Here is a 50,890-nt window from a genome sequence, read left to right as displayed (position 1 = left end):
AGTGGTCAGCCGCACGCAGCCTCAGATGATAGGTGCCCCATGGCAGGTTCTGATAGATCGCCCGGTGGGCACCGTCACGGCAGTATTTCCAGTCTTTGTCATACCCTACCAGTTGATAGGCATATTTATTTCCGTTCGGATCCGAATAAGTAAGCAAGGCAAACTCCACTTCAAATTTCTTGATAAACGAAGGAATACAGACTTTACGAGTACGGATAGGCATCTCTGCAGATATTCGCGACTTAAGAGCAGAATCTATCTGATTGAAAGGTTTATCATCAATAAGGAAGTCTGTAATGACCAAATTACATTTCTTATGATGAAAATGATCTTTTAGCTGTTGAGGAATAAAGGAATAGAACCCCGTCCGGCTGCCAATGTAAATATGATCGCCACACTGGAAGGAAGAATTGAGCGTACACAAAACATCATTAAGGCCATCCTCTTTAGAGAAACTCATCACCTCCGGGAGTCTGCCCCGATGAAAAGACAACCTGACAAGCGCTTCCCCGGTAGTCAGATATAAGTTTCCTTTCTTGTCCTCATTGATAGTGGAGACCCGGTCACCATTGATATGATAAGTCTGGTTCATGGGCAAGAACGCATCCTTTCCGGAGTCATACAAAAAAAGTCCACCATCATCAGAGATAGCCCAGAACCGTTTATAATGATCCTGATAACATGCAATAGCATCATCCACTGCAAAATTCTTATGCCCCGGATCATACTGGCGATATAGAAGTGATCCAGGATGGTAAGGATCCCCGCTGATCCTGAAAATGCCCTCATTATCCGTAGCTATCCAGATGTTTCCACGATCATCCTCCGTGATATTATGGACATCACACTGGGAGAAAACATTATCTCCTCTACCCCGAAAATGAAGACGAAGGCCTTTATGATCAGGATAGACGATGCTGACTCCCTTGTTTTCACCAATCCATAGAATTTTGTTATGAGATTCAAATAGCGCCTTCACATAATCATCTGTAATATAGGAAGTATTTTTATGATTGAGCGCCACAACGGTTCCATCCGTCTTTCTTACCAGGATTCCCTTGCTGTTACTTCCAAACCAGAGTTCACCATTACTTCGTCTGATAATCGCCGACAAAGTTCCTCCCAGCATTTTTGAGGGAATCGAGCAAAAGCCACTGATGGCATTATTATACCTAGCTTCCCCCGTGTCACAGTTATAATAAGCAAGTCCATAAGGGAACATGCCAATCCAGAAGTTTATTCCATCCGAAGTATACATGGGGCCTATAGAATTGATAGAAAGGCCCGAGCTCGCCGTATTAAGGGAATAAAAATGGAAAGGAGACGGATACGTATTAATATGAACAATACCGCCATTTTGATTCACGATCCATATATTTCCATATCCGTCAGTAGCAATATCCTTACTGAATTTCAGATCATTCACTCCAGCAAAAGTATAGTTCTTCCAGCCCACATCCGGATGATTTTCATCCATAATGCTGACCCCCTCCCAGGAACAAGCCCATAGAGTATTTGTCACCGGGTCTTCAATGATCCGGTAATAAGTATCAAAATAATGACTCTTGTAAGGATACTGATGGATCTGTGGATGGGCAGCATTTTCCGGTTGATCCATCCTTAACATACCGTATTCCCAGGTTCCGATCCAGAGATGATGGCGCTTGTCAAGATAAAGAGAATAAGCCGAATTGAAAGCATTCAGTTTCGGATAAGAATAAAAGCAGTGGCTTCCCCTGCGAAAGCGTATCAGCCCATTATTCCAGGTACCCAGGAACAAATTCCCCTGATTATCCTCAATAATGGACTTGACACTATACGAGCCCATTCTCCCGGAATTACCCTTCGGAGAGATGAGCCGGCTATTCCTGCTGTTATAAGTATAAAACTGATTGGACCGGGGAAGAAAGCAGGAAAGTCCCCCATCCGTTCCGATCCAGATGGTTCCATCCTTAGAGCAAAACAAAGTGTAGATAATCCTCTGATTCTCCCCCGGCAGATAAAAGGTACGTATTTTCCCCGTCCGCTTATCCATCCGGACCAACCCGTTTTCAGTGCCGATCCATAAACCGTCATGATGGTCTTCGGTGATACTATGTATGACATTATTCGGAAGGATGTTCGGCGAAAAAGCATCCGACTTGAAAGTTTTCATTGTATACCCATCATATAATTTCAGTCCCAAACTCGTTCCCAGCCACATCAATCCGTCATGATCAAAGAAGATGCTTCCATAATTGTCAGAAAGAGAGGTTGAGATAGTTGTAAAAATATGATAAGGCACGTTCTGTGCTGCACATAGTTCACTGGCAACGAGCAGGAACAGGATAGATATATATTTTTTCATGGGATGCAAACATTGAAAACGAAAAGCAAATATAGCAATTAAAAGGTATAAGAACGAAAAAAAAAGGCATAAGGGCAAGTGATTTCACAATTTGTACCCTATAAATAACAAATAAGGGACATGCTTTCTCCATGGTTAAGTTATCTTTGCAGCGGTATAGACAAAGTACAATAACTCGTCCAATTCCCGACAAGAACTTTTTTAATCAATACCAGGGGCCAACCTAAACGAGGGGGGGAAAAAAGCAAGAACTTGCAAACTAAAAACTTTTATTAATATATATCTGTATGCTTAATAATCAAATTAACAAACTGACCAGTACCATGTTATTTATACTATGTACTATCACAGGAATTCTGTTCCAGTCTTGTAATAATGACAACGATTACCCAGCTGTCGATAACCAGCCTCCTACTATTTCGTTGACTACTGACCATATTCAGACAGAGCCAGGACGTCAATTTACGATTGAAGGCCTTATAAAAGATGCTGACGGACTGAAAAGTATTACAATTGCAAACAGTGAAATGTTTCTTAACAAGACCATCAATCTGTTAGAAGACCATCCGGACACATTGCTCCATGAATATCACCTAAGCTATAACTATACCTCCAGTGATAAGTGGACAGACAATCAGCAATTTCCGGTCAAGATCACAGCCGAAGATGTCTGTGGACACACTACTGATGCCACAGTACTCGTAACTCCTGACGGAGATTTTACAGCTCCTACATTTACGACCGTTCCATCAAGCGAGATTACCGTATTAAAACAGAATCCAAAACTTACCCTCAATTGTATAGCTAATGACAATAAGGCCTTAAGTTATATAAAAGTTGAAATCCCCGGACTTCAGATCAACGATAGTATTCCTACCGGTGATGTCAAGACCTATACTCTTCAGAAGACTTATTTATTACCTCAGAGTGAAGTATCATACGAGATGACCATCACTGCTGCTGATAAATTTAACAATAAGGTAACGGCTAATAGCCGTATCAGTGTATCAGATATGCCTGATTTCGAAAAGATGTATCTCTCAGATGTCACGGACGTAACCCAACTTTCAAGTGATCTATTCGGTGTCCCCATGCTGATTACCCATACCGGTAAGTACCAATATCAGGCACGGTACTATAATCAGGCTAAGGGTACTCAAATCAGATTCATACCACAGAAGACTGATTTTTCTCCTATCTGTTTTGGAATTGATCCGGACAACGATAAGGTTCTGACCAGCAATCCGTCTACTTCCAAGCCTATCATACTCAATGATATTGCCTACTATGAGATTGATTTCAACACTGTAAGTGGAGAATATTCCATCCAAGAATACAAACCTACTGACAAGCCATTTCCAGAAGGCCAGCCCATGTTCTTAAATGGTACGAGTGGCGAGACACAACCTTACCAGCTAAGTCTTGCAGGAGAGAATCTGCCTGGAGCAGGAAACTGGTCTACATCCAATCCCTTTATTCTCACACAGGATCCAAATAATCCATATCTGTTCTATGGTGAAATGACGCTAACTGCCGGTACAGAAATCAGCTTCACAATTACGCCCAAGCACAATTGGGGCTGGTGGCCATCTCCTTTCTACAGATTTGAAGCGAAAGGTGTTCCCGATTCAGGAGAGAATGAATATAACACCCTGGATGATGGTAATAACATGACCCCTGTTACGGTCAAGACCTCTGGGAAATATCGTTTCGAATTCGATACCTCCTTGTTACGATCCAGGTTATATCTTGTCAAATAATAAGAAACTTAAAACCTAACAGAAATGAAAAAATACATTATTATGATATTGGTATGTCTTTGTGCTCTTAGCGCAAATGCACAGAGCACAAAGATTACCGGAAAAGTAATCTCTTCATCCGATAAAGAACCGCTTATTGGTGTTACTGTCAGAGTATCTGGCACGACAGGTGGTTCAATTACCGACATAGACGGCAACTACACCATAAATGCAGATAAAGATGCCACGCTCACCTTTTCCATGATCGGCTTCAAGACAGAAACCGTCAAAGTTGGTGAACGTAAAATAGTTAACGTGATCTTGTCCGATGCTTCCTCCGATTTAAATGAAGTAGTTGTCATCGGTTATGGTTCTGTAAGGAAAGGAGACCTAACCAGCAGTATCTCTGCAATCAAGGGGGATAAACTAGAGCATTTGAATACCGGCAATGCTATGGATGCCCTTCAAGGACAAGTTAGCGGTGTTGAGATTTCTAATTCAGGTGCTCCGGGATCATCTCCTCGTGTTATTATCCGTGGTGTATCCACAATTAACGGCTCTGACCCTCTATATGTCGTAGATGGTATGCCGGTCGGTACAAACATCAATTTTCTGAATAAAGACGACATAGAAAGCATGCAAGTCCTAAAGGATGCTTCTGCAGCAGCTATCTACGGTACTCGTGGTTCTAATGGCGTCATCTTAATCACTACAAAAAAGGGAGAAAAAGGTGCTGTTAAATTTACAGGTTCTGCCTCCATGGGGTTACAAACTCTTCACAAACCAGACATGGCAAAAGCCTCAGAATATGAGCAAGTATATAAAGCCCGTTTTATTAATGATGGGAATGAGCCTTCCTATAAAGGCATCAACAACATTAAAGATTCTCAAGGTACGGACTGGTGGAACCAGTGCATGAGAGACGTATCATTACAGCAGAATTATGATTTAGGCTTTTCCGGTGGTAATGATAAAATCCTTTACTCTGCCAGTCTCGGTTACTTCCGGCAAGATTCCCAATATAAAGTTGGCTACTGGCAGAAAGTCACTGCACGCTTCAGTATGGAATATACTTTCAACAAAATAGTGAAAGCAGGCATCAACTTTACCCCTAAATATGAAAATTGGGATAATACTCCGAGTTTAATGGGTTCCATTATGGCAATGGATCCGACAACACCTGTTATGCGTCCAAAAAGCGAATGGACAAGTAACGAATACAGTAATTATGCCCGCTCCAACAATAATGAGGAATGGAATCCTGTAGCCTCAATGAGACGACTGGATGCCAACTCAGATGAATATGGATTGCTGACAACCCCCTATATAAGTATTACCCCCATATCAGGACTGACATTCCGAACACAGTTTGGCATGAATGCCCGCTTCCGCTTGTCCGACACTTACAATCCCAACTTCTTCATTGATAATCTGGAACAGAACACCAACAGCAATGCCGATCGGCACATGGAAAATTGGATTGACTGGAACTGGACCAACACCCTCACATGGATCAAATCATTTCAGAAGAAGTATAACCTCAATTTAATGGGTGGCTATACGATGGAGCATTTTGCTGATTACTGGGATGATGCCTATGCAGAAGATATTCCTTCCAACATGAAAGATATGAGATATGTAAGTGCTGGCACAAACAACATGAAAGCATCAGGCACAAATTCATACTCCTCACTGATCTCTTATCTTGGACGTGCTATGTTCAACTATGATGAACGTTATTATCTGACTGCATCAGTACGTATTGATGGTTCCTCTAAATTCCCTAAAGGAAAGAAGTACGCTACATTCCCAGCTATTTCCGCAGCCTGGAGAGTAACCGGTGAACCGTTTATGCAGAATCAACATCTTTTCGACGACCTAAAAATCCGGATGGGTTGGGGTAAAGTCGGGAATCAGAATATCGACAATTCCGCATATATCAGTTCTATCGGTGCAGCAGATTATGTGTTCGGCACAGATGCATCACGCATAGTCGGTACCGCTGTAGGATCAATTGGAAACTCTAACGTGAAATGGGAAACTGTAGAAGATTATGACATCGGAGTAGATATGACCCTATTGCAAAATCGTCTGAAGATTACAGCTGATTATTTTAATAAGACTTCACATGATATGTTGATGAAGAAAGATAACCTTCTTATTTTAGGTTATCCTATGTGGAATGGACAGATGTGGGAAAATGTCGGAAAGATGAGAGCAAGAGGCTGGGAATTCAGTGCCAACTGGAATGACCACATCCGTGATTTCCAATACGGCGCCGGGATCAACCTCACCTCCGTAAGAAATAAAGCCATCAAGTTATTAGGCGAACCAATCTATACCGGTGGTTTTAACGGTGATTACATCATTCGCAACCAGGAAGGGCTAGACATTAGCCAATTCTATGGATACAAGACAGATGGACTTTTCCAGAATGAGACAGAAGTAATGTCCTATACCAATGAACATGGAGTTCCACTCCAACCAAATGCCAAGCCTGGAGATATACGGTACAAAGATCTGAATCATGATGGAGTCATTGACGAAAAAGACAAGACTTACATCGGAGACCCATTTCCGGATCTGATGATTGGCTTCAATCTTAATGCTTCCTGGAAGAACTTTGATTTCCAGGCTAACTTCTATGGTACGCTTGGGAATGACATCTTCAATGAGAATCGTGGACGCTATTCCGGAGTTGGAGGCCAGAACGTTTATGCAGGCACTTATAACAAAGTCTGGCATGGCGAAGGAACAAGTAATGACATCCCCCGGCTCTCCGTCAACGATGCAAATATGAACTATAAACGTCCATCCGATTTCTTCGTTGAAAATGGTTCTTATTTCCGCTGTAAACTGTTACAGATCGGTTATACATTACCTAAGAAGTGGTTCAATAACAAATACTCCTTACGGTTATCCTTCTCCGCTCAGAATTTGTTTACCATCACTAGTTATTCTGGAGAAGATCCTGAAACAGCTTCTCTTGGCAGCAGCGTAACAGAGGCAGGTATAGACTATACCGGGTATCCTAACCCACGTACATTCCTGTTTGGCGTTAACATGAACTTTTAGATACATACATCAATAAAATCAGAATGATTATGAATAGATATATATTTAGTTTCATAACAGCCGGGGTATTTATCCTCGGATTAGCATCCTGCTCCGATTTTCTGAACCAACCCATTAAAGGTCAGCAGGATCTGAATAATTATTTTTCAAATGAAGATGAATGCAAAAGACAAATCACAGGATGCTATCAGAGTATCTTCTTTGATGACTGGTGGCAAATACAGAAATTCTATGTCTGTGGTGATATGTGCACCGATGATGAATGGATGGGAAACACCACACAGGATCCTGGAGAATACCGTGATCTGGCTCATTATACAGGTAATACCATCAATGGAGGAAATTGCGCTCAGAATTTCTGGCAATACCGATACAAAGGAATACTCCGTTGCAACATTGCCATCCAACGTATTCCGGAAGTGCATTTCAATGATTCCACCCTTCGTGACCGCTATATAGCAGAAGCAAAATTCATACGAGCCTTTGAATATTTCGACCTTGTCAAAAATTTCGGAGGTGTACCCTTAGTGCTCGGACTGAAAATGCCTTCAGAAATAAGGGGGATCACCAGGGCAACGAAAGAAGAAACCTATGCCCAGATTGAAAAAGACCTTCAAGAAGCCATTCCAAAACTCCCTAAAAGAAGTGAATACAGCAGTGAAGACCTGGGACGTGCTACCAGTGGTGCAGCCAAAGGTCTATTAGCTAAGGTTTACCTTTACGAAGATAAATATAAGGAAGCAGAGCCTTTACTACAAGATCTTTGTTGCCGGGGCAGTTATTCCGGAAACACACCTGAATACAAATTATTACCCAATTTTGGTGATGTCTGGAGTATGGACCATAATAACAGCGAAGAGAGCTTATTTGAAGTCCAGACCAACAGTAATATCACCTATAACCTTGGAGAACGAATTTCTGTCGTAACAGGATCACGTGATGATGAGGGATGGTCATGGGGATTGCCAACAAGTAACCTGGAGAAGGCTTTCAAGGATGCAGGTGATTCGATCCGGCTACTTTATACCATCATTAAAGACAGTGCTACTTACATTCCGGGAGATCCGACCTATTCAAGGGACAAGCCTTATCGTATCATGCCAGATGAACATAAATCTGCAAGATGCAATATGAAATTGTATATTCCGAAAGCAAAACGTCCCCAACCATACGATGCACCGCATATTCCTCTCAATTATCGCCTGTTACGCTATGCAGATGTACTGCTGATGTATGCAGAAGTGGAAAATGATCTTGGTAATGATGCAGAAGCTCAATGGGGCTTGAATCAGGTCAGGGAACGTGTAAAACTCCCGGATGTCACTTCCACGGGCAAGCAACTTCGTGATGCTATACGGTTGGAACGCCGACTGGAATTAGCTCTTGAAGATAATCGCCTGTATGATCTCCGCCGCTGGAAAGATGATAATGGCAAGTATGCAATTGATAATATCATGGGGCCCAACGGGACATTTGTGAAATATAATCTGTATGAATCTACAGATAAATATGAAAAAAATAATCAAAAAGAAAACAGTAACAAGGGCTATTACTTCAAGGAAGGAAGAGATGAACTATTCCCTCTTCCTAATTCTGAGATTACCATGTCTAATGGCAGCATCCAGCAGAATCCAGAATATTAGATCCAATCTATAATACAGAATTCAAAAAGGGGAATATTCCTCTTTTCTTGAATTCTGTTCCTGAAATATTCAGTAACTATAACAGAAGAACAGAATTTTTCAAGAATAAACTTTTAAAATTCTATTCGCTTTCATTTTACTTTTGACAATGAAGAATATTAAAATTTTACTTTCTTTTTTAGGATTCACATTAATGATGTTATCTTGTAGTAGTGAAAGTACTTTCCATCCGGATTATGTACTTACCAGAAATGCAGATACCACGATGACCGTAAATATTGATGCGAATACGACCTATCAAACTATTGATGGTTTTGCTTCTTCCGATGCCTGGAATATGGATTTCATCGGTAAATATTGGAGTCAGAATTCCAAAGATGATATTACCAAGATGCTTTTTTCTCAGAAGATCACAAATGGACAACCGGAAGGTATCGGACTTTCCATGTGGCGTGTCAACTTAGGTGGAGGAACGGCTGAACAAGGTGATGAAAGTGGGATAGAACAAGAAGAACGACGAGCCGAATGTTTCCTGAACAGTGATGGATCATATAACTGGAATAAAGCTGCCGGCCAACAATATTTCATGCAAAAGGCCAAAAATTACGGTGTAAAGAGTTTTGTTTTTTTCAGCAATACTCCTCCCGTTTTTTATACAAAGAACGGGAAAGGTTATTCTGACAGTAAAGCAAACAGCAACTTGAAAGATGACTGCTATGATAAATTCGCAGACTTTCTTGCCACAACAGCCGCACATTTTAAGGAACAAGGCTATTCTATCTCCTATATCAGTCCGGTAAACGAGCCTCAATATAACTGGAGCGGTGGTCAGGAAGGCAGTGGATGGCAAAATAGCGAAGTGGTAAAATTAGTACGGAATCTTGACCAAAGCCTTACTTCTAAAGGATTGGACAGCACCAACATCTTAGTTGATGAAGCTGGTGCATGGAATGATTTGTATGAGGCTGATGCAACAGCAGGTAACGGCCGCAGTGATGTCATGAATGATTTTTTCAATCCATCTTCATCTGATTATATAGGTAATCTGAAGCATGTCCCCGCTCTGATCTGTGCTCACAGTTATTGGTTGGATACCTCGTGGGACCAATTGCAAAGCACCCGACAGAAAGTCAATGCTGCAGCTAAAGCAAAAAATCTCAAGGTTTACCAAACGGAATGGAGCATGATGAGCAGCAATTATGATCTGTTCAGTAATTATGATAATGCCACGCCAATGGATTTGGCTTTAACATTATCGGAGGTCATTCATGCTGACCTGACACAAGCCAATGTCAGTTCGTGGGCTTTCTGGACCGCTTGCGACCGTGAACGCTGGAACCAGAAAAGTCGTTTTTTCCTGATTCGGCTGATCCCAGTAAGCGGTGATTATGGCTCTCTGACAGAAGGTGGCACCTGCGAATCAACCAAGAATTTATGGGTGTTGGGCAATTATAGTCTATTTATCCGTCCAGGATATAAGCGTGTAAGTGTATCCTTACCTGTCAGTGGAAACCAATTCTTCGCTTCTGCTTACATCTCTCCAGGCAAAGATAAATTAGTAATTGTATATACAAATACCAAGACTAAATCCGTCAAGGTCGATAATCATATTTCCATCCAAGGGCGGACAACAGACAATCCGATAGAATATATAACTACTTCTGGAAGCAATCTTCAAATGGTTTCCTCCTATGATACAACTATTATCCCATCACGCTCTGTAGCAACAATCATTTATGATCTCAAATCATGAAAATGATCAATACTTTTCTGGCAATGCTGCTACTATCCACCAGTTTCTGCTATGCTGATAATCATAAAGTGGAAAAATATGTAATCAACATAGATAGTCAGGAACAGACCATTAACCATTTCGGAGCTTCCGACGCTTGGAGCATGAGATATTTGGGTCTATGGCCTGAGAAACAGCAACGGCAGATTGCCGACTGGCTGTTCAGCATGGCAAAGGATGCATCGGGGAAACCCCGTGGAATCGGACTGTCTCTGTGGCGTTTCAACCTCGGTGCAGGAAGTGCCGGTCAGGGTGACGCTTCACATATCCAGAGGTTTACACGTACCGGATGCTTCCTGCAGCCTGACGGATCCTATAACTGGAAAGCGCAACAAGGACAACGTAACTTTCTGAAACTGGCCAAGGATAGAGGTGTAACGCATTTCCTGGCTTTTCTCAATTCTGCGCCTGTCTATTTTACGAAGAATGGTTTGGCAACCAACACAGGGCGAGACGGGACTATGAATCTCCGCGAGAATTGCTATGGCCGGTTCGCAAAGTTTATCGCCACCTCACTGAAGGGCCTTGAACAACACGACAGCATTCACTTTGACTATATCTCTCCGGTGAACGAGCCGGACGGCAACTGGAACTGGAAGGGGCCTAAACAGGAAGGATCACCTGCTACCAACCGTGAGATAGCCCGGTTAGTCAGGATCATGGGCAAACAATTTGTCCGGCAACATGTCAACACGAAAATCATCGTAAATGAAAGTTCAGACCTGCGCTGCCTGATGGGCATTTACCGTACCAGTTGGCAACGCGGGAACACCATCCGGACACTATTCTCAAAAGACAGTAGCCGAACTTACATTGGATCTGTTCCCAACGTGGCTCATCTCATCGCCGGACATGATTACTGGACAGATACCCCGGTACAATATATGCATGATAGCCGTGTGGCTCTACGGGACTCTCTTCATAAATATAACCTGAAATTCTGGGCCTCGGAAATCTGTATCATGGATAATGACCAGGAAATAGGCGGTGGCAACGGTTATGACTTTTCCATGAAGACAGCCCTCTATGTAGCAAGAATCATACATTATGACCTTGTGTTCGGCAATGCCTGCAGCTGGTCTTGGTGGCGTGCTGTAGGTGGTGACTATAAGGATGGACTGATCCGCGCTTACAGTACGCCTGATAAAAAGGATGGTTATGCAATAGATTCCAAGCTCCTCTGGACAGTCGGCAACTACAGTCGTTTTATCCGCCCGGGAGCTGTCAGATATGACATCCAGGCAAAAGACTCCCTGGGGAACAGTATCTCTGAAGGTGCTACTGATCCTTATGGGATCATGTGCTCAGCCTATCAGAACACGGATGGCAGATGGACGGTGGTAGCTATCAACTATTCAGAGTCCGTAAAACCTTTTCATTTCAAGACCAGCAATGATGCTGTCCCTTCCTGGCAGATGTACAGGACGTCGAATATCTCCACAGAGGACCTTGCCCCGGTGGGCAGGACGAATGGTGACACGACCCTGCCTCCACGTTCAGTCACTACTTTTGTAGGAATTAACGTCTCTCCTCTCACAAAAGATAGAAATATTAATCCTTGACCCTTAGCTTCAAGAATACTCCTTTTACCTTGAAGAAATTTCCACAGGCTTCTTCTCAGCTATCGACAGTAACACACACAATCGCCATGAGTGATGTAAAGGAAGGTGTATTTACAAATACTAATCAAATAGCTGGCGCAAAGTCAGTCACTAATTTCCCTGCCATAAAAACAAGTGCTGAAGCTATCTTTGGTAACGCTCCTTGTCGTAACCCAAGCCAAGATCTATAAACGATCCGGCATCTGCACCTTCAATACGCTCCTGATGAAAAGATACGGCTGTATTGTATGCACCAGATAATCTGCTTCAGTATGCTGAGCATAAGTAATCGCGGCTCAGCCTAAGGGATATCAGCAACAAGGATAAATTTTAGAATTACAGGCTCTTTTGAGAGTTTTTTTTAGAATTTAGAACCGCAAAATATGACCATCATCATCAAAAGCATGAGTAGATTCCAAATAGGCTTGTATTGATTCGAAATTTTCTCCTCTGATATTGCTACTGAACAGTCGGACTCTTTCCATAGCTTTAATGATAACAGAAGGATCTTGTTTTCTCGTCAGTCGTCTCAAAGCCCCAAGATAATCATCACGGAAAACGGTTGGAATAACAATTTTTGATTGACCGGCAGCAGTCAATTCTGCATTCATCATGATACGAGAAATACGGCCATTACCATCGGCAAAAGGATGAATTTCACTTACCACAAAAAGCATAAAGACAGCTTTTGTAAACGGGTCATCTAACGCCTGATAAATTTCAAAAGCCTTATTAAATGTACCCTTTACCAATCTATAATCCACGAAATGGGTATCACCAGCCCTGTTATTCCGCATCTTAAAAAGGCCCGGATTTTTTTCCGGCCGAGCAGACATCATAATAGAATGACGACGCTGAAGAATAGTAAACAACTCATCAACATTCTCAGGTACAACCGACATCTCCTTTCGATTAGATACAATATAATATGTACCTAGGACATCATGACTATCAGCATTACGCGCAGACATTGGCGTCTCTGTGTCAATAATTTTCTTGGCATCTTCCAGTTCAAATTCTGTCCCTTCAATATAATTAGAGAAGTAACTTTCAAAAAAAGCAAAATTCTTATAAGAAAGTTTTGTTGTATTCGGTTCCGGATAACGAGGAAATTCCTTTGACCTAAGTGCATTAAAAAGGATATTAAAAAGATGAATTCTTTCGGCATCATACGGTTCTCCAAGAACCCGTGCTTTTGCTAAAGGTGAAGAAAGGTTATTTGAAGACTTTGTAGAAAGTAAAGCCCCAATTATTTTGTCAAGACGTTTAAATTCCCTATCCATGCCCAGTTGGGGGGCGATCAGTTTTGCTTTATCCCTTAACTCATTGACTGATTTTTCTCCATTGGTTTGGATTTTCTTTTCCAGCTTATCCTCCAAATCTTCCTTATTCAAACATTTTGAAACACCTGATCGAGTTTGCCCTTTCTGTAAGTTCTCAAGGAAAGCACGCGGTTCACTTGATAAATATAACCCTTCCATAAAAGGAGAATCAGTCGGCATATCCTTCGGCCCTTTCATAAGATGTACAGTTATTCCTGGCAAATGTATATTACGAGTATAAATATAAGTAAGAAAGATTTCGCCTTCTTTAGTCGGATTACACTCAAAACCCGAACGATGACTAATCACTGCTTTAGGATATAGCTTACCAAGTATATAAAAAATATTCCTACGCACAATATGTTCCGGAGTATCATTCAGATTGGAAGTATAGACTCTGGAAGCTATCTTAATAATCCTCCCATCTTTCTTTAATTTCGTTATTTTCCGTGAGATTTCCGGATCAGAAGAAGATATAACAATTTCATTTCCAAAAAGATTTTCTTCCATAGTTCTGGCCTTTTTGTGCAAAAATAGAGATTTTTTTAGAATTACAGGCTCTTTTGAGAGATTTTTTTAGAATTTAAAGCTTTCAGAAGCAATCAGTCCTTGACTTTCAGTCTCCAGAATAATCCAGCTTCTACCACACCCCTTGCCAACAGATAAGTATCAAAAGCAAGCCATAAGGCATGATTGCCCAAGACTTTCCGGAACAGGATATATACGACAAAGTAACAAACTGCCGCAATGACGGAAGAGATCAGCAGACCTTTGGTATTCATGATCCCGACAAAGATACCATCCAGAAGGAAGGCGGCAACGCCGGCAAAGGGTATGGCCACAGCCCAATAAAAATAGGGGCCGGCAGCTGTGATGACATTCCGGTCACTGGTCAGCAGACTCAGGAAAGGTTTCCCGCCAATGGCATAAAGAAGAGTAAAGAGAAGCATGATGACAAAACCGAGTTGGAAGAAACTCCGGACCATATCCTGGAATGCCTTCCTGTTCTTCGCACCATAATATTTTCCGCCTAATGCCTCTCCGGCATAAGCAAAACCATCAGTAAAATAAGAAAAGATCGTAAAGAACTCCATCAGCAGAGTGTTGACGGCCAGGATGACTGCTCCCTGACGGGAGCCTATAGCCGTAAAACTCAAAGAGACAGCGACGATGAATAAAGTACGGATAAAGATGTCCCGGTTGACCTTGAAGAATTCTCCCCATGCTCTCATATTTCCCCTCCAGCCACCGGCTGTATCCTTCAGATGCTTCCACAGCCTCCGATAGTTGACCAGCCAGAAAGACACGGCAATCAGAAAGCCGCTCCACTGGGCGATGAGTGTGCCGAAGGCCACTCCTTCAATGTCCAGACGGGCACCGAAGACAAGGGACAGACTGGCGATCACATTGATGATATTCTGCAGGATAGATACAAACATCGGAAAACGTGTATTCTGCATCCCCACATACCATCCTGTGAAACCGTAAAGGCTCAGAACAGCAGGTGCTCCCCAGATCACAATAAAACAATAACGCTCACAAAGTCTGGTAATATCCGCTGAAGGTCCCATTGCCCACAGGCCAATGCCGATGACCGGTTTCTGGAAAAGCACGAAGAGCACCCCCATGCCGAAACCAATGGAGAGCGCACGCAGCAAGAGACGCATATCCTCAGCCAAATCACGGCGTCCCAATGCCTGGGAGGTCATCCCTCCCGTTCCCATCCGCAGGAATCCGAAGACCCAGTAAAGGACATTGAAGATCATCGTTCCCACAGAGATCGCTGCGATATAACGGGCATCACCGATATGACCGACGATGGCCACATCACAAAGCCCCAATAAGGGAATGGTAATGTTCGAAATGATTGACGGTAAGGCCAATCGGAATATCTGATGAAAACGATCACTCAAAATGACAAACTGTACCCTGAAATATAATCTTGTAATTATCCGTTATTTTTCCACCAGCCGGATGCTTGTGGGAGATACAGTGATCCGACCCTTCTTATAGAGTTCGCCAATCCCCTTCTTAAAGACTTTCTTGCTCACATGAAAACGGTCATAGACATCATCCGCATCACTCTTATCCCCCAGATCACAATAACCTTCATTTTCCTGAAGATACTGCAACAGTTCACTCGCAAAAGAAAGCCGTTCAGCCTTTCCGGTCTGCTGCAGCGAAACATCTATTTTCCCATCCGGGCGGACCAGATCAATAAAGCCAGGAAGACGATCACCGGAATGCAGAGGCCGGAAGATCTGATCCTCATAGATCAGCCCCTGGTAATGGTTGTCAATGATCACCTTGAACCCCAGGTCAGTTTTCTGCCAGACCAGGAGTTTTACGGCATCCCCAGGCAGATACTTTTCCGGCGGCACCGGCTGGAGATACCGGTCAATCTTTGCCGTAGCCACCAAACGGTAGCTCTCTTCATCCATATAGATATACACCAGATAGTACTGTCCTATCTGCATCCGCATCTTCATCTCACGGAAGGGACAGAACATATCTTTCTCTACCCCCCAGTCCAGGAAGGCCCCGAACTGATTTACCCAACTCACCTTCAGCCATGCAAAATCACCGACCTTAGCCAAAGGCGTTTCCGTCGTTGCCACCGGCCGCTCTTCAGAATCAAGATAGATAAACACTTTCAGTTCATCACCCGGTTTTGCACCTTCAGGGACATATTTCTTCGGCATCAGGATTTCTCCATCCTTACCTCCATCAAGGTACAGCCCGAAGTCTACTTCCTTGACAACCCTGAGCGTATTATAATCACCTACGCGGATCTCGAAATTCTCGGAATCCAACGTCTCATCCTTTTCGTTCTCTTTGTCTTTCATGTCATCTGCCATTTTATTCATTCGTTGATTCTGCCAGTCCATCCGTCCGGTCCACCCCATTACGGTTTTCACCAAGCGCATCTCCAGCCTTTTCCCGGTCCGCCCTTCTCGTCTCACCGATGATCTGTCCATCCTTAAGATGAATGGTCCTGTCCGTCAAGGCAGCCAGATTCTCGTCATGCGTAACAATGACGAAAGTCTGTCCCGTCTGATCACGCAAATCAAAAAAGAGTTGGTGCAGTTCAGCCTTGTTCCTGCTATCCAAGGATCCTGACGGTTCATCTGCCATGATGACATCCGGATGATTGATCAGCGCTCTGGCCACAGCCACCCGTTGCTTCTCCCCACCAGAGAGTTCATTGGGTTTGTGACCGGCCCGGTCTTCCAGGCCCATAAACTTCAACAGGTGCAGAGCCCGCTTCTCAGCCTTACTCCGACTCTGACCGGCAATGAAGGCAGGGATCATGATGTTCTCCAAGGCAGAAAACTCCGGCAGCAACTGATGGAACTGGAACACGAACCCGATATGCTGATTACGGAAATCACTCAATTTTCTTGTCGAAAGTTTCCTGATATCCGTCCCATCAATGAGAATCGTGCCACTATCCGGCTGGTCAAGCGTTCCGATAATCTGCAGCAGCGTGGTCTTCCCCGCTCCGGAAGGACCGACAATACTCACCACTTCCCCTTTATCTACATGCAAGTCAATGCCCTTGAGCACCTGAAGTTTGCCGAAGGACTTGGTGATGCCTTTCGTGTCTATCATGCTCACAGGAGCAGCATTTTCTTTCGTATCCATTGATATAACTTTTCATCGTATGCCCGGTCTCTTCCAAATGTTATCCGAAAACATCCGGACAATCCGAAAAAGAAAGGCGCAGAGTTTATTTGCAAAGATAATAAAAAAAGGTAAACCCATGGGTAAAGATACAAAGATTTTACGATTTGTTGGCAAATTGAAAATAAATTCACTAAAATGATGCCTTTCCTTGTTCTTTTCACATTAAAAGTTGTACTTTTGCAAGAAGTTATCCCACTTAATATTAAAAGATTAGAGATATGAAAGTAGCAATTGTAGGGGCCAGCGGCGCCGTAGGACAAGAATTCCTGCGTATTCTCGCCGAAAGAAATTTTCCTATGGATGACCTGGTGCTGTTCGGTTCTCATCGTTCAGCAGGCAGGAAATACAACTTCAAGGGAAAGGACTATGAGGTACAACTATTACAGCATAACGATGACTTTAAGGATGTAGATATTGCCTTCACCTCTGCCGGCGGAGATACGGCCGGAGAGTTTGCAGACACGATTACGAAATACGGAGCAGTGATGATTGACAACTCCAGCCATTTCCGCATGGACAAGGATGTACCTTTAGTAGTGCCAGAGATCAATCCCGAAGACGGACTGAAACGGCCCCGTGGAATCATCGCAAACCCGAACTGCACCACAATCATGATGGTCGTCGTACTGAACCCGATAGACCAACTCAGTCATATCAAGAAGATTCATATCTCTTCCTATCAGAGTGCCAGTGGTGCGGGCGCCTCCGCCATGAGGGAACTACAACAGCAATACAAGGAAATGGTCGAGGACGGAAAAGTCTCCACTATCCAGAAATTCCCACACCAGTTAGCCTATAATGTCATTCCGCAAATTGACAAGATGACACCGAATGACTACACCAAGGAAGAAATGAAGATGTACAACGAGACCCGCAAGATCATGCACAGTGATGTCCGCACCAGTGCGACATGCGTCCGGGTCAGTTCCCTCCGTTCCCATTCCGAGAGTGTCTGGTTTGAGACCGAGCGCCCTCTGAGCGTAAAAGAAATCCGGGAGGCACTTTCCAAGGCTCCGGGTGTCCAACTGAAGGATGATCCCCAGGCTTATGTCTATCCGATGCCTCTGGAGAGTGCAGGCAAGGATGACGTATACGTAGGCAGGATACGAAAGGACTTAGCCGATGACAATAGTTGTACGCTCTGGCTTACCGGCGACCAGATCCGCAAGGGAGCAGCCCTGAATGCGGTTCAGATCGCTGAATATCTGATCAAAACAGGCAATGTAAAATAATCAAAGAGACAGGTACGGAACTTCCTCCGTGTTTGTAGTCATAGCTTTAAATCAGCGGACCCGAGATTTATATTGACGGTTCGTTGATTTTTTTATTACTATGAACGGCAAGCCATCTCTGCCATTCTGGCTGACAGATGTCGTACAGGCAGAAGGACATCCCCCCGCGAAAGACTAAAGGATCTCTCATGGACATACTACCTTTGCTCACCCCTGCCTCAACCTCCTCAAACCGTTAATCTTTCACTATTTTAATCTATTTTCATTGAAATTTCCGAGAAAAACTTAACCTGTTGCAATATTACCTAAATAATCGGCATATCTTTTGCAATTACAAAGATTGAACGTATATTTGTCTTATCTAAACAAAACTCTCAGACTATGTTACAGAAAAGAATTTCTTCTATGACATCATTTATGTCGAATCTTACCTCCCTGATTTGGGACTATATAGCTCACCCGAATCACTATCCCATTAATTCCAAACTGCTCATTGAGCCCATGCTCGGTGAAACAATAATAGATGATCCCTCACAAAGCCGGGGATGCGAACAATATGATTTAAATCATTTCGTATCCAAGAACAGGATGGGCTGGAAACAGCCTAACTCGAAATCGATCAAGAAATTAGCAAAACAACTCTATAAATTCAATTGGTAATCGCTTCTTCAGGCTCTGCAGATGATGCAGGGCCTTTTTTATAAAGGGAAGAGTGGACATCCGACTAGACAAATATTCCTCAAGTGCAGGAAGCGGGCTGAATCAAAAAGACTGTTGCATCAACAGATCGCAACAGTCTTTCGCAAAATCTTTCAACAGGGAAGACTTTACTTCTCAGCCAGCACTTCCACTTCCACGAGTGCACCCATCGGTAACTTTTTCACAGCCACTGCAGAGCGGGCAGGGAAAGGATCGGTGAAAAAACCGGCATAGACTTCATTCATCGCAGAGAAATCGTCCATACTGTCCAGATAAACCGTAGTCTTCACTACCCTATTCAGACTGGTGCCGGCCTCCTTGAGGATGTTCCCGGCATTTGTGAGAGCCTGGCGGGTCTGCTCCCTGATTCCCCCGGACACTAATTTTCCGGTCTCCGGGTCAATAGGGATCTGACCTGAAGCAAAAATAAATCCATTAACTTCGATAGCCTGACTGTAAGGTCCGATGGCTGCCGGTGCGTTGCTTGTGTGAATTGCTTTCATCTTTATCTGTTTTTGAATTTACTCATAAGATCTGATGCACATTAAATCCTTTTGCATCCAATGCCTTTATGATCCTATTGATATGTTCCTCATTCTTTGTCTCCATACTGACACGGAGAATACAGGAATTGACCTTCTGCCGGTTTGCGGAGCGGTCATGATGCACACCTGTAATATTGGCACCGAGATCAGCAATTACACTGCATACGGATACCAGCCTCCCAGGCTGGTCATCCAACTCCATATCCAGTGTACAAAGCCGGCCACTCTTAGCCAGTCCACGGTTAATGATACGGCTCAGAACCGTCACATCTATATTACCGCCACTAACAATGCAGACAGTCTTCTTCCCCTTCACCGGGACCTTATTGAACATTACCGCTGCCACACTTGCTGCTCCTGCACCTTCAGCCACCATCTTCTCACTCTCGATCATGCGTAGGATGGCCGCGCAAATCTCATCCTCACTCACCGTGACAATATCGTCCACATATTTACGGCATACCTGAAACGTCAGACTCCCCGGTTCTTTTACGGCAATACCGTCAGCAATGGTCGATACAGACGACAGTGTCTCCACCCGGCCGTCCTTCAAACTTTTCACCATACCGGGAGCCCCTTCTGCCTGGACCCCATAGACCTTTACCTTCGGGTTCAGACTCTTGAGTGCAAAAGCGACACCGGAGATCAGTCCGCCACCGCCGACAGGCACCACTACGGCCTCCAGTCCAGGCAACTGGTCAAGTAATTCCAGACCAATGGTCCCCTGACCGGCAATAACATTCTCGTCATTGAAAGGATGAACGAAAGTATATCCCTTTTCATCCCGTAACTGGATCGCCTTCTGATAGGCATCATCATACACTCCCGGAACCAGACAGACCTCGGCACCCAGCCGTTTGGTGGCTTCCACCTTACTGATGGGAGCACCGGCAGGCAGACAGATCAATGATTTGACCCCCATGGCCGTAGCTCCCAGGGCCACCCCCTGGGCATGATTGCCGGCAGAACACGCCACCACCCCTTTTGCCTTTTCAGCATCCGAAAGTTGTGAGATCTTATAGTAGGCACCTCGTATCTTAAAAGACCCGGTCCTTTGCAAGCATTCCGGTTTCAGATAGACATCCACCTCCGGATTGATTTTAGAAGCATGTATGAGATCGGTCTTGCGCAGTACTTTACTCAAGACATATCTCGCTTTATAAAAGTTGTCTAATAATAGCATAACAGGATATTAATTTATGGGTACAAAAATAGGAATAAATTATGAGATGTGATCACCCCTGACCATAAATATTTTCTGCACTGCCTCCTCTGAATAAATGGCGGATATTTCGGATGACCTTGACGCCTGATTCTGGGCGGTATCCTCATGGAGGAGCAATATGCACCATTTCGGAGGGGCAAAATGCACCATTTCGCTCACCATTGACTATTGTCGTGAGAATTAGTGACTATGATCCTGACTTATCGTTTAAGAAACAACAATATTATTTGAACCGATATTTCCTCTTCACCATTCAACGGCAATAAGAGGTACCCCATCTTTCAAGAAACGATCTAGCCCTGCAATTGTCATTAGAAACCGGAAAATACAACCTCACGTTATTTTAAAAAAATCACATCTTTTAATTCGTTTTTATAATATTATTTCTATCTTTGTCAGGAAATGATGACCCTAAAGGAAATGATGAATGAAAATCCATCACTCACACTGTGGAGAACAACAACTAAAGGAAATCATTGAAACATACCTATATATCAATCTTTAAAACTCAATACAAATGCGAGCGTCAGCTTTATTACTTTTCAAAATGAAACATATAATAATTTTTTAAAAGATAAAAGAAACTAATTTTATCATAAATTTATCAATGTGTTATTATTTTTTTTATTATCTTTGCAAAAAATTAATAACCATCAGCCTTAAAACTGATGAATATAGACTTTTAAGAGTACGATTATAAATGAATATGCATCTTTTGAAAAAATTAATTACTTCTGCGAATTGCCTGATGATCATGTCACCGGTCATGGGGGCTGTTACAGGTGGCGGATCCGCCATCTGTAAAGATACTGTAAACGGGAAATCGTGGGGAATCATCAATGTTTCCGTATGCAACCTGAGATTATCCGGAGACTATGATGCCGGTATGGCTTCCCAGGCCTTGCTGGGAACACCGATAAAAATCCTTAAAGACACTTCATGGCTTGAGATAGAGACACCTGATCACTATAAATCATGGATTCTTGAAGCTTCACTTTGCCGCGTCACAAAAGAGGAGCTCCAGAACTGGAATGAAGCCCCCCAGGTGGTCGTGACCGCTATCTATGGCTTTGTATACAGTGACGATGACTTGAAATCACAGACTGTCAGTGACGTAGTTGCCAGTGACCGTCTGAGACTACTTGATCAAAAAGGCAGTTTCTATCATGTCGCCTACCCTGACGGGAGGACCGGTTACCTGCCAGTCTCAGATGGAGCCATCGTAAGCGAATGGAGAAAGACCGTCAAGCAAGATGCACAAAGCATTATTGCCTCAGCTAAAAAACTGATGGGAATACCTTATATGTGGGGCGGCATGAGCACCAAAGGAGCTGACTGCAGCGGATTTGTCAGGACAGTTTTAATGGAACATGATATCATCCTCCCACGGGATGCCTCCCAGCAGGCTCTTGTCGGTGCACATATTGACATTGCCCCTGATTTCAGTAACCTCAGGCCTGGAGACCTGCTCTTTTTCGGATGCGGCTGCAAGGGTGACATGCACGTCTGCCATGTGGGTATCTATATCGGCAACAAGAAATTCATCCACTCATTAGGGTGTGTGCATATCAGCAGTTTCAACCCTGAAGATAAGGATTACGATGAATATGACCTGAACAGATTACTCTGGGCGCAAAGGATTCTTCCCTACATCAATCAGGAAGAAGGGATCAACACCACAGACCGGAATGAATTTTACAAATAGGTATCAAGGGCTATAGGAAGGGTTTAAAACGAATAACATGAGTAAGGATAAAGCTATGAACCAGACGGACAAGACTTCCATTAATATCGGCCATCACGGAAAGAACGATCATTTGAAGATGAGTTTCTTCCCCTACGAACTGAAATTGAGGCATGTATTTACGGTATCCTCCTATTCGCGTACCACTACTCCAGATGTTCAGGTGGAAATCGAATATAACGGAATAAAAGGATACGGAGAAGCCTCCATGCCCCAGTACCTTGGGCAGTCCGTGGAAAGTGTCACTAAGTTTCTGCAGAAGACCGACCTGGATCAGTTTCAGGACCCGTTCCAACTGGAAGATATTCTGGCTTATGTGGACAGTCTATCCCCCGGCGATACGGCCGCAAAAGCTGCCATCGACATCGCCTTACATGACCTTGTAGGAAAGTTGCTAGGCGCCCCTTGGTATAAAATATGGGGATTGAACCGGGAGAAAGCTCCTTCAACCACCTTCACCATCGGCATTGATTCTCCAGGCATGGTAAAACAAAAGACAAGGGAATGTGCCGGAAAATTCAATATCTTAAAGGTGAAATTAGGCAGCGATCACGATAAGGAGTTGATCGAAACGATCCGTTCCGTCACGAACCTGCCTATTGCCGTAGACGTAAACCAAGGGTGGAAAGACCGCGAACAGGCCCTTGACATGATCTTCTGGCTGAAAGAAAAAGGAATCGTAATGGTGGAACAGCCCATGCCCAAGGAAAGAAGGACAGATATGGCGTGGCTGACGGAGCACAGCCCACTGCCTACCTTTGCTGATGAAGCCGTACAACGATTAAAGGATATTAAAGACACAGAGGGAATCTACTCAGGCATCAACATCAAACTCATGAAATGTACGGGTATGAGAGAGGCCTGGAAAATGGCCAACTATGCCCGTGCAAGGGGCATGAAGGTGATGGTCGGCTGTATGACGGAAACTTCCTGTGCAGTCAGTGCGGCAGCACAATTATCTCCGGCTGTAGACTTCGCCGATCTTGACGGAAACCTGCTCATAGCCAATGACCGCTTCAGCGGAATGCAGGTAGTAAATGGAAAAATCACCCTTCCCGACAGACCGGGAATAGGAATCAGGAAAATCGAAGAATGAATACAAAACGACTGATACTTATCATGACCGCGTGTCTCTCCACCATTCTGCTTTCTGCTCAGGACTATCACTGGGAGTCTGACCTGCATCACCGTATATTGTATGACTTCTGCAAAACTCATAAAGAAGTCAAGGACTATATCCGGCAATATATCCCTGATGTCACAGACCAGGAGATGGACCAGTGGGAAAATACAGGTGCACTCGAAGTGAGAATCATTGACGGACAGAAACGATACTTCCGCAATGCGGCCCCTAACCTGTTCCTTATTGATGCCAGATGCCGGAAGATCAAGGAAGAGAAAGACGGAATCGAGAAAAACGGATATGAAACCGTCGACGAGTCTGATGTGCCGCTCATCATTCAGGAAGCACCTCACAATCCCTTACATCTTGCCGAGCCCAAGGCCATGCACATCACCTATACCATTTCCGTAAAGGCAGATGCTGTGCCGGAAGGGGAAATGGTACGTTGCTGGATGCCTTTCCCGCGCAGGGATATAAAAAGACAGCAAAATGTCAGGTTAATCAGCACAAGCGAAAAGAGCTATACCTTATCCCCGGAAAGCAGCGCTCATTCCACCCTATACATGGAAAAGAAGGCTGTGAAGGGTGAACCCACCGTCTTTTCGGAATCCTTCGAATTCACAGCATACGGGCAATGGTTCAACCTGCAACCGGAAGAGATCCGTCCGTATGATAAGACCAGCGAACTGTACAAGACCTACACCTCTGAACGTGACCGCCATATTATCTTCACGCCACGGCTCCGCCAACTTGCGGATAGTCTGACACAAGGTACGGAGAACCCCTTACTCAAAGCGAGAAAGATCTTCACCTGGATCAACGCCCATTTCCCCTGGGCTTCAGCCCGTGAATACTCAACGATAGAGAACATTCCCGAATATGTACTGGAAAATCATCATGGCGACTGCGGACAGGTGACCCTGCTCTTTCTCACCCTCTGCCGTATCTGTGGCATACCGGCACATTTTGAAAGCGGGTTCATGCTGCATCCTCAAAATGAGAATCTCCATGACTGGGGAGAGCTCTACTTCGAAGGACCAGGATGGGTACCTGTAGACATGGCCTTCGGTATTCCTTCCTATGCGAAGAATACCGCAGAGACTTACTTCTTCCTGGGAGGTATTGACTCCTGGAGAATGGTGGTCAACTCCGACTTCAGCAAACCCCTGTATCCTGAGAAGGTCTATCCCAGAAGTGAGACGGTTGACTTCCAGAGAGGAGAGGTGGAATGGAAAGGCGGAAACCTGTATTTCGACAAATGGAACTGGAAGCTTGTATCCGATTGTATTCAAGAAAATCATAAATAATCAACTCAAGATTTCTTAGATTTCAGGGGATGAAAGTGCCCGGTGTAATTTCAAGAAGAGTCCAATTTTTAACATAAAATACTTGCTTTTATTCAAAAAAATTTTAATCTTTGTACGCGAAAGTTTCTAAGTGTTAAACAAATAAAATGCCAAAGGCTTTTTATTCATTGACTGTCATCATAATTCATTAATAACCAATTTAAACAAAGCTTATGAAAAGACGACTTGCCTTGATAGCAGTAATATTATTGTCATGCAGTGCTACAGGGAATTTTCTCTATGCTTCACCTGCACCACAAAAAATTACGCAGGACAACACTATCATCAAAGGTAGCGTTGTAGATGAAAAGGGAGAACCGGTCATTTCCGCTAGTATTACGGAAATAGGAAGTACACGCGGAGCGATTACTGATGTAGACGGGAATTTCTCTCTGAACACGACTCCAGGAGCCAAGATTCAAATCTCATACCTCGGTTATAAAACCGTAATTACCAAAGCGGCCAACGGCATGAAAGTGCAATTGGCACCGGACAATGCCATGCTCGACGAAGTAGTTGCAGTAGGCTATGGCCAGCAAAAGAAGGTCGATCTGACCGGAGCCGTTGCCAATGTGGACCTGAGTTATACTCTGGCCTCCCGTCCGGAACAAGACGTTGCCAAAGCCCTTCAAGGGGCTGTCCCCGGCCTGTCTATCGTAAATTCCAGCGGAGACATCAACGGACAACCTACTATCCGAATCCGTGGACTGGGAACTTTATCCAACGGTCAGGATTCATCACCGCTGATCATCGTCGATGGAGTACCTACTGACGACCTGACCATGATCAACAGCAATGATATTGCTTCCATTTCCGTGCTGAAAGACGCAGCATCCTCCTCGATTTACGGTAGCCGGGCTGCTTTCGGCGTCATTCTGATCACCACCAAGCAAGCCAATAAGGGTGACCGCATCTCCGTGAAGTATGAAAACAATTTCGGTTGGGACAATGCAACCGTGCTTCCCAATTATCCAGATGTTCCGACCCAGCTCAAGGCTGCCATGTCAGCAAAGAGCAGAGCAGGAGCTGCTTCCGTGGAACTCTTCGGAATGTATTTCGACCAGCTGCTCCCATACGCTGAGAAATGGGAAGAACAGAACCATGGAAAGAAGGGCTACAGCGTCATGACTCCTTACAAGGATGACAGTAATGTAGGGGATTACCGCTTTGTCAACGGACAGCCGATGTATTATGCCGATTATGATATTCGTAAGATCTGGTATAACAGTGCAGCACCTTCTTCAAGTCATAACATTTCTGTTTCGGGTTCCAGCGGCAAGACGACATTCTATACCTCCCTGGGATATGACCACAAGCAGGACGTCATGAAGTTCAATCCGGGCAAGCTGGACAGATACAGTGCTACCGTCAACTTAAAGACGGATGCCACTGACTGGCTGACTTTAGGTACCCGCATCAACTTCTCCCGCCGGCACATGGGAAGCGCCAATGCCTATAATAACATTTATCAGTATCTCTGGCGCTGGGGTTCCTTCTTTATTCCGTCAGGCATCATGCAGGATGCAGACGGTACGCAGGAAGACTACCGTATCGTTGCCATGCAGAAACAGGCCTCCCGTTCGTACGATGTACATGATGTGACCCGCATGAATGCCTACGCAACTGCACACATCACGAAAGACCTGACCCTGAATGCCGATTATACTTATCAGATAGACAACTATAATTACAGCTCCAGTAACAATAGTGTTTACGGTATGAACTGGACTGGGACCACCCCTACCTATATTGTCCAGCCGACAACAACAAATGCTTATCGCCAGAACATCAAGGTAAACAGGTGGAATGCCAATGCTTACTTAAACTATGCGCACACCTGGAATAGTGTCCACAATCTTAATGCGATGATCGGTATCAACGGAGAAGACTACAGGTCAGATATGTTCGATGCACTCAGGACACAACTTTACGACGAGAATTATCCGCAATTGAATCTCGCATACGGAGACATGACCAAGGCCGCTATTGACGCCTCAACAGAAGACCGAGCTACAGCTGGTTATTTCGGCAGGATCAATTATAACTACAAGGATATTTACCTGTTAGAGCTCAACGGACGTTACGATGGCAGTTCCCGTTTCCCGCAAGGTGATAAATGGGCGTTCTTCCCATCCGGGTCACTGGGCTATCGCTTCACGGAAGAGCCTTACTGGAATCACCTGCATCAATATGTATCCAACGGAAAATTCCGTCTCTCTTACGGAGAAATCGGCAATGAGGCTGTAGGTGACAATATGTTCATTTCCACCATCTCCCCAGTAAGTCAGAGTTCTCTTTACTGGCTGGACGGCACGGGGGCTAAAGTCAACCAATTCTATATGCCAAGTTGGGTATCTTCAAAACTGACCTGGGAGCGTATTTATACGTTTGACATAGGAACCGATTTGAGTTTCTTCAATGATGAACTTACCCTTACAGCCGACTGGTATCAGCGGACGACAAAGGACATGCTCGCACCGGGCAACGCACTGCCATCAGCAATAGGTGACTCTGCGCCCTATACCAATGCCGGCCAACTCCGTACACGGGGATGGGAAATCACACTGAGCTGGCGGAAGCAGATGAATAAAGACTTAGGACTTTACGCCAATTTTGACATCGGAGACTCCAAGTCTGTAGTCACAAAATGGAACAACTCCTCTAAGTTGATCGGACATACCGGAGACCGGGCATACGCCTACGAAGGTGAAACCTGGGGAGACATCTGGGGATTTGAGACCGACCGCTACTTTACGGAAAGTGATTTCAACGGAAAGAATGCTGACGGATCATGGAACTATAAGAAGGGAGTAGCAGACCAGACCGGAATACAGACAGACAACTTCGTATACGGCCCTGGTGACATCAAGTTCAAAGATTTGAATGGTGATGGAAAGATCGACGGTGGAAAAGGAACGGTAGAAGATCACGGAGATCTTAAAGTCATCGGAAACACGATGCCACGCTATGAGTATAGTTTCCATGTCGGAGGCACCTATAAGGATTTCGACCTTGACATCTTCTTCCAGGGTGTCGGAAAACGCGATATGTGGACCCTGTCTTCATTTGCCTTTCCGGAAATGCGTTCCGCTGACCTTGCCATTTACTCCAACCAGACAAAATACAATGTGTATGATCCTGATAATGGGATCGTGAACATCAGCGAGAAGAATGAGTTTCCTTGCCTGTATGCCGGTAATGAGGCTGCCGGTAACGTAACCGCTCTTGCTGCCTACGGAGGTTGTCACAACTACTATCCGCAGTCCAAATACCTTGTGAACATGGCTTATCTGCGGTTGAAGAACGTGACCTTGGGCTACACCGTACCAGGATTCATTTCCAAGAAGTTCTACATCCAGAAACTGCGCGTTTACTTCAGCGGCAGTAACCTCTTCCTCCTTCACAAAGGCAGCGGGAATCTTCCTGTAGATCCTGAAATGAATGACGGCCAAGGAAGTTTGAGTTACGGTACCTGGGGACGTACTTATCCTATCACACGTACCTGGTCATTCGGTGTTCAGGTAACACTCTAATATAATAGTACAGCGACAAACAAAAAACTTAGTAATATGAAAAAATCTATTATATACATATTTGCAGCATCTATCCTGCTGCTATTTGCCAGTTGTAATGATTTCCTCGATAAGACTCCACGAGATACTTTTACAAACAGTCCTAAATTCTGGAGCAATTCCAATGATGTACAAAGCTATAGTAACAAGTTTTATGATGACTACATAGGTTTCAATCATGGAGGAAGTTTCGGATGGTTCTATTTCAAGAGCCTCAGCGATGACCAGGCCAATGCAAGTTTCGACAACTGGACCTATATCACCGTGCCCGCTACTTCAAGCAACTGGAGCGGCAATTTCACGGAAGTCCGCAGAGCCAACTATTCCCTTCAAGGCCTGGAGACATCCACTCTTCCCGCATCGGACAAACTGTACTATTCAGCTATTGACCGATTGAACCGTGCCTGGGCCTATTACCAGCTTGTACGGGAATATGGTGATGTACAATGGATCGACTATCCTATCCTGGACCTCAATGACACGAACATTTACGGAAAGCGTACTGACCGCGACGTAGTCATGGACTCTGTCCTCAACGATCTTGACTATGCCATCACGAACCTTCCTTCCAACATCAGTGACAAGACAAAATGGAGCAAAGAAATGGCTGAGGCCATGAAAAGCGACATCTGCCTGTATGAGGGTACCTATTGCAAATACCGTACGCTTACTGATAACGGGAAAGCACCGGATCTGGATCGTGCCAAGAAATACCTGCAGGAGTCTGAAGGTGCATCTGAAGCTATCATGAGTTCCGGCAGATACAGTCTGACGCCTAATTATGGAGATATCTATAATTCCCTGGACCTGTCAAGTAATCCGGAAATCATTTTCTACCGCAATTATGAAAAGGATATTGTCATGCATGGAACGGTTGACTACACCAGTGGCTCCTCTGAGCAACTTGGTATTACGAAAGATGCCATAAATGCATTTCTGTTCAAGGATGGCAAGCCATTGGCAACCACTACGCTGGATAAGGATGATAAGGCTGTAGAGAACCAAAATGGCAATTATTCCGTAGAAGGGATGTTGAAGAACCGCGATAAACGACTAAGCGTGCTCATCGACTCTATCATCTGTTTCAAGAACCACAGTTGGGCGCGTCTGGATGAAAACGGCAACACTCCAACCGCTGCCCAGCAGATGACTTCCTCCACCGGTTATACGATTAGGAAATATGACAATACCACACTTGACTCCTACTATCGGAATAATACCAATACGAACTATACCGATTGCCCACTGTACTGGTATGCCGTCATTCTCCTGAACGAAGCAGAGGCTAAGGCAGAACTGGGTACCATCACACAAAGTGACCTGAACCAGACCATCAATCTGTTGCAAAGTCGTGCCGGACTGCCTGACATGACCACGCAACCGGATGCTGACCCAGCCAACAATATGGGTGTAAGCAATTTGATCTGGGAGATACGCCGGTGCAGACGCTGTGAACTGATGACAGATAACTGGTATCGCTATTGGGACCTGGTACGCTGGCACCAACTGGACAAACTGGACAGCCAACAGTATCCCGACATCAACCGGGGGGCCAATGTATCAAATGTAAAGGATAGTACAATGACCGTAGATAATGACAAATACCTTATCGGGACGGCAAAGACCCGCACATTTGATAAGAAATATTATTTCTATCCTGTTCCAAGCAATGAGATCAACTTGGACAAGGGGAATATCCAGCAAAATCCTGGATGGTAACAACCTCAAAAGAGTTCAGGGACTGTTTATATCACAGTCCCTGAACTTTCATTTTTAAACAACAGTCCTGACCTCAGAAAGACAGAAACGAAAACGTTGATTTAACTTCAGACAGAATAAAACTTAAAAGAATGAAGAAACAGATAGTACTTAATCTTCTATTACTCGGATGGTTTGCCCCTCTTTTTGCTCAGGGACCAACTTTCACGAGGAATGACTACCAATCTATTGAAAGCATTTTAAACAGTTATACGAAGGGGGTACAAACAGGAAAGATCAAAGTAGATTCCATTCAATCTGCAAATGATACACTTACCGTCTATGCCACAAGCAATTTTTCCTATGTTCCCTTCAGAGAGGATAATTACACAAGTCTCATACAAAGACTAAAGGACACTTTATCCCCACAACATTCTTTTAAAAATATCCGTATTATCTCAGATGGCAAGAGTATCTGTGACTTGATTCCAAGGTCGTTCTTATCTCCGAAGGCTAAACGACCCGCCTTCACCAACCCCAACAATATTCCTCTTGTCAAAGACCTGGACAGACCTTATACGCCAACCCGTGGTCTTTACGGAAGACATCTTGCAATGTGGCCAAGCCACGGCGCCTATTACGAATTAGGACTTCAGCGCTGGGAATGGCAACGTGCAAGGATGTTCCAAACTGTCGAAGACAAATATACAGAAAGTTACGTTTTACCCTATCTCGTGCCGATGCTTGAGAATGCCGGCGCTATTGTCATGCTGCCCCGGGAAAGAGACCCGAATCCATACGAGGTGATCGTAGATAACGACGGCCATGAGGCCACCTCACCCTATTATGAGAAAAACGGAAGCAACTTATGGAGAAACGGAGAGGGAACAGGATTTGCTTATCTCCGAAAAATCTACAAGGATTTCGAAAATCCGTTTACAGAGGGAACTTACCGGGAGACCGAAACAGTAAGTAAAGAAAAGGATGCAAGCACCATAACATGGGCTCCGGACATCCCTGAGGACCGCAATTATGCGGTATATGTATCTTATAAATCATTGCCTAACAGCACCACCGCAGCCCGCTATACCGTATACCATAAAGACGGGAAGACCTCTTTCTCCGTCAACCAGAAAATGGGCGGCGGCACCTGGATCTATTTAGGCACATTCGATTTTGGCAAAGGGACGAAAGAAAAAGTAGTACTTTCCAACTATGCCAGGAAGGCTGGAAGTGAAATTACAGCAGATGCGGTAAAGTTTGGTGGCGGAATGGGTAATATTGCCCGCCGTGCAGATCCGGACAGTATCATCCGCAACACAAAGACAGACCGCAGGAGTGAACGTATCGCCCGCAATGCCTACCAGCCAAGGATCGATTACCCTTACCTCGTCAGCGGCTATCCCCGCTTTGAAGAGGGTGCACGCTACTGGCTGCAATGGGCAGGGGTCCCGGACAGCATCTACTCTCCCACTCATGGACGAGATGACTATGCCGATGACTATAAAGACCGCGGAACATGGGTCAACTATCTGGCCGGAGGCACAAAGGCCGCACCCGATTACAAGGGACTGAATATCCCGGTTGACCTCTCCTTTGCCTTCCACAGTGATGCCGGAACCGTTTATGGTGACTCCATCATCGGCACTCTCGGCATCTATGACTCCCAGAAATACAACGGGAAGTTTGCTGACGGCACATCACGAATGGCCTGCCATGACCTGTGTGACCAGGTCTTGTCAAGTATTACCCATGACATCCGTACGCTCTATGAACCTAAATGGACCCGGAGGGGTATGTGGGATGCCAGTTATTATGAAGCCTGGGAGCCACGGGTGCCGGCAATGCTGCTCGAACTCCTGTCACACGAAAACTTTGCAGACTTGCGCTATGGGTTTGATCCCCACTTTCAGTTTACAGTAAGCCGTGCTATCTATAAGGGAATGCTCCGCTTCTTAAGTGACGAATATGGTTACAAATATGTTGTCCAGCCATTGCCTGTGGATCATTTTGCCGCAGTACTGTCAGGAGCCAGTAAAGTAAGACTAACCTGGAACGCCGTGAATGATTCTTTGGAACCAACGGCTGTCCCTGAAAAATATATCGTCTATAAACGAATAGGAAATGGAGATTTCGACAATGGAACTGTCGTGAAGAAAACGACTTATACCTGTAAGATCCCCGTTGATGAAGTAGTCAGTTTTAAAGTCACTGCCCTCAACAAAGGTGGTCAGAGCTTCCCGTCAGAAATACTCTCTGTCGGGATTTCATCCCGGTCTACAGCCAAACCGGTCCTTGTCATCAACGGGTTCGACCGTATCAGTGCCCCCGATGACTTCACCTCATCAGATGGCAAGGAAGCCGGATTCCTCACCGACATAGATAATGGAGTACCTTACAAATACTGCATCAATTATGTGGGAAAGATGAAGGAGTACCGCCGTTCTATACCATGGACAGATGATGATTCAGGAGGATTCGGTGACAGCTATGGCAACTACGAGAAAATGGTCATAGCAGGAAACACTTTTGATTATCCTGCCCTCCATGGAAGATGTATCATGGATGCCGGCTACAGTTTTGTCTCAGCAAGTAAAGCAGCTGCTGTAGCCAATCATCTGCTCAATGCACAAGACTATTGTGCTATAGACCTGATCCTCGGTAAGGAGAAGCAGACCAAGTTAGGACGTCCCGGAGTAACTCCTCTGAAATTCAAGACTTTTGATTCTGATTTACAAAGTGCCATTACAGACTATTGCAAAGCCGGTGGCCGGATTTTCATCTCAGGCTCTTACGTGGCCTCAGACTTATGGTTCAATCCGCTGGCTCCCGCAAAGGACAGTGACAAACTCTTTGCACAGAACATACTGAAATATAAATGGCGTGATGACAGGGCTGCCACTGACGGGGAAATCAAATTTGTAGCCTCCCCACTGACGACACAGCAGGAAGAATTCAGTTATTACAACAAACCCAATGAGACCTCCTATGTAGTCGAGTCACCGGATGCCATAGAACCGGCAGACTCCTGTGCCTATACGGCTTTACGCTATTCGGAAAACAATCTCAGCGCAGGCATTGTATTTGGCGGTTCAGCGCAGGACCACTGGCGCACGGTGGTCTTCGGATTCCCGTTTGAATCGCTAAAGGGAGATGCCATAAGAAGTTCCCTGATGAAAAAAGTCCTGAGTTTCTTACTCAAGTAATCCCTGAAAGCATACAGCATCATGGAAAAAAGACAATTCACGAGGACAGTCCTGCTGGTCATCATGATCTTCATCTCATCGCTTGGGGGCCTCTCTGCGAAGGCGGGAGAGCCTTTCCGGTTTGTCGTACTTACCGATATTCACATTAATGCCAAGAAGGCAGATGCCATAGAAGACCTACGACATTCCGTCGATCAGATCAACACCTCAGACAGCATCGACTTCATCCTGGTAACGGGCGACATTGCCGATGAGGGCGACCGGGCATCACTGCTGATAGCCAAGAAAGAACTGGACCGGCTGAAAGAACCTTATTACATCATTATGGGCAATCATGACCAGAAATGGAGTGAGAGCGGGTGCATGGACTTCAAGAACATTTTCGGTTATGAACGTTTCCGCCTGGACCATAAAGGTTACCTCTTCCTCGGTTTCGGATGCGGGCCGATGATGAGAATGGCTCTCGGGCACATCTCTCCTGAAGACATCGACTGGCTGAAAAAGGAACTGGCACAAAACGGGAAACAGGGTAAACCTGTATTTCTGGTAACGCACATTCCTATGCTTCCTCAGGATATGGACAACTGGTATGAAGTGACAGATGCTGTCCGGGCCTATCCGGTAAAAGCCTTCATCGACGGACATTATCATATTAACCGCTATACGACCTATGACGGTATTCCCGCGTTTATCAACATTACTAATCTCAGGCGCAAAGGACACCGGTTCGGTCAATACAACGAGTATGACATTACCTCTGACTCAATGATCGTCTACACCCACCCGGTGGGTGAACCTCGTTATCGCTGGGGAGGGATTTCACTTACTCACAAATACTATGATAAAAGCCCCGGATCTTTCAAGCTACGTCCCAGTTTCAAGGTCAATGAAGAATTCCCTCAGGTAAAAGAAGCCTGGACGGTCAGATCACATGCTGCTATTTTCTCTTCACCCGTTGTCTATAAAGGAAAAGTATATACGGCTGATGACTTAGGAAGGATCAACTGCTATACGCTGAAAGACGGTCGTCTCCTATGGAGTTGCCACACTCACGGACGCATTTTCGGCACTCCGGCGATCGCAGGGGGAATGCTTGTTGCCGGATCTGCGGACAACCGTATCTACGGTGTCAATGCCAGAACCGGACAAATCTGCTGGCAACTAAAGACACGTCGCCCTGTTGTCAGTGCTGTAACGATCGACAAAGGTATCGCCTACATCGGAGCAAGCGACAGCACCTTCCGGGCTATCAGGATCAAGGATGGAAAATTGATCTGGGCAACCGGGGGGATTAATGGATACGTTGAGACACGGCCATTGGTAACTAAAGATAAGGTTATATTCGGAGCATGGGATAACACCCTCTATGCACTGGACAAGAAAGATGGATCCCTGAGTTGGAAATGGGTAACCTGTGCTGATAAGGGGATGCACTTCTCCCCTGCGGCCGTATGGCCGGTAGCCGCTCACGGAAAGGTATTCATCGTTGACCCAGAGCGCGCCATGACAGCCCTGGACTTGAAGACAGGCAGACAGCTCTGGCGGACGTATCAGAGCAAAGTCCGGGAATCGATCGGACTATCAGCAGACCATAAGCGAGTCTATGCTAAAACCATGCGGGACAGCATCGTATGCTACTCCGCCGAAACGGACTTTCCGAAAGAACTGTGGAGTACAGATGTAGGTTTCGGCTATGAGCATGCCACGGTCATGCTGGAAGAAAAGGACGGAGAGGTGTTCTCGTCTACCAAAAACGGTCTGGTCTTCGCTTTAGATGCCTATACAGGAAAAGTATACTGGAAGCACAAAATAGGCAACACACTCGTCAATACGGTAGTGCCTTTGAACAAAAGAGAAGTACTCTATACGAATGAAGACGGGTTAGTAGGCAAATTAGTCATTCCGTAAAACAGACACAGCCATTTAAGAGCAACGAGAAAAAGTATAAAATGATCAAGAAGCAGCAGAAACATAGAAAATGAAAAGTACAAAAAATCTATCCTATTGGACATGGATACCCACCCTCTACTTTGCAGAAGGTATTCCTTATTTCATAGTGAACAACATCTCAGTGACCATGTTCACAAAAATGGGGGTACCTAACGGAGAGATGGCCCTGTTTACCAGTCTCCTCTATCTTCCATGGACCATCAAGCCCCTGTGGAGTCCGTTCGTGGATATTATCAAGACCAAACGCTGGTGGATCGTCACTATGCAGTTACTCATCAGCATCGCTTTTATTCTGCTGACTCTCACCATTCCGCACCCGGATGCAGCCACGATCAAAGCGGGAGCGACCCCTATCAGCCTTTTCACCTTTACGCTGATCCTCTTTATCATTACGGCATTTGCTTCCGCGACACATGATATTGCCGCAGACGGTTTTTACATGCTGGCCATGCCGGAAAACGAACAGTCATTCTTCATTGGTATCAGGAGTACCTTCTATCGCCTGTCATCCATATTCGGGCAAGGCGTTCTGGTCTATATTGCCGGCAAACTTGAACGTCAGACCGGCAATATCCCGATGTCCTGGGAAATCACGATGGGCATCCTTGCTGTCCTGTTTACAGCCCTGGCACTATACCATACATTTATCCTCCCCCATCCTGCTGTCGACGCCCCACACATTACTGATGAGACAAGTAACAAGGCCAAAGAGGTCATGAGAGAGTTTAACCGTACTTTTGCCACATACTTTGAAAAACCTGGTGTATGGCTGGCTATCGTTTTCATGCTCCTCTACCGTCTGCCCGAAGCCTTTCTTCTCAAGATGGTCAATCCCTTTCTTCTGGACTCTCCAAAATCAGGAGGACTGGGCCTTGCAACAGATGACGTAGGCATCGTATACGGAACCATCGGTGTCCTCTTCCTTACAATCGGAGGAATTATCGGAGGAATTGCGGCTTCCAAATGGGGACTAAAAAAAGCACTATGGCCTATGGCTGCGAGTATGACCCTGCCATGCGCCACATTCGTCTTCCTGGGTATGAGCCATACGACAAACCTGGTGGTCATCAGCACATGTGTGGCCTTCGAACAGTTCGGATATGGCTTCGGATTCACGGCTTACATGCTATACATGATGTACTTCTCAGAAGGAGAATTCACGACAGCCCATTATGCTATCTGTACGGCTTTCATGGCGCTGAGTATGATGATACCCGGAATGTTTGCAGGGTATATACAAGAGTGGATGGGCTACAAGGAATTCTTCTGGATGGTCATGATCTGCTGCCTGGCAACCGTTGCCGTCACCTTTTTTGTCAAAAAGAAAGTAGACGAGAATTACGGGAAAAAAGATAATCATAAAACAGATAACTGATGAAAAAGGTTTTTATACTCCTTTTCTGTGTCCTTTCTGCATACAGTCTGTATGCACAGAAAGTACAGACAGGAATAGAGGTTCTTAAAAGTCAGAACTTCAAGATATTACAAGGGGAACGTGTAGGACTGGTGACCAACCCCACAGGAGTAGACAATGAATTACGGTCAGACATAGACATCCTGGCTCAGGCGCCGAATGTCCATCTGGTCGCCCTGTTCGGGCCGGAGCATGGCCTCCGGGGCAGTGCCCATGCCGGCTCTGCAGTAGGCAATGACACGGATGCCATCACTCATCTGCCGGTATATTCCCTCTTTGGGAAGCATCGTATGCCCTCCCCTGAGATGCTGAAAGGCATAGATGTACTGGTATATGACATCCAGGACATCGGCTGCCGATCATTCACCTACATCAGTACCCTGGACAACATACTGAAAGCTGCAGTGCAGAACCATATCAAAGTGGTTGTCCTTGACCGCCCAAACCCATTAGGAGGAGAGAAGATTGAAGGAAACATCGTTGAGGACGACTGCATCTCCTTCGTCAGCCAACTGAAGATTCCATACCTCTACGGACTTACGCCGGGAGAATTAGCCCTATTCCTCAATGGGGAGAACAGGCTTGGAGGGAAATGTGACCTGACGGTCATCAAGATGAAAAAGTGGAAACGCCGCATGACTTACAGGGATACAGGCCTGCAATGGGTACCTGCGTCACCACATATACCGGAGTCAGAAACAGCACCTTTCTATGCTGTCTCGGGAATTATCGGTGAGCTCGACAACATCTCCATCGGCGTAGGGTACACCCTCCCCTTTCGCCTCTTCGGAGCATCGTGGATTAAGGCGGATCAGTTTGCAGATGACATGAACGGCCTGCATCTCCCCGGTGTACTGTTCCGCCCCATCTTCTACACCCCGTTCTACGGTCCGGGAAAGGGTACGGAACTACAAGGGGTACAGGTCTATTTCACAAACTATAAGAAAGCTAACCTGTGCGATATTCAATTCTATGTCATACAAGAACTCTATAAACTCTATCCAGATCATGACATCCTGGCAAGCGACAACAAAGACCGCCTGGACATGATCGATAAAGTGTGCGGCTCCAAGCAGATCCGACGCCTGTTGATGGAACATCATTTATGGTCGGACGCAAGACCCTATTGGGATAAAGATGTGAAAGCATTCAGGAAAATCGCAAAGAAATACTATTTATATAAATAATGTCATGGAAAAAACTACTGTAAAATCAAATCAGAGAATTCTGGCTCTGGATATATTACGGGGAATGACCATCGCAGGAATGATCCTCGTCAACAATCCGGGCGGCCCTCAGACCTATGCCCCCTTGCAGCATGCTGTATGGCTGGGACTGACCCCGACAGACTTAGTGTTTCCTTTCTTCATGTTCATCATGGGGATCACTACTTATCTGTCTCTCCGCAAATTCGAGTTTAAATGGTCCTGGAAGTGTGCACGGAAGATTCTTAAAAGAGCCCTGCTGCTTTGGTTCATCGGCCTGGCCATCACTTGGCTCGTCATGTTTTTCAGAGGGATGGAAAATCCCATTAATGCCCAATTATCATTTGCACAACGCCTCTCTGTTTCCGCCAACACGTTTGGTCAGTTACGCATCCTGGGCGTCCTGCCACGACTGGGCATCTGCTATGGACTGGCAGCAGTCATCGCCCTATCAGTCAGGCATAAATTCATTCCATGGATCATCGCAGGAATATTCATCGGCTATTATATCCTCCTGGAATGCTGTAACGGATATGCCCACGACAACACCAATATTCTGGCCATCGTAGACAACTATATCCTGGGAGCAGGACATGTCTTCAAACCGGAAAGTCCAGACCCTGAAGGTATCCTGAGTACATTCCCCGCTTTGGCACATGTGCTCATCGGCTTTTGCGTGGGGGAAAGCATTATGAAACTAAGCAATCTGAATGATAAAATAGAACGCCTTTTCATCATCGGAGCCCTGCTTACGTTTGCAGGATTCCTGCTAGCCTACGCCTGCCCTATCAGCAAGAAATTATGGACTCCCACTTTCTCAATGGTAAGCTGCGGACTGGCCTCCACCATCCTGGCCCTGCTCACATGGCTCATTGACAAGAAGAAACACCAGGATGCCCTGACCAACTTCTTCCATGTGTTCGGAGTGAACCCGCTGGCCCTCTTCGTCCTTTCTGATTTACTGCTCATCCCATTCGGGATCATTCTGTTCGGAGGCTCATCCATCCGGGTAATCGCCTATACTCATGTCCTTCTGCCCGTCCTGGGGATGAAGGCTGCATCACTGGTCTGGGCAATCCTTTATGTCTGCCTCAACTGGTGTGTAGGCTATATTCTGTTCAAGAAAAAAATATACATAAAATTATGATACTAATAGCTGACAGTGGTTCCACTAAGACAGACTGGTGTGTAGTAGATGAACACCAAGTCATTAAGAAAATCAAGACAAAAGGAATAAATCCGTTTTTCCAGACGGAAGATGAGATAGCAAAGGAGATCCATGCTTCACTGATCCCCCAACTCCCGGAGACGGCCATCAGCAATGTGTATTTCTATGGTGCAGGTTGTACAGCGGAAAAGACATATATCCTGGAAAATGGCCTGAGGAAATATCTGCAGATAACGGATACCTGTGAAGTGGCTACCGATATGCTGGCAGCAGCACGCAGTCTCTGTGGACACAAGGCCGGTATCGCCTGTATTTTAGGTACAGGCAGCAACTCCTGTGCTTACGATGGGGAAAGTATTACAAAGAATGTTTCTCCATTAGGATTCATCCTCGGCGACGAGGGTAGTGGTGCAGTGCTGGGGAAGACACTCATCGGAGACGTGCTCAAAAATCAATTGCCGGAACCTATCATACACCGGTTTGATCAAGAATTTCACTTGTCCGGTGCAGAAATAATAGATAGAGTTTACAGGAAAACATTTCCAAACCGCTTCCTTGCCGGCTTTGTACCTTTTTTGAAGGAAAATCTTGAGGTACCAGCCATCAGCCAACTCGTCGAGGATCAGTTCAAGAGTTTCCTGGTACGCAATGTCGAGCAGTATGAAGGCTGGAACCGGCTTCCGATCGGATTTAACGGATCTATTGCTTATTACTTCCAAGCTCCCCTCAAAAGAGCTCTTGAAAAAGAAGGCATGACCTTAGGACACATCATTCAAGCCCCAATGGAAGGCCTGATAGCCTTTCATACTGGGAAAATATAATCAATTATGGCATTTCAAAAGATTTCAGAGGAGTCCTCCCTCTATAACAATTTGGATAAGAAATCTGTTCATGAGTTGCTTGTGGACATCAACACAGAAGATAAGAAAATCGCATCAGTTGTAGAAAAGGCGATTCCTCAAATAGAAAAACTCGTCTCCCTTATTGTACCACGTATGAAAAAAGGTGGACGTATTTTCTATATGGGGGCTGGTACAAGCGGGAGATTAGGGGTTCTGGATGCTTCCGAGATTCCACCCACGTTCGGCGTACCTCCCACTCATATCATCGGACTCATCGCAGGTGGAGATTTTGCACTCCGCAATGCAGTAGAAAATGCGGAAGATGATACGCAACGAGGATGGGAAGAGCTACAGGAACATCACATCAACACAAAGGATACCGTTATCGGCATCGCGGCCTCCGGCACGACACCATACGTTATCGGAGCACTGCATGAGGCACGCGCTCACGGTATCCTCACGGGATGCATCACCAGTAATCCTTCCGCGCCCATGGAGGCAGAAGCCGATGTCCCAATAGAAATGATCGTCGGACCGGAGTTTGTAACTGGAAGCTCCCGCATGAAATCCGGTACAGGACAAAAGATGATCCTGAATATGATCTCCACTACGGTCATGATCAAACTTGGGCGTGTCAAAGGTAACCGGATGGTGAATATGCAACTCACCAACCAGAAACTCATCGACCGCGGAACAAGGATGATCATTGATGAATTAGGACTGGACTATGACCATGCCAAGCGAATCCTGCTGATGTACGGATCCGTGAAGAAAGCCATTGATGCTTATCGGAAAGAGGATAATGAAGGATAAAATAAAACGGGTATATTGTGATACCTATCAGGAGATGACCCGGCAATTCGACAGCGAACCTCCCATACAGCCTACAGACATTGTAATGCTGGGAGACAGCCAGACTCAATTTGGAGGGAATTGGAACAAGCGTCTGTTAGGGACGGACTCCGGCCCCTATATCAATCGAGGCATAGCCGGTGATGATACCAGTGGCATTTACGACCGTCTTCATCAGGTACTCCCCTTCCATCCAGCTGCTATATACTTTCTTGCAGGTATCAATGACATTTCCCATGGTCTCAACCCGGAAGAAGTTGCCAGTGGTATCTTCAGGATAGTGGAGGAAATCTCTGTTCAATGTCCGGACACGAGACTCTTTCTGCAGAGCCTTCTCCCAATCAACGAGCATTTCCATCAGTGGAAACTGCTGGAGGGAAAGACGGACACGATCGTTCAGGTCAACCACCTCATTCGTCAGAGAGCAGATAAACGGCATATTCCCTTTCTCAACCTTTTCCCCCTTTTCACGCTCTCCGACTCACATATCATGCGCCCAGAACTGACAGTAGACGGACTTCACCTTACAGAAAAGGGATATGAGATATGGGTGCATGAACTGAAAGGTTCCTTTTCCACACCCGAAAAAGATTAACGTTCACCAGCAATATCCCCATAAATCAAATATTTTAGAATCAAATCAGTTAAAAGAATATTATTATCAGATATATCCTCCGTATCTGTGATAATAATATTCTTCTTAATTTTACGCAGCAACTATCTTGATTTAGAAATTAATTGGCGTCCCTACATCATTATGATCAGGATGAAAATCAACGCCAAGAATACGTGCAATGGTCGGCGCAATTTGCTTATTATAATAAATAGTTGGATCTGTAACGACCCCTTTTGCCGGAATATTTTTACCTAAAGCCATAAGCCAGGTCTCTCCTGAATTTGGTATATTAGATCCATGACTACGCCAATTCGAACCCTCTCCACGACCATGATCACAAGTAATGATGAGAGTTGTTTTGTTTCGATAAAAACTGTCCCGCTGCACATAATTCCATAAACGACATATAAAATCGTCGGCACGATAGGCAGACATAAGATATTGGTCATATTTCCCCGCATGTCCAAAATCATCAGTCTCTCCTAAACCAATAAATATAAATTTAGGATGACGTGATTTCATCGATTCAAGCGCATATTGAAAAGTAAAAACATCTAAACGTTCATCACTCCATGGACTTGGTGTCTCATCCTCTAACTCATCAAGAAATTTTTCTCTTGCCGTAGGATGAGTAGAAAGACTATGCCTAAATCCAGCATTTACCTCAAGGTGATTTCGTTGTTCACTAAGTATATAAGGAAAAACATCCCAACTTCCGAAAGCCAGGACCTTGCCATGATATTCCGGCATATTATTAGCAACTTCAAGGACATTGATATTTGGATTCTCTATTTTATTATTGCTTGTAATTCTTTCATCATCCGGATACCCACATAAATCTTCGCTATAACCAGGATAAGAGAACTGCATCTTGTTTGATACTTGCATCCTGCTGCCAACATAACGATCACCTATTAGTATACCATGCTTGGCTATAAAATTCCAGGTAAAAGGCATAAGGGCCATACAACGTTCTTTTGCCGTTGTACGCCAAAACAATTTACGAAATTGTGTAAGATCATTTACATATTTTTGATTGAAAATCAACAAACTATCAGCCCCACCAAAAAGTTCTTGCCAACGATACCCATCAATGGTGACAAGTATTACACGCTGTGACCCTGAATTGGCATATTTAATATTACTCTTTGACGTTTTTGCCAGCATACCTTGCAGTGCAAAAATGTAAAATAACAAAAGTAAGAATATTGTTTTTAATTTCATTGTACCTTAATTTAATGTTCTCATAATTACATAAAACTCATTTATTAAGAAGAAACCAAGTAAAATTTTAGGCACAAAATCATCGGTGATTTTCCGCCATATCTCCATCATTATCAACATGATTTCACAAAAATTAATTTCGCCTTAATAATTCTTCATCATAGCCTCCTTTTTTAAAATCTTTATACTGATATTACCTGTTATATTCTTCCAAAAAAGAAAGTGGAATATAAAAGTCAGAACCAATATTAAAGTCCCGCAAATAACCTTTATTATAATCATTCAAATCTGCAAAACCTTTTATAACGGAACAACTTCCTAAATTCAACTTATACATATTTTTTGATTGCTTAACTGCTGATATAATAGGATAAACGGCATTATATTTTAATAACGCATCATCTCCTTTCGAATCGGAAATATCACTATTATCAACATAAATATATTTTCCCTTCAAAATTTTAGGATTAATTCTTTCATCTGTCCGAATTATTATATAATTAGTATCACTCAACTCTTTTGTTGCATCAACTATACGTCCGGTTATCCTATCTGAATATGTTTTATCATCCAATAAGGTTCCATCATTGATGTACTTTCGAATCACTCTCCCATTTTCGTTCTCCGAATATAAACAGAAAAATCCACGAAATTTAAATTTATTTGCTATCCGATAAGTAGTATTTCGATCAAATGAATTGATAAGATAGTCAGTCCTGCCGTTTTTCAATCTAACCCGTACCGCCTTTACAACTGTACTATCAGCCTTCTCCTTGCCATTCCATACAGGTAGAATTTCTATAGAAGCAATCTTACTATTTAATTCATAAGGTTCAATTACAGATACAAAAGTCGTCATCCCATGACCTGGGACTCTTAAGAGAGGCACCCAAGCAGGATTGGAACCATTGTTTGTCGGTGGAATAGCTTCTCCTAACTGAATTTTCTTATTATACCCAGGCATCGTTATTTTCAGATGAATACTTGTCTTTGCCCTTACACCTCTCTTATATTGATTCCATGTATCAACAAGATTCCAATCAATACTGAATAATTTATCGTGGACAAATGCTGTCCTTACATTACGAAATGTATTTTTATTATATGTTACGGCAGGAGTAGCAGGATCAAAAGTTATATTATGATAAAGAGTCGAAGCAGGATCAATTTCTCCAGTATGAAAATTATAAGTATACGGATATGTGCTATTTATGTGAAAGAAATCCACTATATAAGAATCTGAATTATTGATTCTAACCAAAGCTGTTGTTCGCTCATAGTCCCTGGCATATAATTTATAGCTGTTTTCAACTTCATTAGAAGTAGCGTGTATCAACTGAATGCTTTTAGTTGCATCATAATGAAGAGGTTTCCCATAGCCGACAATATGTCCCCTATAACCTAAGGCATCAAAGCTAACAGTATTATGGGCTGGTGTAGACTTATCCCATTGTTGTTCTGGATTCAACTCTCCACCTAACGTATTCGGATAACCAAAATCAGGCATCAAATCCAAATCATACCCGATATACCCAATATTTAGCGGATCAGCATGATTATGACTTGCATTACGTGTACCATAAAACATCCATAATGTACGTTGTGTTGTCTTCTGTGTGTCCTCAGGTGGCAGGCCGTCACGCAATATTGCTAAACCATAAGCCGACTGATTTTCAGAAGATTGCAAAAACTCACCATGATTCTTTATTTCTTTTTGAATTTCAGATTTAATATTCTCAGGATCTTTAGTAAAAATATCCATGTGAATATTAGCAAGAGTCTTATTCTTTAATAAATATATTTTTTGAGCCAGTTCTGTCGTCTTGTATTTACTATATCCAAGAATTAAATTATTGATATTCGTAATAAAATGATCCGGATCACCGGTTGCACCCGTATCACCAATATGAGGAGTAAAATCATCTGTCAACAGAATGGGATTAACATAAAATAATCTCTCGAAACGGGGATTGTGATAAAGATCCGGATCAATATTACCACTAAGTTTTCCTCCATCCGGGATATGATAGCCATCCAACATTCTAGCTACCGCAATCCAATTCTCCAACCAACCAGCATTATAGCCCAAGGAAACTTCATCCCCCTGGCCATCACGACTTATTCTATCAACTAAATACCGCATTGTACTTCCACCATCCCGTTCTCCTTTACTATGCCAATCACTATTCCCATTTTTAAATACGATGTCCAACCATCTTTGCGTTTCAGGATTATGATCTATAACAACTGCGGCTAATGCCAAAGTAGATTGTTGCATACCCGGATTTCCCTGTAGATTTCCATCCCGAAATGCTTTAGCGACTTCACGCAACACACCATTTTCAAAATTGTTTTTGATACATTCAGAATTACCTTTATTCACTTGACCGGATTTACGAACAAGAACACTTTTAGCATTAGCTGACAATGTTTTTATACCAGGAAAGACCGCATCGTATGCAAACATCACACTCTTAATGAAAGTATTCTCCCATATACTTCCTATTATTCTTCCAGAAGACAAATAAGTTCCCCAAACATTGCCGCAGTTTGGGAACCCGAAATAATTATGACGAGGAAAAGGAGAAACATACATTTCAGGATATAAATCAGCAATCCTATCCAGCATCACAATAGCTGCATCTGCATACGTCTGAGCCCTGTCACGTTCTTTCGGATCGGTCGAATACCGAGTAAACATATATGCCCGTGGCAAATCATCAAGCATCGGCATCACACGCCAATACCAAATTACCCAATGTGCATAATAAGCCACATAAGTATAGGGATCCCCATACTTTTCCTTATCCGAAGGATCAAAATGATACCCCATTCCGTCATCTACGCCCCAATTCAAATCATTAGTAATTCTATGAATGATGGAGTCTGATGCTCCTGCGGCCTTAAGATCCTTCAATTGGTCTGCTGTCAGCCCTTTCACAGCATACATATTAACCAGATTCCCCCTTTCACCCTTTCGCAATAAAGCATCATTATGCCTGCGGGCTTTTTCCGGATCAAATCTACCATCACTGTCCAATCCGCCTTCGTAATAAGATTTAAAATCATTAGTGGGAAAGGTGAGGTGACAATTCGGGCATGTCAGTTTCCAGTCTATTTTATGTTTATCATAAAGATAAGAATAGTTTCCATATTTATTGATCGCTGTGCCACAGACCAAACAACCCTTTAATGAATTAACGGCAAAGGAGCGTGGAATTTTCTGAGAAGGCATCATATCCCATATCCGGGCATAATCACCATTAAAATCAGCAAGCCACCTCTCAGCACAAGCGACAGCCTCATCTTTCTCTTTTCTTGCCCAGGTATATTTTTGAATATTTTCTGCAGCGTTACGAACCCGCTCTTCTGTATAATAAGAAGAACGGCATTTGACGATCCCGTTACCCTTTTTATTGCTATAAGCAGAAAAAAGAGGAATACAAATAAAAAACGATAAAAAAAGGAATAATGATCTAAACATTCTCATATAATATATAAATTACTTTTTCTCTATAAAAGACAATGGTATATAAAAAGATGATCCTAAATTAAAATCACGAGAAAATCCTTTACTATAATCATCCAAATCCTTATAACCACGTACTACTGAACAATCCCCTAAATCTAAAAAGATTGTACCATCCTCACGCCTTACAGCATTCTGTATAGGATAAACTGCGTTGTATTTCATCAACGGATATATTTCCTTAACATCATCATTATTTACATAAATATACTTTCCCCTCAAAATCATTGGATCAACAGAACAATTTGTCTTAATAATAATGTCATTCTTATCTGAAAGTTTATCCGTAGCATCTATCACCGTTCCTGTTATACGATCCCGTGTTTTCATTCCAGCAATCATAGTTCCATCATTTATATATTTCATTACAACTTTTCCTTTACTATTTTCAGAATATACGCCAAAAAAGCCTCTGAAATCAAATTTATCAGCTATCCGATACGTTTTGTTTCTATCTAAAGCATTTACAATATAATCGGTACGTCCATTAACTAATTGAACCTTTACAGCCTGTACTTCCGCACAGTCCGCTGCCCTTGTCCCTTCCATAACAGGTAACGACTGAATTGATATAATTTTTGAATGCCCCATATAAGGTTCAATGACAGACACAAAAATAGTCTGTCCCTGGCCTGGTAACATCAATATGGGCAACCAAACTGGATTATTGCCATCATTAGTAGGAGGGACCGCCTCTCCAACACGAACAGCAGTATGATGATTCCAAGGAACAGTAATTTTCACATGTACATCTGTTTTCGACCTTGCTCCCTTCGAATATTGATTCCATGTATCTAAAATATTCCAATCAATACTAAACTCATTATGTTTAACAGTTGCCGTACGGACATTTCGTAGTGTATTCTTGTTATAAGTAACAGGAACAGAAGAGCTAAAAAACAGATTATTATATTTTGTGGATTCACCATCCACTTCTGCCGTATGAAAATTATAAGTATAAGGACGAGAGCTAATTACATGAAAAAAGTCTACTAGATAAGAATCAAAGCTGTTAATACGAATCAAAGAAGATGTGCGTTCATAAGTTTTAGCACATCTTAAATCATTATGCTCTACATCATTTGTACTAACATGCATTACTTGAACTATTCCTGAATTATCAAAGTGGAGTGGTTTACCATAGCCTAAAAGATGCCCTCTATATCCAAAATCATCAAAACTGACCGTGTTATGCGCTGCAGTTGATTTATCCCACTGCATTTCTTCATTATTTTCATCCCAACCCTTCATCGTATTTGGATAACCAAAATCAGGCATTAAATCCAAATTATATGCAATATATCCAATGCCCAAAGGATCCGCATGATGATGTGTTCCGTTTCGCGCTCCATAAAACATAGCAAAAGCACGTTGAGAAGAATAAGGCATTACTTTATTTTTCGACTTGCCATCACGAAGAATACCCAATCCATATGCGGTATAATTATGAGAGGTAAGATGAAGTCTACCATTTTTTTTAATCACATGCTTGATTTCCTTCTGAATCCGTTCCGGATCTTTCGTAAAAATATCAGTGTGTACATTAAGTATGTTTTCTTTGTTAATAAAATAAACCGCCTGAGCTAATTCTTTCGTTTTATATTTACTATATCCCAACACTAAATTATCCGGATCAATAATAAAATATTCCGGATTCCCGGCAAAACTCGGATTTCCTGTATGAGAAGTATCTCCTATATGAGGAACAAAAGAATCCGTCAACAAAAGATGAATATTTGAAAGAAACAACTTACTAAAACGAGGATTATGATACAGATCCGGATCAATATCTCCGTTCAGTTTCCCCCCATCAGGTATATGATACCCGTCCAATACTCTAGCTACAACGAGCCAGTTAGATAACCAACCGGCATTATATCCTATGGATACCTCATCCCCCTGCCCATCACGACTTAGCCGATCCACCAAGTAAAGTAGTACACCACCTCCTTCACGAGTGCCCTTGGTTTCCCAAAAAGTTTTTTCGTTTTCAAATAAGGTATTCAACCAATGAAGAGTTTCTGGATTATGGTCCATAATAACCGCAGCCAACGCTAAAGTTGATTGTTCCATTCCAGGATTCCCATTTAGATCACAATCATAATAGGCCTTTGCAACTTGACGCAATATTCGATTCTCAAAATTAATTTTTATTTGTGTAGAATCACCTTTTTGAGAATTACCCGATTTTTGCACAAGTACTTCCTTTGCCTTTAATGATAGATGATCTATACCGGGGAAAACCGCATCATATGCAAACATCACACTCTTAATGAAAGTATTCTCCCAGACACTGCCAATTACTCTACCGGTCTCAGGATGCGTATACCACCGGTACCCACAATTTGGAAACCCATAATACCCATTACGCGGAAAGAAATAGACATACATTTCGGGATACAAATCAGCAATCCTATCCAGCATCACAATAGCTGCATCTGCATACGTCTGAGCCCTGTCACGTTCTTTCGGATCGGTCGAATACCGAGTAAACATATATGCCCGTGACAAATCATCAAGCATCGGCATCACACGCCAATACCAAATTACCCAATGTGCATAATAAGCCACATAAGTATAGGGATCCCCATACTTTTCCTTATCCGAAGGATTAAAATGATACCCCATTCCGTCATCTACGCCCCAATTCAAATCATTAGTAATTCTATGAATGATGGAGTCTGATGCTCCTGCGGCCTTAAGATCCTTCAATTGGTCTGCTGTCAGCCCTTTCACAGCATAAATATTAACCAGATTCCCCTTTTCACCCTTTCGCAATAAAGCATCATTATGCCTGCGGGCTTTTTCCGGATTAAATCTCCCATCACTGTCCAATCCGCCTTCGTAATAAGATTTAAAATCATTAGTGGGAAAGGTGAGGTGACAATTCGGGCATGTCAGTTTCCAGTCTATTTTATGTTTATCATAAAGATAAGAATAGTTTCCATATTTATTGATCGCTGTGCCACAGACCAAACAACCTTCAATAGAATTAACGGCAAAAGAGCGTGGAATTTCCTGAGAAGGCATCATATCCCATATCCGGGCATAATCACCATTAAAATCAGCAAGCCACCTCTCAGCACAAGCGACAGCCTCATCTTTCTCTTTTCTTGCCCATGTATATTTTTGGATATTTACAGCAGCATTACGAACTTTTACTTCTGTAAAAAACGAAGAACGTTTCTTCATTGAACCTGCTGCCTTAATAATAACAGGAAGGAATAACAAATAGCTTATCAATAATCCACCTATTAGCAAATAACTATGAACTGTTTTCTCTCTAATCAGCTTCTTCTGCTTCATTGTTATTCCCTCCATTTTTTAACTACTAAAATATGATTCTATGCATCACCTTGCTACTTTCTTTTCAGCCATAATATCCTTTATCCTGTCCAACACTTTCTGGTTAACTTCCAGCAAATGCTGTACTGTCCCGGCTTTATACCAATCGAGAATGCGATCTTGACTGTAAAAAGGTTCACCAAAATTACCATTTTCCAATAAAGCTGCAACATTAATAAAAGAGTCATCATGTTTCCCCAATGTAATTAACTCGGCACGAAGAAAATTAAAATCTTTAATTTGTTCATCAAGTCTTTTCAAATACATATCTGGATGATAATCAGAAGCATCATGGTCCTTAAGAATTTCTTTCACAAATTTTCCACTCGCTCCATCATGGTTAGGCCCATCTTTTCCTAAAAGCCCAACAATGGTAGGAGCAATATCCGTCTGCTCAAAATAAGTCAAATTTCTACCTTGTGCAATATTTGCTCCTACAAAAAGCAATGGCGTACGCCAACATTCCTCATTGTACAAAGAATGCCATCCAGTTTTATTTTCTCCATGATCTCCTGTAATTACCAAAACGGTGCTGTTAAATAATTTTTTCTTTTTAAGAAAAGAGACAAACTTTCCTAACAATTTATCAGCATTTTCAATAGCCATTACATAAGGTGAACCTTTGCCGAAAATATTTCTATAATAGAGTTTATCGGGAGTACTTTGAGATATTTCAAACCCTCGTGTACCAGGAGCTTGGAGATGGATTCTCATAAATACCGGATGCTGATCTTGCAAAATACGAATAGCAGCATTAACCACATCAGCATCCGACATGGTTACATCCTGAACAGCCGTGGAAAATCCACGGCTTAAACTTCTATAATCTATAGCATTAACCACTAATGCCGTTTGTTCCTTAGGAAACATCTCTTGTATCATCTTGTTTTGAGGGCTGAGAAAAAGTGTTCCTTGTTGAATAAGTGGATTAGGAAATGAACAAGTATTATATTTACTATATGAAACGTACATGATTGTCTTTCGCCAAAGGGAATGAAAAGGGATTTTTTGTATCTTTGCCCCAGTATAAATCCTTTAATCCTTTAGATATGGCGAATCAGAAGCAAGAAGTCTCCTTTTCAGAAGTGGTCTCCCGCGGCTGTGGGCTTGATGTCCACAAGAAGGAGATAGTGGCAACAGTCAGCGGAA

The 50,890-nt window shown here is 43.7% G+C and carries 31 protein-coding genes; 20 read left to right on the top strand and 11 right to left on the bottom strand.

What is annotated here, in order from left to right; genetic code table 11:
* The coding region (locus tag ACYRYG_RS11045; protein ID WP_460198156.1) for a ligand-binding sensor domain-containing protein at positions 1–2,347 on the bottom strand (2,347 nt) is incomplete at its 3' end.
* Positions 2,348–2,634: 287 nt separating this feature from the next.
* On the opposite strand from ACYRYG_RS11045, the gene ACYRYG_RS11040 reads away from it, so the two are divergent.
* The 5 genes from ACYRYG_RS11040 to ACYRYG_RS11020 all read left to right on the top strand — a co-directional run bounded on the left by ACYRYG_RS11040 (position 2,635) and on the right by ACYRYG_RS11020 (position 12,158).
* On the top strand, positions 2,635–4,107 hold the full coding sequence (locus tag ACYRYG_RS11040; RefSeq protein WP_293427383.1) for a hypothetical protein: 1,473 nt from the start codon (positions 2,635–2,637) through the stop codon (positions 4,105–4,107).
* A 24-nt stretch (positions 4,108–4,131) separates the two neighbouring features.
* Positions 4,132–7,161 (top strand): SusC/RagA family TonB-linked outer membrane protein, encoded by a 3,030-nt coding sequence (locus tag ACYRYG_RS11035; RefSeq protein ID WP_460198154.1) that lies wholly within the window; start codon positions 4,132–4,134, stop codon positions 7,159–7,161.
* Positions 7,162–7,190: 29 nt separating this feature from the next.
* Positions 7,191–8,804 (top strand): RagB/SusD family nutrient uptake outer membrane protein, encoded by a 1,614-nt coding sequence (locus ACYRYG_RS11030; RefSeq protein WP_293418698.1) that lies wholly within the window; start codon positions 7,191–7,193, stop codon positions 8,802–8,804.
* Positions 8,805–8,997: 193 nt separating this feature from the next.
* Entirely contained in the window at positions 8,998–10,557 is a 1,560-nt protein-coding gene (locus ACYRYG_RS11025) for a glycoside hydrolase (RefSeq protein ID WP_460198153.1), read from the top strand.
* Positions 10,554–12,158 (top strand): glycoside hydrolase, encoded by a 1,605-nt coding sequence (locus tag ACYRYG_RS11020; RefSeq protein WP_293432550.1) that lies wholly within the window; start codon positions 10,554–10,556, stop codon positions 12,156–12,158. Before ACYRYG_RS11025 ends, ACYRYG_RS11020 begins: the two co-directional genes overlap by 4 nt.
* Before the next feature lie 407 nt (positions 12,159–12,565).
* Here the strand turns inward: ACYRYG_RS11020 and ACYRYG_RS11015 are convergent, their stop codons facing one another.
* The 4 genes from ACYRYG_RS11015 to ACYRYG_RS11000 all read right to left on the bottom strand — a co-directional run bounded on the left by ACYRYG_RS11015 (position 12,566) and on the right by ACYRYG_RS11000 (position 17,131).
* Positions 12,566–14,029, bottom strand: coding sequence for a Fic family protein (locus ACYRYG_RS11015; RefSeq protein ID WP_460198152.1), 1,464 nt, complete (start codon positions 14,027–14,029; stop codon positions 12,566–12,568).
* Between the two features lie 92 nt (positions 14,030–14,121).
* Positions 14,122–15,402, bottom strand: coding sequence for an MATE family efflux transporter (locus tag ACYRYG_RS11010; RefSeq protein ID WP_460198151.1), 1,281 nt, complete (start codon positions 15,400–15,402; stop codon positions 14,122–14,124).
* Between the two features lie 72 nt (positions 15,403–15,474).
* The gene (locus tag ACYRYG_RS11005; RefSeq protein ID WP_293418708.1) at positions 15,475–16,365 is read right to left on the bottom strand and encodes a S1-like domain-containing RNA-binding protein; all 891 of its coding nucleotides are present in this window, start codon (positions 16,363–16,365) and stop codon (positions 15,475–15,477) included.
* A gap of 13 nt (positions 16,366–16,378) precedes the next feature.
* Positions 16,379–17,131, bottom strand: a complete 753-nt coding sequence (locus ACYRYG_RS11000; RefSeq protein WP_460198159.1) for an ABC transporter ATP-binding protein — start codon at positions 17,129–17,131, stop codon at positions 16,379–16,381.
* Positions 17,132–17,424: 293 nt separating this feature from the next.
* Here ACYRYG_RS11000 and ACYRYG_RS10995 point away from each other — a divergent pair, with 293 nt between their 5' ends.
* Both ACYRYG_RS10995 and ACYRYG_RS10990 read left to right on the top strand, forming a co-directional pair.
* Positions 17,425–18,438 (top strand): aspartate-semialdehyde dehydrogenase, encoded by a 1,014-nt coding sequence (locus ACYRYG_RS10995; protein ID WP_293418688.1) that lies wholly within the window; start codon positions 17,425–17,427, stop codon positions 18,436–18,438.
* 405 nt (positions 18,439–18,843) lie between these two features.
* Positions 18,844–19,098, top strand: a complete 255-nt coding sequence (locus ACYRYG_RS10990; RefSeq protein WP_293418686.1) for a hypothetical protein — start codon at positions 18,844–18,846, stop codon at positions 19,096–19,098.
* A 167-nt stretch (positions 19,099–19,265) separates the two neighbouring features.
* Here the strand turns inward: ACYRYG_RS10990 and ACYRYG_RS10985 are convergent, their stop codons facing one another.
* On the bottom strand, positions 19,266–19,640 hold the full coding sequence (locus ACYRYG_RS10985) for a RidA family protein (protein ID WP_293418684.1): 375 nt from the start codon (positions 19,638–19,640) through the stop codon (positions 19,266–19,268).
* Positions 19,641–19,662: 22 nt separating this feature from the next.
* The gene (gene ilvA, locus ACYRYG_RS10980) at positions 19,663–20,865 is read right to left on the bottom strand and encodes a threonine ammonia-lyase (protein WP_293423828.1); all 1,203 of its coding nucleotides are present in this window, start codon (positions 20,863–20,865) and stop codon (positions 19,663–19,665) included.
* A gap of 757 nt (positions 20,866–21,622) precedes the next feature.
* Here ilvA and ACYRYG_RS10975 point away from each other — a divergent pair.
* From ACYRYG_RS10975 to ACYRYG_RS10915, 13 genes are all read left to right on the top strand, one after another.
* A complete protein-coding gene (locus ACYRYG_RS10975; RefSeq protein WP_293418597.1) occupies positions 21,623–22,612 on the top strand; it encodes a C40 family peptidase in 990 nt (329 codons plus the stop codon).
* A 55-nt stretch (positions 22,613–22,667) separates the two neighbouring features.
* The gene (locus ACYRYG_RS10970; protein ID WP_460198158.1) at positions 22,668–23,747 is read left to right on the top strand and encodes a dipeptide epimerase; all 1,080 of its coding nucleotides are present in this window, start codon (positions 22,668–22,670) and stop codon (positions 23,745–23,747) included.
* Complete coding sequence (locus ACYRYG_RS10965; RefSeq protein WP_293418595.1) at positions 23,744–25,081, top strand: transglutaminase-like domain-containing protein; 1,338 nt, start codon at positions 23,744–23,746, stop codon at positions 25,079–25,081. The genes ACYRYG_RS10970 and ACYRYG_RS10965 overlap by 4 nt, the downstream gene beginning before the upstream one ends.
* A 212-nt stretch (positions 25,082–25,293) precedes the next feature.
* The gene (locus ACYRYG_RS10960) at positions 25,294–28,653 is read left to right on the top strand and encodes a SusC/RagA family TonB-linked outer membrane protein (protein WP_460198150.1); all 3,360 of its coding nucleotides are present in this window, start codon (positions 25,294–25,296) and stop codon (positions 28,651–28,653) included.
* 36 nt (positions 28,654–28,689) lie between these two features.
* Positions 28,690–30,411: a RagB/SusD family nutrient uptake outer membrane protein gene (locus ACYRYG_RS10955; RefSeq protein ID WP_293418591.1), complete on the top strand. Its 1,722-nt coding sequence runs from the start codon at positions 28,690–28,692 to the stop codon at positions 30,409–30,411.
* Positions 30,412–30,542: 131 nt separating this feature from the next.
* Entirely contained in the window at positions 30,543–33,596 is a 3,054-nt protein-coding gene (locus ACYRYG_RS10950; RefSeq protein ID WP_293432544.1) for a golvesin C-terminal-like domain-containing protein, read from the top strand.
* Positions 33,597–33,617: 21 nt separating this feature from the next.
* Positions 33,618–35,504 carry an outer membrane protein assembly factor BamB family protein gene (locus ACYRYG_RS10945; protein WP_294729094.1) on the top strand — a complete coding sequence of 629 codons (1,887 nt, stop codon included), beginning with the start codon at positions 33,618–33,620 and terminating at the stop codon, positions 35,502–35,504.
* Between the two features lie 70 nt (positions 35,505–35,574).
* Positions 35,575–36,921 (top strand): MFS transporter, encoded by a 1,347-nt coding sequence (locus ACYRYG_RS10940; protein ID WP_293418585.1) that lies wholly within the window; start codon positions 35,575–35,577, stop codon positions 36,919–36,921.
* Entirely contained in the window at positions 36,921–38,147 is a 1,227-nt protein-coding gene (locus ACYRYG_RS10935) for an exo-beta-N-acetylmuramidase NamZ family protein (RefSeq protein WP_293418583.1), read from the top strand. The genes ACYRYG_RS10940 and ACYRYG_RS10935 overlap by 1 nt, the downstream gene beginning before the upstream one ends.
* 4 nt (positions 38,148–38,151) lie before the next feature.
* Complete coding sequence (locus ACYRYG_RS10930; protein ID WP_293418581.1) at positions 38,152–39,312, top strand: acyltransferase family protein; 1,161 nt, start codon at positions 38,152–38,154, stop codon at positions 39,310–39,312.
* Entirely contained in the window at positions 39,309–40,154 is an 846-nt protein-coding gene (locus ACYRYG_RS10925; protein ID WP_293418579.1) for an ATPase, read from the top strand. Before ACYRYG_RS10930 ends, ACYRYG_RS10925 begins: the two co-directional genes overlap by 4 nt.
* Positions 40,155–40,160: 6 nt before the next feature.
* Positions 40,161–40,988: an N-acetylmuramic acid 6-phosphate etherase gene (murQ, locus tag ACYRYG_RS10920; RefSeq protein ID WP_293418577.1), complete on the top strand. Its 828-nt coding sequence runs from the start codon at positions 40,161–40,163 to the stop codon at positions 40,986–40,988.
* A complete protein-coding gene (locus ACYRYG_RS10915; protein ID WP_293418575.1) occupies positions 40,978–41,622 on the top strand; it encodes a GDSL-type esterase/lipase family protein in 645 nt (214 codons plus the stop codon). Before murQ ends, ACYRYG_RS10915 begins: the two co-directional genes overlap by 11 nt.
* 132 nt (positions 41,623–41,754) lie before the next feature.
* Here the strand turns inward: ACYRYG_RS10915 and ACYRYG_RS10910 are convergent, their stop codons facing one another.
* From ACYRYG_RS10910 to ACYRYG_RS10895, 4 genes are all read right to left on the bottom strand, one after another.
* Entirely contained in the window at positions 41,755–42,867 is a 1,113-nt protein-coding gene (locus ACYRYG_RS10910) for an alkaline phosphatase family protein (protein ID WP_293442025.1), read from the bottom strand.
* Positions 42,868–43,060: 193 nt separating this feature from the next.
* Entirely contained in the window at positions 43,061–46,351 is a 3,291-nt protein-coding gene (locus tag ACYRYG_RS10905) for a heparinase II/III domain-containing protein (RefSeq protein ID WP_460198149.1), read from the bottom strand.
* 18 nt (positions 46,352–46,369) lie between these two features.
* Positions 46,370–49,702 (bottom strand): heparinase II/III domain-containing protein, encoded by a 3,333-nt coding sequence (locus ACYRYG_RS10900; protein WP_460198148.1) that lies wholly within the window; start codon positions 49,700–49,702, stop codon positions 46,370–46,372.
* 45 nt (positions 49,703–49,747) lie between these two features.
* Positions 49,748–50,623, bottom strand: coding sequence for a sulfatase-like hydrolase/transferase (locus tag ACYRYG_RS10895; RefSeq protein ID WP_293423841.1), 876 nt, complete (start codon positions 50,621–50,623; stop codon positions 49,748–49,750).
* Between the last annotated feature and the right edge of the window lie 267 nt (positions 50,624–50,890).

It is taken from the genome of Segatella asaccharophila (genome assembly GCF_054687055.1).
The sequence above is the reverse complement of the archived record's forward strand: the minus strand, read 5'-3'. Positions and strand labels throughout refer to the sequence as shown.

Bases quoted from the DNA above. Each gene is read 5' to 3' on its own strand.
- ACYRYG_RS10970 (WP_460198158.1), top strand. From the start codon at position 22,668: ATGAACCAGACGGACAAGACTTCCATTAATATCGGCCATCACGGAAAG.
- ACYRYG_RS10945 (WP_294729094.1), top strand. From the start codon at position 33,618: ATGGAAAAAAGACAATTCACGAGGACAGTCCTGCTGGTCATCATGATC.
- ACYRYG_RS11030 (WP_293418698.1), top strand. From the start codon at position 7,191: ATGAATAGATATATATTTAGTTTCATAACAGCCGGGGTATTTATCCTC.
- ACYRYG_RS11040 (WP_293427383.1), top strand. From the start codon at position 2,635: ATGCTTAATAATCAAATTAACAAACTGACCAGTACCATGTTATTTATA.
- ACYRYG_RS10940 (WP_293418585.1), top strand. From the start codon at position 35,575: ATGAAAAGTACAAAAAATCTATCCTATTGGACATGGATACCCACCCTC.
- ACYRYG_RS10965 (WP_293418595.1), top strand. From the start codon at position 23,744: ATGAATACAAAACGACTGATACTTATCATGACCGCGTGTCTCTCCACC.
- ilvA (WP_293423828.1), bottom strand. From the start codon at position 20,865: ATGCTATTATTAGACAACTTTTATAAAGCGAGATATGTCTTGAGTAAA.
- ACYRYG_RS11035 (WP_460198154.1), top strand. From the start codon at position 4,132: ATGAAAAAATACATTATTATGATATTGGTATGTCTTTGTGCTCTTAGC.
- ACYRYG_RS11020 (WP_293432550.1), top strand. From the start codon at position 10,554: ATGAAAATGATCAATACTTTTCTGGCAATGCTGCTACTATCCACCAGT.
- ACYRYG_RS10915 (WP_293418575.1), top strand. From the start codon at position 40,978: ATGAAGGATAAAATAAAACGGGTATATTGTGATACCTATCAGGAGATG.
- ACYRYG_RS10905 (WP_460198149.1), bottom strand. From the start codon at position 46,351: ATGTTTAGATCATTATTCCTTTTTTTATCGTTTTTTATTTGTATTCCT.
- ACYRYG_RS10935 (WP_293418583.1), top strand. From the start codon at position 36,921: ATGAAAAAGGTTTTTATACTCCTTTTCTGTGTCCTTTCTGCATACAGT.
- ACYRYG_RS10960 (WP_460198150.1), top strand. From the start codon at position 25,294: ATGAAAAGACGACTTGCCTTGATAGCAGTAATATTATTGTCATGCAGT.
- ACYRYG_RS10990 (WP_293418686.1), top strand. From the start codon at position 18,844: ATGACATCATTTATGTCGAATCTTACCTCCCTGATTTGGGACTATATA.
- ACYRYG_RS10985 (WP_293418684.1), bottom strand. From the start codon at position 19,640: ATGAAAGCAATTCACACAAGCAACGCACCGGCAGCCATCGGACCTTAC.
- ACYRYG_RS11015 (WP_460198152.1), bottom strand. From the start codon at position 14,029: ATGGAAGAAAATCTTTTTGGAAATGAAATTGTTATATCTTCTTCTGAT.
- ACYRYG_RS10925 (WP_293418579.1), top strand. From the start codon at position 39,309: ATGATACTAATAGCTGACAGTGGTTCCACTAAGACAGACTGGTGTGTA.
- ACYRYG_RS10995 (WP_293418688.1), top strand. From the start codon at position 17,425: ATGAAAGTAGCAATTGTAGGGGCCAGCGGCGCCGTAGGACAAGAATTC.
- ACYRYG_RS10930 (WP_293418581.1), top strand. From the start codon at position 38,152: ATGGAAAAAACTACTGTAAAATCAAATCAGAGAATTCTGGCTCTGGAT.
- murQ (WP_293418577.1), top strand. From the start codon at position 40,161: ATGGCATTTCAAAAGATTTCAGAGGAGTCCTCCCTCTATAACAATTTG.
- ACYRYG_RS10895 (WP_293423841.1), bottom strand. From the start codon at position 50,623: ATGATACAAGAGATGTTTCCTAAGGAACAAACGGCATTAGTGGTTAAT.
- ACYRYG_RS10950 (WP_293432544.1), top strand. From the start codon at position 30,543: ATGAAGAAACAGATAGTACTTAATCTTCTATTACTCGGATGGTTTGCC.
- ACYRYG_RS10955 (WP_293418591.1), top strand. From the start codon at position 28,690: ATGAAAAAATCTATTATATACATATTTGCAGCATCTATCCTGCTGCTA.
- ACYRYG_RS11025 (WP_460198153.1), top strand. From the start codon at position 8,998: ATGATGTTATCTTGTAGTAGTGAAAGTACTTTCCATCCGGATTATGTA.
- ACYRYG_RS11005 (WP_293418708.1), bottom strand. From the start codon at position 16,365: ATGAAAGACAAAGAGAACGAAAAGGATGAGACGTTGGATTCCGAGAAT.
- ACYRYG_RS10900 (WP_460198148.1), bottom strand. From the start codon at position 49,702: ATGAAGCAGAAGAAGCTGATTAGAGAGAAAACAGTTCATAGTTATTTG.
- ACYRYG_RS11000 (WP_460198159.1), bottom strand. From the start codon at position 17,131: ATGATAGACACGAAAGGCATCACCAAGTCCTTCGGCAAACTTCAGGTG.
- ACYRYG_RS10910 (WP_293442025.1), bottom strand. From the start codon at position 42,867: ATGAAATTAAAAACAATATTCTTACTTTTGTTATTTTACATTTTTGCA.